This window comes from Streptomyces tauricus (assembly GCF_014650955.1).
In the GTDB taxonomy this organism is placed as follows: domain Bacteria; phylum Actinomycetota; class Actinomycetes; order Streptomycetales; family Streptomycetaceae; genus Streptomyces; species Streptomyces tauricus.
This window is the reverse complement of the sequence record NZ_BMVY01000007.1, coordinates 99,833-157,503: the sequence shown is the minus strand read 5'-3', so window position 1 is coordinate 157,503 and position 57,671 is coordinate 99,833. Positions and strand designations below refer to the sequence as shown.

Below are 57,671 nucleotides of genomic sequence, written 5' to 3'. Positions count from 1 at the left end.
CGTCGAAGCCGCCCAGGTCTCCGATGTCGGCGAACGACGGCTTGAGCTTGCCCAGCGAGTCGGCGGTGGTGCCGGGGCGCGGGTGCTCGTCGTGGTCGAGGACGACGAGTCCGTTGCGGTCCCTCACGGGGACGACGGACTTCGCGAAACGGCCGTCCTTCGCGGCCTCGGCGGCGCGCTCCTGGGACAGCGCCGCGTACTCGTCGACATCGCGGCGGGAGAAGCCCTCGATGGTGGCGATGAGGTCGGCGCCGATGCCCTGGGGTACGAAGTCGGTGGCGATGTTGGTCATGGGGTCGGCGAACCAGGCGCCGCCGTCGGAGGCCATCGGCACCCGGGACATCGACTCGACGCCGCCCGCGAGGACGAGGTCCTCCCAGCCCGAACGGACCTTCATCGCGGCGAGGTTGACGGCTTCCAGACCCGACGCACAGAAGCGGTTCTCCTGGACGCCGGCCACGGTGTCGGGCAGCCCGGCGGCGATGGCCGAGATACGGGCGATGTCGGAGCCCTGGTCGCCGACCGGTCCGACGACACCGAGCACGATGTCGTCGATGGCGGCCGGGTCGAGTCCGGGGAAGCGGGCCTGGATCTCGTGGATGAGCCCGACGACCAGGTCGACGGGCTTGGTGCCGTGCAGGGCGCCGTTCGCCTTGCCGCGGCCGCGCGGGGTGCGGATCGCGTCGTACACGTACGCTTCGGTGGTCACTCTTCAAGCCTTTCAGGAGGAGCCCGGGGGCACTGGGCGGGTCAGCCGAGCAGGGAACGGCCGATGATCTCCTTCATGATCTCGGTCGTCCCGCCGTAGATGGTCTGGATGCGGCCGTCGGTGAAGGCCCTGGCGACGCGGTACTCCGTCATGTAGCCGTAGCCGCCGTGCAGTTGGAGGCAGCGGTCCGCGACGCGTTTCTGCAGTTCGGTGGCCCACCACTTGGCCATCGAGGCGTGTACGGCGTCGAGTTCGCCCGCTGTGTGGTCGACGATGCACCGGTCGAGGAACGTCCGGGTGACGGCGCACTCGGTGGCCATCTCGGCTATCTCGAAGCGGATGTGCTGGAGCTTGGACAGCGGCCGTCCGAAGGCCTCGCGCTCCTTGACGTACTCGGTGGTGATCTCCAGCAGGTACTCGGCGGCGGCGATCCCGGCGACGGCGATCCCCATCCGCTCCTGCGCGAGGTTCGTCATCAGGTGCACGAAGGCGCCGTTCAGCTCACCGAGCAGGTTCTCCTTCGGGACGCGTACGTCGGTGAAGAACAGCTCCGCGGTGTCCTGGGCCTTCTGGCCGATCTTGTCGAGGTTGCGGCCTCGTTCGAAGCCCTCCGTGCCGCGCTCGACGACGAGCAGGGAGAGGCCCTTCGCGCCTCCCTCGGGGGTCGTCCGCGCGACGACGATCACGAGGTCGGCCAGGATGCCGTTCGAGATGAAGGTCTTGGAGCCGTTGAGCAGCCAGTGGTCGCCCCGGTCCTCGGCGTGCGTCCTGATGCCCTGGAGGTCCGATCCGGCGCCGGGCTCGGTCATCGCGATGGCCGTGATCAGGGAGCCGTCGCAGAAACCGGGCAGCCAGCGCCGCTTCTGCTCCTCGGTGCCGAGCCCCGTCAGGTAGGGCCCGATGATGTCGTTGTGCAGTCCGAGGGCGAGCCCGGCGGCTCCCGCACGGGTGAACTCCTCGGCGAGCACCGCGCTGTAGCGGAAGTCGGCGTCTCCGCCGCCCCCGTACTCCTCGGGGACGGCGAGGCCGAGCAGGCCCTGCCGGCCTGCCGCGAGCCAGGCCTCGCGCGAGACGATGCCGTCCTTCTCCCACTGCTCGTAGTGCGGGAGCACCTCCTTGGCGAGGAAGGTGCGGACGGTCTCGCGGAACGCCTCGTGCTCGGGCGTGAAGATCTGCCGCTTCATGCGGGGGTGCCCTTCGGTTCGGGAGCGCCCATGGGTTCCGGGGTGCCCTTCAGTTCGGGAATGTCTTCCAGCAGGTCCGGTACGTCCCAGTCGCGGGCCACGTCGGCGGTGCCGGTGCCCGGCAGGGCGGGCCCGCCGCGGACGGTGGTGGGGGTGGCGGAGAAACGGGGTGCGGGGGCGGGCTGGGTGATGCCGCCGTGGTCGGTGAAGGTGCCGCGGGCCGCGAGGTGCGGGTGGTGCGGCGCCTCGCGCAGCGACAGCACGGGCGCCACGCACGCGTCGGAGCCGTCGAAGACCGCCGTCCACTCGTCGCGCGTACGGGCTTTGAAGCGGGCCGCGACCGCCTCGCGCAGCTCGCCCCAGCGGGACAGGTCCTTGCGCGCGGAGGCGTACTCCCCGAGGCCCAGCAGCTCGGTGAACTCGTCGTAGAACTGCCCCTCCAGCGCGCCGACCGCCATGTAGCCGCCGTCGGCCGTCTCGTACGTGCCGTAGTACGGGCAGCCGCCGTCCAGGAGGTTGGCGCCGCGCCGGTCCTGCCAGCCGCCCGCGGCGAGCATGCCGTGGATCATCGAGGAGAGGTGGGCCGTGCCGTCCACGATCGCCGCGTCCACGACCTGTCCGGCGCCGGTCGCGCGCGCGTGGTGCAGTGCGGCGAGGACGCCCACGACGAGGTACAGGGAGCCGCCCGCGTAGTCCCCGACGAGGTTCGCGGGGACGGCCGGCGGCTCGTCCGGGGCACCGATCATGCCGAGGGTGCCGGTCACGGCGATGTACGCGATGTCGTGCCCGGCGCGCGGGGCGAGCGGTCCGTCCTGGCCCCAGCCGGTCATACGTCCGTAGACGAGTCCCGGATTGCGGGCGTGGCAGGCCTCGGGGCCGATGCCGAGGCGCTCGGCGACGCCCGGACGGAAGCCCTCGACGAGGATGTCGGCCCGCTCGGCCAGCGCGAGGACGCGCTCGGCGCCGTCGGCCGCCTTGAGGTCGACGATCACCGAGCGCTTGTTGCGGTTGGTGATGTCGCAGGCGGGGTCGATCGCGAGGGAGCCGCCGTTCGGCCGGTCCACGCGGACGACGTCCGCGCCCAGATCGGCCAGGAGCATGGCGGCGAACGGGCCGGGCCCGATGCCCGCCAGCTCGACCACGCGCACCCCGGCCAGCGGGCCGTGCCCCGCTGTTCCTGCCGTTCCCGCCGCTGCCGCCGCCGTCATCGAGCCCCCAGCACTGTGACACAACTGATGTAACATCAGTGATGTTAAGAACGCGTTCCACTTCGCACAAGCCCTTGGCGAGCAAGCGCTCAGTCAATTCTGCTACCCGACCTGGTGCCGCGGGGCGCCGAGCGCGGGTCACCGGCCGCCGGGCGTCGGCGGCGGGCGCGGGTCACAGCGCGGGCGACGAGCGCGGCCCGGCGGGCTCAGACCGGGTGGACGCGGCGGCCCAGCCCGGCCCCTGCGGCGGGGTCCTGGTTCGGCTCCTCGTACCTCACGCTAGCCTCGGCCACCGACAACGGCGCGGGCTGAACGGCTGAGAGGTGCCATGAGCAGGCAGGACAGGACCGAGCGCGCGTACGACATCGTGCTCTTCGGAGCCACGGGCTTCGTCGGAAGGCTCACCGCGGAGTACCTCGCCGCACACGCTCCCGAAGGGCTGCGCTGGGCGATCGCGGCCCGCGACACCGCGAAACTGGAACGGCTGCGGGACCGCCTGGCGGTGATCGACCCCGCTTGCGCGGAGCTGCCCGTGCTGCGGGCCGACGTCACCGATCCGGGCTCCCTGCGGGAACTCGCGGAGCACGCGCGCGTGGTGGCCACGACCGTCGGCCCCTACGTGGCGTACGGCGAGGAGCTGGTCGCCGCCTGCGCGGACGCCGGCACCGACTACCTGGATCTGTGCGGAGAGCCCGAGTTCGTGGACCTCATGTACGTGCGGCACGACGCACGCGCGCGTGAGACCGGTGCCCGGCTGGTGCACGCCGCCGGATTCGACTCGATCCCCCACGACCTGGGCGCGTACTTCACCGTGCGGCAGCTGCCCGAAGGGGTGCCGCTGACCGTGGACGGCTTCGTGCGGGTCGGGGCGATGTTCTCGGGCGGCACCTTCGCGTCCGCCCTCAACCAGTTCTCCCGCGGACGGCACATGATCGCCGCCGCGCGCGATCGCAGGCGGCACGAACCGCGTCTGGTCGGACGCCGGGCGTACGCGCCCCCGAGCGCCCCTCGCTACGCGAGGGAACTCGGCGCGTGGGCACTGCCGTTGCCCACCATCGACGCGCAGATCGTGCAACGGTCCGCGCGGGCGCTGGAACGGTACGGGCCCGACTTCCGCTACCGCCACTACGCGGCGGTCGAGACGCTGCCGTCGGCCGTGGGCGGGGCGGCCGGGGCCGGGGCCCTCTTCATGGCGGCGCAGGTGCCGCCCGTGCGGCGCTGGCTGTCGAACCGGTTCAAGCCGGGTGAGGGGCCGAGCGAGGAGAAGCGGGCCGCCAGCTGGTTCTCGGTGCGGTTCGTCGGCGAGGGCGGTGGGAAGCGGGTCTTCACCGAGGTGGCCGGCGGGGATCCCGGCTACGGGGACACCGCCAAGATGCTGGCCGAGTCCGCGTTGTGTCTCGCCTTCGACGAACTCCCTCCCACCTCGGGGCAGGTGACGACGGCCGTCGCCATGGGGGATCCGCTCATCGAGCGGCTGCGGGAGGCCGGGATCGGGTTCCGGGTCGCCGCGGTGCGGTGACGCTCCGCTGTTGGTGTGGGCGAGAGCGGGGGCGGGAGCGGGGGCGGCTGGATGGTGCGGCTCCGTCGGGGCTGGGTGCGCAGTTCCCCGCGCCCCTCAAGGCAGACCCGCCGCCCGTGCAGAACAAGTGAGACAGGAGCTGTTGTGAGTTCAGGTATCGATGTGCTCGTTCTCGGGGGTGCCGGGGTCGACACCATCGTCTACGTGCCCGCGTTGCCGTTGCCCTACGCCGACAGTCACATGGTGCCCGCGATCGAGGCGCGGGCCGGGCAGACCGGGGACTTCGTCGCGCTCGGGGCACACGCCCTCGGACTGCGCACGCACCATCTCGACCTGCTCGGCGCCGATCATCACGGTGATCTGGTGCGGGCCCTGCACCGCGACCGGGGCGTCCCGCTCACCGAGGTCCCCCAGCCGGCCGGCACCAAGCGGGCCGTGAACCTCGTAGGACCGGACGGCCGGCGGCTGTCCCTCTACGACAGCACGCGCGGGCACGAGGACGACCGGCTGCCCCCGGAGACCGTACGGGCCCTCGCCGCGGTGAGCCGCCATGTCCACGTCTCCATCACCCAGCCCTGCGCGCACGCCCTCCCGGTACTGCGGGAGACGGGGGCGACCGTCTCGACCGACCTGCACAACTGGGACGGCACGCAGTCCTACCAGGAACAGTTCGCGTACGCCGCCGACGTCGTCTTCCTGTCGACGGCCGAACTGGCGGACCCGGAAAGGACCATGCGGCGGATCGCCGAGCGGGGCCGGGCCGAGGTGGTCGTCGCCACGGCCGGGGCCGACGGCGCGTACCAGCTGCTCGGCGGCGAGCTGACGCACATCCCGCCCGTCACTCCGTCCGCGCCGGTCGTGGACTCGAACGGGGCCGGGGACGCCTTCGCGGCGGGCTACCTCTTCGGACGGCTGACGGGTGAACCGCCGGAGCGGTGCGGCCTCTTCGGCGCGATCGCCGGGGCCTACGCCTGCACGGTGCCGGCCACGCGGGCCGACGTCATCGGGCGTGAGGAGCTGCTCAGAACGGCCACTCGATAAGCGTGTAGATCATTCCGGCTGTCCAGGCGACGCCGGCCACGACCGCCAGGACGAGACCCGCCATCACGGCACGCTCGACGGGCTGGGTAGCGGTGCCTGCGGCGGTCTTGGGAGCACGGTGTGTCGTCATGCGGCCCAGCCTGCCGATCATGGCGGACTGGAACATCCGTACGCGTACTCAGAACTCGTACTCAGGACACGTACTCAGAAGCCGTACGCAGAACTCGTACGCAACAGCCGCGCCCGGAAAGCTTGTTCAGGCCGTCGTCGTCCTCAGTGCCCGGCGGCACAGCGCGTCCGCGTGGCGGGTCGTCTCCGGCTGGCGGAAGCGCGGTGCGAGGTGGAGGGTGTGGGCGCAGGCGGTCTCCAGCGTCACCCGGTGGCCGACCGAGACGAACACCGGCTTGACCCCCGCCTGGGTGCGCAGCGCCCGGCCGACCTCCTCCTCGCCCGCGAGCAGCGGGGAGGACGATCCGCGCGGGGTGCCCGGCTCCTCGTACGCGAACGTGAACGGGTTCTTGGCGACCCCGATCGTCGGGAGGCCGGTGAGGACGCCGAGATGGCTCGCCAGGCCGAAGCGGCGGGGATGGGCGAGTCCGTAGCCGTCGCAGACCACCAGGCCCGGTGCGCACGGCAGTGCTTCGAGGGCGGCCAGCACCGCCGGGATCTCCCGGAAGGCGAGCAGCCCGGGAACGTACGGGAAGGGCACCCGGCCGACGGCCGTGGATTCGGCGACCACGTCGAGGGTCGCCGAATCCAGCACCACGGCCGCGGCCACGACGACGTCGCGCTCGTCGTCGTACGCCACGTCGACACCGGTCACCCGGCCGGTTCCCGGCGGCGGTCCCGGCTCGTCGAGGACCACCCGCCCCCGCAACTCGTCCTGCACGGCCCGGGCCCGCTCTTCGGTGGCGGGCCAGCCCGCGGGGATGCGTACGGTCGTCATCGTCATGGTGCCGTCGAGCCTAGACCGGCCGCCCGGGGCGCCGGCCCGCGCGTCAGCGTTCCAGTCGTGCCACCCGGCCCTTCTCGCCCGCCGCCCAGCAGGCCAGGTCCGGGGTGCAGTCCACGGTGTCGTACGAGCCGGTGTCCAGCGTGCGCCAGGTGCGGCCGCCGTCCCTGGTGAGGTCGGTGCCGGTGGGGCCGACCGCGAGGGCGGAGGTGCGGCTGTGCGGGAGCCAGGCGACGCCCGAGCGGTAGGCCGGCGGCGGTGTGCCGGCCGTCGTCCAGGTGCGGCCGGCGTTCCCGCTGACCGCCGCCGCCTTCGGCGAGGCCTGGTCGGCGCGGTAGTCGCCGCCGACCGCGATGCCGTGCGTCCGGTCACGGAAGGCGAGGGCGAAGACCCCGCGGGCCGGGTCGCCCGCCGGGACCGGGGTGTCGGTGGCGGTCCAGGTCCGGCCGCGGTCGGAGGAGTGCAGCACGCGCGCGCGTGCCGCCCCGCCCGTGGCCAGCCACACGTCACGCGGACCCGAGCTGACCAGGCACTGCCCACTGGCCGCGAAGCCCGCCTCGCCCTCCTGGGCCGGGGGCATGCCCGTGCTCGGCAGCACCTTCCAGGAGCGGCCGCCGTCGCCGGTCGACAGGATGCGGAACTTCCCGTCCACGGGGTCGCTCATCGCCAGGCCGTGGCGCGCGTCGAAGAAGGTCACGCAGTCGTAGAAGGCCTTGGCGTCGGTGTTGCGGAAGGACTCGGTCCAGGTCGCGCCGCCGTCCTCGGTCCGCAGGATCCTGGACGCCTCGCCCTCCCCGATGGCCAGCACCACGGCACGCCTGCCGTCGAAGGCCTCGACGTCACGGAACTCCAGGTCGGCGGCCCCGGGCGGCGAGACGTTCCGCCACTTCGCGCCGCCGTCGGTGGTCCGCAGCACGGTGCCCTTGGAACCCGCCAGCCAGGCGGTGCTGCGGCTGACCGCGGCCAGCCCGCGGAAGCGCGCGTCCGTGCCGCTGTCCTTCAGCTCCCAGTGCGGCGGTTTTGCGCCACTCGACCCCTTGTCGACCGCTCCGTCCGCCTGTGCGGGCCCCGTGAGCGCGGCCACGACCGCCGCTCCGCACACCCCCACGGCCAACAGGCGCCTCGTGAATACCTTGTTACTCGTGCGTCGCGTCTTGCCCAAGCCCCTCATGGCGGGCGAAGCTAGCCCACTCCCCCGATCACGTCCAGATGCCCCGGGAGGCATCAGCGGTCACTCAGGAAATCAACGATCACTCCCGTGATTGAAGGCGGTGACGGAGGTCACTAGGACTTCATGCGTTTTCGCAGGCACGGATTGGCCGGTTCCGACGTCCTTACAAGTGCCCGGCTCATCCGTCCGCAGTTCGTCCGCACGTCACAAGGGAGCAAGGCGTTGTCCACCGTTATCGAGCAGCCCGTAGAGGCCCGCCTCGTCGCCGCCGCGCCGCGGATGCCGAGCATTCCCGCGACGCTCAGCTACGACCCGCACGATCCCTTCGCCGTCCGCATGTCCTTCCCCGCCCCGTCCACACTCGAAGGGGTGGAGGTGTGCTGGACCTTCGCCCGCGAGCTGCTCGCCTCGGGCCTGGAGGAGGAGGTCGGCCACGGCGACGTGCGTGTGCGGCCGTACGGATACGACCGCATCGTCCTGGAGTTCCACGCTCCGGAGGGCACCGCCGTGATCCACGTGCGCGCCGGCGAACTGCGGCACTTCCTGGCGAGCTCGACGGAGCTGGTGCCCGTCGGCCTTGAGCACCTGCACCAGGATCTGGACCACGATCTCGCCGAGTTGCTGCGCGACTCCTGCTGAGCGAGCAGCGCGCCCGGACGGTCTTATGGGCCGACGGGCCGACGGGCGTACTTCGGTCGGCCCGGGCGCACGCCTCGCCAGGCGCTCGCCGTAGTCGGGGCCGAGCGGTGGAGAGCGCCTGCCCGCGCCTCGTACGTCTGTGTCTCGTACGTCCTGTGGCTCGTACGGTCCCGTGTCTCGTTCGTCCCGTGTCCAGCAGCTCCCGCGCGGCACGGCCGACGAGCATGAGCCATGAGCGCGGACGAGCGTGGCCCTGCCCCCTCAGTTCCCAGGCACCCCGGGTGCCGCCATCGCCACGGACACCGCCGACCGCACCTCCTGGACCGCCTGCCGCAGAACCGGGATCGCCGTCCCGCTTCGGTCGGTCAGGGCCGCGATCCGCTCGTCGTACTGGCGCCGCTCCCTGCCCGACACGAGCGTGCGCAGTTCGGCCGCGGCGGCGAGGGCGACGAGCGCCGCGTCCCGCTCGGACACCGCGTCGACGGGCACCGGCCCCTCCAGCACCTGCCGGGCCTCCGCCCGCAGCCCCTCCACGACGGCGACGCGCCCGATCTCGTACTCCACGGACGGGAAGACGCCGAGCACCCGTGTCTTCTCGGCCCGCAGATACCCGTCCGCGGCGAGCTGCGCCTGTACGGCGTCCAGCGTGATGCGCGCCCGCAGGCTGACCCAGGTCTTCCACTTGTGCGGCCGGGACTCCTCGATGAGTTCCAGCAGCCCGTCGAGTGCCGCGTCCCCGGTCCTGCCGTCCGGATCGGTGGGCGTGGCGACGCCGTCCGCGTCCGCCAGCAGTCCGCGCTGCGCCAGCTCGGTGAGCGCACCGGCCCGGACCAGGTGCGGGAGCTGGGAAGAGCCGGTGACCTTGAGCTTCGACGTGTCCCAGGCCAGCAGGCAGAGACGGGCGGGCAGCGAGAGCGGGCCGATGGGCACGGGGTCTCCTTCGGGCGGTCGGGGGCGGAGGATTCGGGGTCGGGGTGTGGAGATCGGGGCCAGGGCTGGCCTCGGGGTCGAGGTCAGCGGCACGTTAATTCGTTGACAGCCGTCGGGTGCCCTCCTACGGTGTAAAGCGGTCCTGTTGTCGCCGAATGGAGAAGGACGTTGCTCGTCTGAGGTCTTGAGACACCGCGTCACACACGTGTCCGTGTGTGCGCAGCGTGCGACCTCGGCTCCGAGCCGTCCCGCGGAACAGGGCTTTTCCCATGCTCCGCGATCGCCCCGGAGGACTCCGTCCTTCCGGCCGTCGCCGCCTCCCGGTGTCTCGATACGTGTCGCCCTGACCGCATCCAGCACTGCGAGGCCTGTATGTCCAGTACCCCCACTTCCATCACCTGCACCTCCCTCTCCTTCGCCTGGCCCGACGGCACTCCCGTCTTCGAGGACCTCCAGGTGGCCTTCGGGCCCGGCAGGACCGGGCTCGTCGGCGTCAACGGATCGGGCAAATCAACCCTGTTGAAGCTGATCGCGGGAGAACTCGTCCCGGCCGAGGGCACCGTCCGTGTCGCGGGCGAGGTCGGCCGCCTCCCCCAGAACGTCACCCTCGACACCGGGCTGCGGGTCGACGAGGTGCTGGACATCGCGGCCAAGCGCGCCGCGCTGCACGCCATCGAGTCGGGCGACGTGTCCGAGGAGCACTTCGAGGTCGTGGGCGACGACTGGGACGTCGAGGAGCGCGCCGTCGCGACACTCGGCGAACTCGGTCTCGGCCACATCGGGCTCGACCGCACCATCGGCGAGGTCTCGGGCGGCGAGTCGGTCCTGCTGCGGCTGGCCGCGCTGCTGCTGCGCCGGCCCGACGTACTCCTCCTCGACGAGCCCACCAACAACCTCGACCTGTATGCCCGCCGCCGGCTGTACGCGGCCGTCGAGGGCTACTCCGGAGTCATGGTCGTGGTCAGCCACGACCGCGAACTCCTCGACCTGGTCGACCAGATCGCCGATCTGCGCTCCGGCGAGGTCACCTGGTACGGCGGCAACTACTCGGCGTACGAGGACGCCCTCGCCACCGAACAGGAAGCAGCCGAGCGCATGGTGCGCGTCGCCGAGTCCGATCTGAGGAAGCAGAAGCGCGAACTGGCCGACGCGCAGGTCAAGCTGGCCCGTCGCAAGCGGTACGGCCAGAAGATGTTCGAGCAGAAACGTGAGCCGAAGATCGTGATGGGGGCGCGTAAACGCGCGGCCCAGGAGTCCGCGGGCAAGCACCGCATCATGCACGAGGAGAAACTCGCCGAGGCCAAGGAGCGGCTCGACGACGCCGTGGAGGCGGTGCGGGACGACGACGAGATCCGCGTCGACCTGCCGTACACGGCCGTGCCGCCGGGCCGTAACGTCCTCACGCTCCTGGACCTGGAGCTGGCGTACGGGGCGAGCGTGGGCTCCTTCGATCTGCGCGGGCCCGAGCGGGTCGCCCTGATCGGGCGCAACGGCGCGGGCAAGACGACGCTGCTGCGGACCGTCGCCGGGGAGCTGGATCCCGTCGCCGGGGAGGCGCGGGCGCATGTGCCGCTGCGTTTCCTGCCGCAGCGTCTCGACGTGCTCGACGACGAGCTGACGGTCGCCGAGAACGTGGCCCGGTTCTCGCCGGGCGCCACCAACAACCGGGTCCGGGCGCGGCTGGCGCGCTTCCTGTTCCGGGGCGCGCGGGCCGATCAGCGGGCGGCGACGCTGTCCGGCGGCGAGCGGTTCCGGGCGGCCCTGGCCGCGCTGATGCTCGCCGAGCCCGCGCCGCAGCTGCTGATGCTCGACGAGCCGACGAACAACCTCGACATGGCGAGCGTGCGGCAGCTCACCACGGCGCTGGAGTCGTACGAGGGGGCGCTGATCGTGGCCAGCCATGATGTGCCGTTCCTGGAGTCGATCGGGATCACCCGGTGGCTCCTCCTGGAGGGGGAGCTGACGGAGACGACACCCGAGGCGGTGGCGGAGCCGCGCTCCTGAGGGGCGCGGGGAACTGCGCGGCCCGCCCCCACCGGGGCCGCACGTTCGATGGTTCCGTGCCGGTGCCCTGCCGGGGCCGTCGTCGCGTGCGGGTGCGTGCGGGCCGGCCGCGCAGTTCCCCGCTTCCCTTACAGGGCTGGGGCTGTTGTGGGGTGCTTGAGGGCTGCATGATGTGCGGGACACACCCTGCCTGAGACGGAGACCCGCACGTGCCCAGCCAGAAGGCCCTCATCCGCCGTCCCGGCCCCCGCCTGGCCGAAGGTCTCGTCACACACCTGGAGCGCACGCCGGTCGACGTCGGCCTGGCGCTCGAACAGTGGGAGGCGTACGCGTCGGCACTGCGTACGCACGGCTGGGAGACCGTCGAGGCGGAGCCCGCCGACGACTGCCCGGACGCCGTGTTCGTGGAGGACGCGGTCGTCGTCTTCCGCAACGTGGCGCTGATCGGCCGCCCCGGCGCGGAGTCCCGGCGCGGCGAGACCGCCGGTGTCGAGGAGGCGGTGGCCCGGCTCGGCTGCTCGGTGAACTGGGTCTGGGAGCCGGGCACGCTCGACGGCGGCGACGTCCTGAAGGTCGGCAACACGATCTACGTGGGCCAGGGCGGACGCACCAACGGCGCAGGCATCCAGCAGCTGCGGGCCACGTTCGAGCCGCTCGGCGCCCGGGTCGTCGCCGTACCGGTCAGCAAGGTGCTGCACCTGAAGTCGGCCGTCACGGCGCTGCCCGACGGCACGATCGTCGGGTACGAGCCGCTGGTGGACACGCCATCGCTGTTCCCGCGCTTCTTGGCGGTGCCGGAGGAGGCCGGCTCGCACGTCGTCCTGCTCGGCGGCGGAAAGCTGCTGATGGCGGCGAGCGCCCCGAAGACCGCCGACCTGTTCGCGGAACTCGGTCACGAGCCCGTGCTGGTCGACATCAGCGAGTTCGAGAAGCTCGAAGGCTGTGTGACATGCCTCTCGGTCCGGCTGCGGGAGCTGTACGTCTGAGAGCCGGAGGGCCCCGCGAGCGGCCCCGGGACCTGCGCATCCGCCGGACGGGCGGCCTCCGTATGCTGCCCGGATCGATCTTCACGTAGATCGTCGCTGATCAGGGCTCTTTACGGCACGCTTAACCTACGGCATCGTAACCTACGGATACGTAGCCTACGATGCCGTAGGTTAGGTGAACGCTCAGCATTTACGTCCCCCCTGGAGCCCCTGTGACGATCACTTCTCCCCATCTCGGCAGCCCGTCCTCCGACTGGACCGACGCCCGGCTGCTGTTCGCACTGGAAGAAGTGGTGGAGACCGAACTCAACCGGCACCTGAAGGTCGCGAAGGACTGGATGCCGCACGAGTACGTGCCCTGGTCCGACGCCCGCAACTTCCCCGGAATCTTCGAGGACGGCGAGGCCTGGGGCAAGGAGCAGTCCAAGGTCACCGAGCTCGGCCGTATCGCGCTCGTCGTGAACCTCCTGACCGAGGACAACCTGCCCAGCTACCACCACGAAATCGCCTCCCTCTTCGGCCGCGACGGCGCCTGGGGCACCTGGGTGCACCGCTGGACCGCCGAGGAGGGCCGCCACGGCATCGTGATGCGCGACTACCTGCTCGCGTCGCGCGCCGTGGACCCCGACCAGCTCGAGGCGTTCCGTATGCAGCACATGAGTGAGGGCTTCGAGTCGGACAACCGGCACTCGATGCTGCACTCCGTCGCGTACGTCGCCTTCCAGGAGCTGGCGACCCGCGTCTCGCACCGCAACACCGGACACCAGTCGGGCGACCCCGTCTGCGACCGCATGCTGGCACGCATCGCGACCGACGAGAACCTGCACATGGTCTTCTACCGCAACCTCCTGAAGGCCGCGTTCGAGCTGGCCCCCGACCTGACCATGCAGGCCGTGCGGGACGTCATCGTCCAGTTCCGGATGCCCGGCCACGGCATGCCCGGCTTCGAGCGCGCCGCCGCGCAGATGGCGATCGGCGAGGTCTACAACATGCGCATCCACCACGACGACGTCCTGATGCCGGTCCTGCGCCACCTCAAGGTCCTGCAGATCGACGGCCTGGGCCCCGAGGGCCTCAAGGCACAGGAGGAGCTCGGCCTGTACATGGGCGGCCTGGACGCCGAGGCCGCCAAGTTCGACGAGAAGCTCGCGGCCCGCAAGGCCCGCATGGCGGCCCGCGCCGCCGCGGTGTGAGCCACCGCGCGGCTGTGTGATCCGCCGCGCGGTTGTGTGATCCTTTGCCCCGGTCCTGGCGTGTCCGCCGGGGCCGGGGCATCTGTCACTCGTACGCCGTCGTCCGGGCCAGTGCCGCGTCGCGGACGTCGGCCACCGGGTGGCGGCGCAGTGCTCTCAGCCGGTCTCGCCACGGTTGCCGCCAGTCCGTGCGGGTGCCGAGTGCGACCGTGACCGCCGTGGCGAGCAGTCCCTCGCCGTGACCGCCGTGCGCGGTGAGCCGCCGGGCGATGCCGAGCAGGGTCTCGGCATCGCCTTCGTGCGTTGCGCGGTCCAGCCGTTCGGCGAGTTCGGTGGCGGTACCGGCCGCCAGCGCCGGCCGTCCGTCCGTCAGCGCGGCCAGCTCGGACAGGGCCGCGTCCAGGTGCTCCGGCTCGGCGTCCAGGTCGAGATGGGCCACCGTGATCGCGGCGGCCTGCGGCACGAATCCGTCGTACCTGGCCAGCAGCGCGGCGGCGCCGAGGGCCGCCGCGCGGACGGCCCCGGCGGCGACTTCGGCCTGCTGCGCCAGGCACGCGACGAGATGGTCGACGCGCTGCCGGGCGGGCCGGTCCCTCAGGGGCTCGGCGTCGGCGTCGGCGTCGGTCTCGGCCTCCGCCAGCGCGTGCAGGGCCGCTCGTACGCCCGCGGCTCCCCTGTCCGAACCCGTCGCCGCGATCACCAGGCCGTGGGCGGCGGCTCGCCAGCTCGTGCGGTCCGTCAGGTCCGCCGTGGCGGCGGCCAGGACGGTGGGCGCGTCGGGGCACCAGGGCGCCCAGCGGGCCAGGGCGCCGTAGGCGAGGACGGCGGTCGGCGGGTCGTCGGTCGTGGAGACGTCGCGGACGAGCCGGGCGTACCGCTCGCGGTGCCGTTCCGGCAGGTCGAGGGGCGCGACGCGCAGCACGGCGGCGCGCAGGACGGGTTCGGCGCCGGCGGCGTCGTGCAGCAGCGTCCACACGGGCTCCTGGGCGAGCAGCGAGCCCGCGAAGGCGACGCACGCGGCACGGACGTCGAGGTGGGTGCCCGGCCGCCGGTACGCCTCGGTGAGGAGGCGGGCGGCCACCGGGGCCGGGAGCCGGGCGGCGGCGAGGCGCGCGGCCTCCTTGCGGCTGGTCACCTTGGTGTCCGGTGCGGACAGCACGTCACGCAGCCGGTCCGCGAGCAGGGAGGGCGCCACGTGCCGGGACGCGCGGGTGGCCGCGTACACGGCGACACGGGCCCGGTCGTCGCCTGCGCGCGCGAGCAGTTCGGGGAGCGCGTCCCCGGGCCGGTCGGTGTGGGCGAGCGCGCCGAGCGCGGCCTCCGCGAGCACGACGTCGCGCGAACCGGTCCAGCGGCGGACGAGTTCGGCGCCCCGCCCCGGTACGCGTGCCGCCTGTTCGACGGCGGCGGCCCTGGCATGCGCCGGCAGCCCCGCGTCCGCTGCCGACTCGGCCAACTTCCGCACCAAGGCGTCCTGTTGACGGGGCAGCCAGCGTCGTACGTCAGGGCCCACGGGTACGGTCCAGGCGCTGCCCCTGATGAGGAAGCGCCCGTACGGCGGGGTGTCCGCCAGGAGTACGTCGAGGAGGTCGGTACGGCGGCGGGTGAGCACGGCGAGGACGGGCCACAGCACGCCTGCCGAGGGGTCGAGTGCGAGGACGCGGGCGGCTCTGTCGTCCCGGGTGGCGGGCGGTTCGAGCCACAGCTCGACGGCGGTACGGACGGTCGTGTCGTTCCCGAACCGGATGGCCTGCCAAAGGAGTTCCTGCAGATCGGTCATGCCGGCGGCGCGCCGCCCCACGGCCCGGGCCAGCGCGAAGGCGAGGCCGTAGTCGGCCTTCTCCGCCCCGGCCTCGATCCACGGCCGCAGCGCCTCGTACACCTGGTGCTCCTGCCCCCGGCGCAGTGTCGCGTCGAGTCGGCCCAGGTCGGCGCCGCCGGTGTTGCCGGAGATCCGCACGAGGGTGCGCAGGGCCCAGTTGACCAACTCCCGTGATCCGCCCGCCGCATGCTCCCGGAGCACGGAGACGGCGAGCCGGCTGAGGTTGCGCCGACTTCCCGGCGAGGAGTCCCGGGCGTCGACGGCGTCGGCGACGATCCTGTCGAGGTGGGGCGCGGCCTCCTCGGTCAGCAGGGCAGGCGGGACACGGGACAACGCCCACAGAGCAGGCTGCCGCACCGGATCCTGCTCGTTGCGGAGCCGGGCGGACTCCTCCAGTACGCCGACGACGGCCGCCGGGTCGCCGGAGCGGGCCGCATTGCCGATGAGCAACGGCCAGGCCTGGGCGCGGTCTTCGGCGGCGGGCCGGCGTGTCGCCTCGACGAGCCGCTCGCGCACCTGGGCGACCGGCAGGTAGGACTCGGCGAGCAGGACGGCGTTCCAGGTCGCGCCGCTCTCGCGGGCCGCGGCGGCCACCCGTCGCGCTTCCTCCGCGACACGACTGCGCGGCAGGGCATCGAGGATGACGGCATCGACGACAGCACCGCGGCCCCCGGGGCCCCGGCCCGCCATCACCTCTTTGTAGAAGGCGTACCGGCGAGCGGGTGGGAGTGCCTCCAGAAGGACGGCGAGATCGCCGTGATCGGCCAACAGCGAGCCGAGCGCGAGGAGTTCATCACCCGGTGTCTCCTCGGACCGCGCCAGCCTGCGCAACAGCGGACGGCTTCGCACGGCACCGGCCGAGGGGTGGTCGCCCGCGAGGAGCAGCCGGAGCACCCGCCGCGGCGCGACGGCCGCGAACGCGGGCAACCGGTCGTGGAGTTGATACGGGATCCCGTCGGGCGCGAAGCGTTCGACCAGTTCCAGCGCACGCAGCGGCCGGAAGGGCACGGTGGCCGTCACGGCGCGCGCGTACCGTCGCCACCAGGCATCGCGCAGCGACGCGGGCAGTGCGGTCAACTCGCCCTCCACCGCGTCCAGCAGGACCTCCGGGTGCCGTCTGCCGAGGGTGGTCCAGCCCCGTACGGCGTGGAAGAGCGAGGGCAGCAGCCGGGCGACCGCGCCTGGTGAGCAGCCGGGCAGCAGACGGGCCGCCTCCGCGTCGCCCCACTCGTCGCGCAGCGGGCCGACGAGCCGGTCCGCCAGCGCGGTACGCCGGCCCGAGACCACGGCACGCAGCAGGTCACGGCGTATCGCCTCGGGCGCGTCGGCCAGCGCCGACTCGTAGGCGGAGTCGGGTACGCGGAGGCTGTCGGCCACCAGCAGCGCGTGTCCGCGCACGAAGGAGTCAGGGTCGGCGATCCGTGCGCCGACCCACTCGGCGTCCCGGCTGACGGCCGCCGCGACGACGGCGAGCCCGCGCCCGTAGGACCCGCATGCCTCCAGCTCGTCCAACAACGGACGAGCGTCCGCCAACTCCCGCACCCTCGCGACGAGTTCGCGCATACGCAGGGGATACGGCAGCGGATCGAGGGCGTTCAGCAGACTCTCGGCCTGCTGCCGCGGGGTGTGGACCATGCGGTGGATTGTGCCCACCGTGGGCCGTGACGCGCTCGGAATTCCCGATGCGCCCCTGGTGCCGGCCCGGTACGGGGCTCGTCCTCCGCCACTACCGGGCTAGTGCTGGGCGCGTCGGAGGCTGAGGCGTTCCTTCTCGGAGAGGCCGCCCCAGACGCCGAAGCGTTCGTCGTGGTTGAGGGCGTATTCGAGGCACGCGGAGCGCATCTCGCACATTCCGCAGATCTGCTTGGCCTCACGCACCGAGCTGCCCGGCTCGGGAAAGAAGAAGTCGGAGCCGGTCTGGGCGCACAGTGCCTGTTCCTGCCAGGAGAGGTCGGGCGCGGCGGCGGTGGTGTCGTTGTGCATGCGGGGATCGTGTCGCGCATCGAAAAACATCCGATCAACACAAACTCAACGACCACCGACCGGACGCCGGTGCGGGTCCACCCCCGGACGGAACGCGAGCCCCTGGGCGTCCGGAGCCTGGGGCGTACGAGCCCGGGGCATCCGGGACCCGGGGCGGTCGTAGTCCGAGGCGCGCGGCCCGGCCCCGCAGCAGAACCCGATGATGCTCCTGGCAGGAAGCAAGCGCACACCGGCGCGCGGCAGCACCGAAACGAATGCACGCCGCCCGGCCGGCAGCTCACCGCAGCCGCCGCCCAGGGGGGGCTGGGCCGAGGGCGGGCACCCGCCGCCAAGCGCCACCGGGGGCTGGTGACGACGGTGGGCGCCCCACCCCCCGCCCGGGAAGGGCTGGGCCCGGCAGGCTTCGCGCCGCCCGGCGCCGCGCGGTCGTCGCGCAGGGCGCGGGGAGGCCAAGTCGTCGCGTCCGCGGGCTCGGCCGTCACGCGCGGCGGGCAGGCGAGGTCGGCCGTCACGCGACGGGCCGCCCCACGGGCCATCACTCGCGCCCGCCGCCGAGCACGAGCGGGGGGGTGGGTGCTGGTGGACGACGGTGGGCGCCTCGCCGCCCAGAAGGCTTTGCGCCGCCCGGCACCACGCGGTCGCCGCGCAAGGCACGGCGGAGACCGAGTCATCGCGTCCGCGGCTCGGCCGTCACGCGCGACGAACAGGCGAGGCCGGGCGTCACGCGGTGGGCTCGCCCCACGTCTCGTCACGAGGCGGGCTCGCCCCACGCGTCGCCCCACGCCTCGTCACTCGTGCCCGCACGAGCGGGGGCCGGTGCACGACTGGGGGCGCCCCTCGCTCGCGTCGAGACGCCGTGGGCGGTCACCGAGTGTGACCGTCCGCTCCGCGGCAGCGCCCCGCTCCGGCAGCGGTTGTCAGTGGGCGGTGCAAGACTCGGCAGTGCAGGCAACGAGACCCCGCAGAGGAGGGCAACATGCTCACCACCCGTTTCGTCACCGGCGCCCCGAACTGGCTCGACCTCGGCACCCCCGACATCGACGGCGCCACCTCCTTCTACAGAGGTCTCTTCGGCTGGGAGTTCCAGTCGGCGGGACCCGACTCCGGCGGTTACGGCTTCTTCCGGACGGCCGGGAAGACCGCGGCGGGCGGTATGCAGACCACCCCCGAGCAGGGCCCGCCGTCATGGACCGTCTATTTCCAGAGCCCGGACGCCGACGCCACGGCCAAGGCGGTCGAGCAAACCGGGGGCGGCGTGCTGGTGCCGCCCGACGACGTCATGGACAAGGGCCGCATGGCCATCCTCGCCGACCGGGCGGGCGTCTCCTTCGGCATCTGGCAGCCCGCCGCACTCCCCGGCCTCGACGTGGCGGGTGAGCCCGGCTCCCTGTGCTGGGTCGAGCTGTACACACCGGACATCGCCGCCGCTGCCGCGTTCTACCACTCGGTACTTGGCATGGAGACCTCGGCCATGCCGTTCCCCAGCGGCGTCTACACGTGCATCAATCCCGCGGAGGGCGGCGAGGACGGCATGTTCGGCGGTGTCGTCCCCTTGGCCGACGACCCGACGGAGCAGGAGGCGGGGGCGTACTGGCTGCCCTACTTCGAGGTCGAGGACACGGACACCGTGGTCGCGAAGGCCCAGAGAACGGGTGGCACGGTCCGTATGCCGGCCACGTCCGTGGAGGGCGTCGGCCGGATCGCCAAGCTCGCCGACCCGTACGGTGCACGATTCGCGGTGCTCAGGAGCGAGCCGACCATGGGCTGACGGTAGCCGGTGGGCCGACGGCCGCACGGCAGGCAGGAGGCGGTCGCCCCCTCCGGCCGACCCCGGCCGCGCCCCTGCCCGACCTGCCGTCAACTTCTGAAGGCGCGAACTTTTCGAGAGCGCTCTCAGTCATAACCCTTGACGCTTCAACTCCCCCCTGGGAACAGTGGTGCCCCGCAGGAGACCGATGCCCCATACATCGGCCGCTCCTGCCTCCCCCCACGTCCCAGGAGACACCTTTGATCTCACGCAGGAAGTTTCTGACCGGAACCGCGGCCGTCACCGCCGCCGCCGGCTACCCCGTCTGGGGGAGCGCTCTCAGCCCGACGGCCGAGGCCGCCCCCGCGACCTGTGAACTCGCCCTCAAGAACAACTCCCTGCCCGGCACGGTCCGCGCGTACGTCACCGGGCACGAGCAGTCGACGGGCAACTGGGTCCTGCTGCGCGCGGACGGCAGTGTCTACCGGCCCACCTCCCCGTCGGCGCCCCAGACACCGCTGCCCGTCGACTGCGCCATCCCCCTCGGCGCCGCAGGCTCGGCGGCCAGGATACTGACGCTGCCTCAGATGTACGGCGCGCGCGTCTACTTCGTACGGGACAGCACGCTCGACTTCTACCTCAACCCGGGCCCCTCCCTGGTCGAGCCCGCGTTCGCCACGCCCGCCGACCCGAACTACGGCAGGACGTGGTCGTTCTGCGAGTTCACGTTCAACACCGATCAGCTGTACGCCAACATCAGCTACGTCGACCTGGTCACCGCGCTGCCGATCGGTCTGACCCTGGAGGGCGACGCCACGCACACGGTGGCCCCGCTGCCCAATGGCGCCGTCGACCGGATCGCCGCGGACCTCACGGCGCAGGCCGCCAAGGACGGCCAGCCCTGGGACAAGCTGGTGACCCGGGGCAGCGACGGTTCCGTACTGCGGGTGGTCTCGCCGCAGAACCTGATGGCCCCGTACTTCGACCGGCCGGCCGAGATGCCGTTCCGCGACCTCTGGACCAGCTATATCGACCAGGTCTGGGAGAAGTACCGCTCGACCGACCTGGGGATCGACCTTCAGGGCGGCAGGGGCGTACTCACCGGCCGGGTCAGCGGTGACACGCTGACCTTCGCCGGTGGTCACACCTTCAGCAAGCCCACGTCGAAGGACATCTTCACCTGCAACCACGGCCCGTTCGCCAACAACCCGGGCGACTCGGACGACAAGAAGGCGATCCTCGCGCGGCTCGCCGCCGGCTTCAACCGCTCGATCATGCTCACCCACCCGACCCAGCCCAACGGGACGACCACGTCCGACTACTACACGGACGCGGTCACCAACCACTGGGCGCGCGTCGTCCACGCCAACTCCCCCATCGGCTACGCCTTCCCGTACGACGACGTACGCCCCGATGGCCAGCCCGACGTATCGGGCGCGGCCCACGACGGCAACCCACGCCGCTTCACGGTGTCGGTAGGCGCATAACCCACGCTCCTGGCGGGCCCCCGATCAACCCCGCCTGCCAGGAGCCCCGTAAGGGGCGCGGGGAACGGCGCACCCAGCCACGACGTGCCCGCACCCGACGACGTTCCTGCGCCTTTGAGGGGCGCGGGGAACTGCGCAGTCTTTTGCCTTTCAGGGGCGCGGGGAACTGCGCGACCGGCCACGGCGGACCCGTACCCGAAACTCACCCCCCGCGGAGCGGCTACGCCGAGACCCGCCGCACCAACGTCGTGGGCAGCACCACACTGGCCGGCACCCCCGCGGCAGCCCCCCGCTCCAACCCCCGCAACAACAGCCGCGCCATCAACCGCCCCATCTCCTCGATGTCCTGCCGGACAGTCGTGAGCGGCGGATCGGCCTGCTCGGTGAACGGCAGCATGTCGTCGAACCCGATCACGGCCACGTCCTCCGGCACCCGCCGCCCCTGCTCCCGCAGCACCCGCATCGCCCCGACCGCCGTGAGGTCGTTCGCGGCGAACACCGCGTCCACGTCCGGGCAGCGGTCGAGCAGTTCCCGCATGGCGTCCTCACCACCCCCCGGGGTGAAGTCACTCTCCACGATCAGCCTCGGATCGACGTCCACCATGACGTCACGGAACCCGTCGAGCCGGTCGACCGCCGAGGTCTGGTCGAGGGGGCCGGTGATGTGGGCAACGCGGGTGCGTCCGAGCCCGACGAGATGCCGTACGGCCTCGCGGGCGCCGCCGCGGTTGTCGCAGTCGACGTAGACCACACCGCGTGATCCGTCGCTCCAGCCGGGGCGCCCCCCGTACACGGTCGGCACCCCGTGGATCAGGCGGGGCAGCGGGTCGTCGAGGTGCAGCGAGAAGACGAGCGCGCCGTCGACGTGGCCGCCGGCGAGATAGCGCGCGACGCGGGCGTGGTCGTCGCGGCCCTCCGTGAGCAGCAGGACGAGCTGCGAGTCGTGGGCCGTCAGCTCCTTGCTGATGCCTCGGAGCTGGAGCGCGAAGAAGGGGTCCGCGAAGACCCGGGTCTCCGGTTCGGCGATGACCACGGCCACGGCGTCGTGGCGTCGGGTGACGAGGCTGCGGGCGGCCTGGTTGGGGACGTAACCGAGTTCGTCGACGGCGCGCCTCACTCGCTCGACGAGGGGTTCCCGGACGCCTTCGCCGCCGTTGACCACGCGGGACACCGTGGCTCGGGAGACTCCCGCCCGGGCGGCCACGGCCTCCAGTGTGGGGCGTGGCTGTGTCGACGGCTCGGTCACCTCGGGGCTCCTCAGGGCGGCGGTTGCCGATCAGGATAGCCGTGGTTCGCCCCATTGCTGAGAGCGCTCCCTTCTTGCTTGGCCGGCCGTAGGGGTGGCCGATTGCGCAGTTCCCCGCGCCCCTGAAGAAGACCGGACCGCCGCCGAGTGCGGGTCCGCCGTGCCTGATCGCGCCGTTCCCCGCGCCCCTGGAACGGAACAGGCCGGTCGCCGGGTGCGGGCACGCCGTGGTTCGGCGCGCAGTTCCCCGCGCCCCCAAGGAAGGCAAGCCGGTCATCCCGTGCAGGCACCCCGTCGCCGAGCGCGCCGTTCCCCGCGCCCTCAAGCCAAGACACCCCAAGCCGGACATCAAGTGCAGGCACCCCGTCGCCGAGCGCGCCGTTCCCCGCGCCCCCAAGCCAAGACACCCCAAGCCGGACATCAAGCGCAGGCACCCCGTCGCCGAGCGCGCCGTTCCCCGCGCCCCCAAGCCAAGACACCCCAAGCCGGACATCAAGTGCGGGCACCCCGTCGCCGAGCGCGCCGTTCCCCGCGCCCCCAGACGCGCGGAGCCCCCTCAGTGTTCGTGGGGCTCGTAGCCCGGGATCGTGCCGTCCGTTTTCTTCACCAGGAACAGGCCCGCCATTCCCATGTCGGAGTGGCTCTGGACGTGGCAGTGGTACATCCACGCGCCCGCGCCGACGCCCTCGCCCGCGATGACCTGGAAGCCGAACGAGTCCGCGGGGCCCACGATCAGGTTGTCGACCACCCGGCTGGGGTCGTCGGGGCCCGTCAGCAGACCCGTGCGGTTGTCCGCCCAGCGGTGACCGTGCACATGGAACGTGTGGTAGTACTCCCCGTGCGTGATCGAGACGAACTCGACCCGATCCCCCACCGTGGCCTCGAAGTTGGGGCTGTCGTGCCCCGGCCTGTTGTTGATCGTCATGTCGTTGAAGACGATGGTGTGGGTCTTGTCCGGGAGGATGTCGCCCTGTCGGCGGACGATCACCGGCCCGTACAGGCCCTTGCGGATACCGGTCGTGCCGTGTTCGGTGCCGACGACGTGGTCGTGGTAGTGCCAGTAGCCCGCGCTGCCCGCCCGCCAGGTGCCGTCCTTGCGCCGGCCGGGGGCATGCGTGCGCCAGGTGTACGTACGCGTGTCACCCGGCTCGACATGCGACTTGCTCAGCTTCGTGCCGTCGCTGGAGACCTCGTAGTCCAGGCCGTGGACATGCAGGCTCGCCGCCACGCCCAGCGTGTTCTCGACCTCGATGTACGCCGTGTCGCCCTCGTTGAGTTCGATCAGGGGGCCGGGGATCGTGGCCGCGCCCTTCTCCAGCCCGTAGCCCAGCTGCCCGTCGGCGAGCTTCTCGATGTACAGCTTGATGCGTCTGACCTCGCCGCCCGCGGGGGCGGTACGCAGTGCGGTGCTCGCGTCCGCCGCGCTGTCGGCGGACGTCGCGTCCTTCGCGGCGACGAGTGACAACGATGTCGCCACCGTGGCGACCGCGGCCCCGCCCAGCATCATCCGACGGCTGAAGCCACGCCGGTCCATCGCGTCCGCGGTGCCCGCACCCGTCGCGTCCGCACCCTTCGCGTCCGCAACCGTCGCGCCCGCGCCCGTGGCGCCCGTGTCGTCCGTGGTGCCCATGCCGAACTCTCCCAACCTGCAACGCGATCAACCGAGTTGACGACCCCGGCAGATCCGGCGGATCCGACGGAACCGAGTGACAGAGACGAACTGGTGAGACGGTAGTGGCATCGCCTTCGTTTATCCACACTCAGGACAAAGTTTGTGCGATCCCGGTCATACCTATTGGCGAGTTCCGCGAAAAGGTCTAGCTTCCATGGCGCTGTTGCTGTGACCGAGGAGGATGGGGTGACCACATGCGGCCCACACCGCATCAAACGCCACTGACCGTACGGAAGTTGGGCAGAGCAAGACGCAGAGGCTGGGCAGCCGCGCTGGCCGCCGGAGTCGTCGCCGCCGGTGTCCTCTCGGGGCCGGCCGCGAGCGCGCGCCCCGCGCCCGAGCCGCCCCTGACAACGATGTCGATCAAGTCGCCGCCCGGCAGCGCGGATGTGCGGGTGCTGATCTACCACGGGTCCGCGGCCGGTGGCGATGAGTCACCCGTCGTCAACGCCGGTATCGAGGCGATCGAGGACCTCGGACAGTCGGGCCCCACGGCCGGGCGCTTCAAGGTGACCGCCACGGACGACGCCTCGGTCTTCACCGACGAGACGGAACTCGGTCTCTACAACGCCGTCGTCTTCCTGACCGGTGGCGGAGACGTCCTCGATCCGGAGCAGGAGGCCGGTCTGGAGTCGTACATGGAGGCCGGCGGCGGCTTCCTCGGCATCCATGACGCGGCCCGCGCCGAGCCGTACTCGGACTGGTTCACCGGGCTCGTCGGTGCCCGTCCGGCCGCGAGCAGCCCGACCGCCGTACAGCGGGCGACCGTTGAGGTCGGCGACCGGCAGCATCCCGCCACCAAGGACCTCCCGCTCCAGTGGAAGCGCCCCGACAAGTGGCTGAACTGGACCAAGAACCCGTCCGGCGACGTGCACACGGTGGCCCGCGTCCGCGAGTCGACGTACACGCCGGGTACCGGTGCGAACGGCGCCGACCACCCCGTGTCCTGGTGCCGTGACTACGACGGCGGCCGGTCCTTCTACACCGGTATGGGCGGGACCGAATCGTCGTACGACGAGACGGAGTTCCGGTCCCATCTGCGTGGGGCGCTCGCCTGGACGAGCCGGATCTCGCAGGCCGACTGCAAGGCCACGATCAACGCCAACTACAAGGCGGAGCGGCTGACCCAGCCCAACCAGCCGGGCCAGAACGACCAGATCGGCGAGCCGCACGGTCTGGTGACCGCGCCCGACGGCCGCGTGTTCTACATCGGCCGCGGCGGCGCCGACTCCTCGCAGCCGGTCATCACGGACTGGAACAACCCGGACGTCGGCAAGGGCAAGGGCGAGATCCACGTCTACGACCCGAAGACCAAGAAGGTCACACTGGCCGGCACGCTCAACGTCTTCGGCAACAAGGGCGGCGGCGACGAGCTGATCAAGGTCGAAGAGGGCCTGCTCGGCATCGAGTTGGACCCCCGGTTCGAGGACAACGGCTGGGTGTACCTGCACTACACGCCGCACTCCCGGATCGACCGTGACAAGCGGATGGCCGAGCGCTACGTCTCCCGCTTCACCTACAACTCGGCGACCGGCAGGTTGGATCTGAACAGCGAGAAGGTCCTGCTGAAGTGGCCGGTGCAGATCCACAGCTGCTGCCACGCGGGCGGCGGTCTGGCCTGGGACTCCAAGGGCAACCTGTACATCGCCACGGGTGACAACAACTCCAGTGGCTTCAGCGACGGTTACTCGGGCAACAACCCGCAGCCGAACTACAAGGGCGTCTCCTTCGCCGACGCGCGCCGCACGGCGGGCAACACCAACAACCTGAACGGCAAGATCCTGCGCATCCACCCGGAGCAGGACGGCACGTACACCCTGCCCGAGGGGAATCTCTTCACGGGCAAGGAGACCGCCGAGGGCGGCGGCAAGACGCGCGGCGAGATCTATGTGATGGGTGTCCGCAACCCGGCGCGCATCTCCATCGACAAGAAGACCGACACGCTGTACGCGGGCTGGGTCGGTCCGGACGCCGGGTCGCCGTCGACGACCTGGGGTCCGGCGAAGTACGACACGTTCGCCGCGATCACCAAGCCGGGCAACCACGGCTGGCCGTACTGCATGGGCAACAAGCAGCCCTACCGGGACCGCAACCTGCCCGATCCGTCGAAGCCGCTCGGCTGGTACGACTGCAACGCGCCGAAGAACGAGTCGCCGAACAACGACGGCCTCGTGAACCTGCCGCCGGTCACGTCGAACACCATCTGGTACTCGCCCCAGGGCGGCGGCCCGGACTTCCCGCGTGACGCCAACGGCATCCCGTCGTACAAGACCGCGGAGCAGAAGTTCCTGCTGCCGTGGCTCAAGGGCGGCGGCCAGGCGGCCATGGACGGGCCCGTCTACCGGTACGACGCGAACTCGGCGAGCGCGGCCAAGTGGCCGGCGTACTGGGACGGCAAGTGGTTCGTCGGCGACTTCTACGACGCCGACCAGCCGCGCCACGCCGTACTCCTCGACCCGAAGACAGCCGGACAGGGCGGCATCCCGGTGCACGCCGAGTCCCTGAAGAAGATCATCCCCATCGGCAACGACGGCATCAAGAACCTCATGGACTGGAAGTTCGGCCCGGACGGCACGCTGTACGTCCTCGACTACGGCCGTGGCTTCTTCACCTCGGACTCCAAGTCCGCGCTGTGGCAGGTGACGTACAAGGGCGGCGGCCCCACTCCCGCCGCCGACCAGCTGGTCAGGGAGGCGCAGTGACGAGCGTGACGGACATCGGCAGGCGAAGAACTGGACGGCTGTGGACGGCGCTGCTCGCGGCGCTGCTGATGGTGGTGGGGCTCGCCTCCACCTCGGCCTCCGGCCAGACCGACAACACCCCGTCCGGGGCGGGCGCCGCGGCGCAGACGCTCACCTGGACCGCAGGTGACGACATCACCAAGTACACGACCGCGCCCACCACGGCGGTCGCGGGCCCGACGACGATCGTCTTCGAGAACAGCGAGGCGACCGGCAACACCATGGGCATGCCGCACACGTTGACGTTCGACGTGTCGGACCCGGAGTACCAGAACGACGTCCCGCTGAACATCCTGGCCAACCCGAACGACGACCAGGGCGGCCGGCACACGGCCGAGGTGACCCTCACGCCCGGCCGGTACCGCTACTTCTGCACGATCCCCGGCCACGGCCAGATGCAGGGCATCCTGGTGGTCACGGAGGGCACCGGCGAGGACACCACCGCGCCGGAGACCGCCGCGGAGGTCACCGGCACGAAGAACGCGGACGGCGCGTACGTCGGTTCGGCGACCGTGGCGCTCAGCGCGAGGGACACCGGCGGTTCGGGCGTCGAGCGCATCGAGTACGCGATCGGTGACGCGGGTGCCTGGCAGCCGTACACCACGCCCGTGGTGGTCGACCAGGTCGGCGCCCAGAAGGTCCGCTACCGGGCGATCGACAAGGCCGGGAACACCTCCGCGGAGAAGGCGGAGCAGTTCACGGTGGTGGCCCCGCCGACGGACGACACGACCGCGCCGGACACCTCGGCGACGGTGACCGGCGAGAAGAACGCGCAGGGCGAGTACGTCTCCATGGCGACCGTCACGGTGACGGCCTCCGACACCGGTTCCGGCGTCAACACCATCGAGTACGCGCTCGGTGACGCCGGTGCCTGGCAGCCGTACACGGCTCCGGTGATGGTCCACGAGGTCGGCGCCCACAAGGTGCGCTTCCGGGCGACGGACAAGGCGGGCAACGCGGCCGCCGAGAAGTCCGTGTCGTTCACCGTCGTGGCGCCGCCCGTCGAGGACACCACTCCCCCGGTGACCGGGGTGAGCGTCGAGGGCACGAAGAACTCGGCCGGCGCGTACATCAACACCGCCAAGGTGACGGTGACCGCGACCGACGCGCACGGCGGCTCGGGGGTGGACAAGATCGAGTACTCGCTCGACGGCGGCCCCTACCTCGCGTACACCGCTCCCGTGGTGGTCGACCGCGTGGGCGCGCACTCGGTGGCCTACCGGGCGAGCGACAAGGCCGGCAACACCTCGGACGCCCGGACGGTGAGCTTCACGGTCGCCCCGGGTGGCGGCGTTCCCGCGCCCAACTGCGCGGAGTACGACGAGCGGTTGACGGTCATCGTCGGCACGGTCGACTCGGGCGTGCCGAACCGGATCACCAACAGCCGGTGCCGTATCAACGAGTTGATCGAGGACGAGAAGGAGTGGACGTCCCACGCGCTGTTCCTCAAGCACGTGACGGCGGTCCTCAAGACCCTCCTCAAGGACGGCGTGATCGTCCAGCGTGAGTACGACCTGATCGGCGAGGCGGCCGACGAGTCGGGCATCGGCGATCCCGGGCAGACCGAGGGCTACCGCACGATCATGGACGGTACGCCGGACACCTTCGACAAGTGGCAGCACGTGGGCGGCGGTTCGTTCGGCCTGAACGGCGACGGCTCCATCACGTCGGGCACGTCGAGGGACGGGCTCGGCATGCTGTGGTTCCCCGAGCGCAAGTACGGGGACTTCTCGCTGAAGCTCCAGTGGCGTGACGACGCGCCGGGCACGGGCAACGCCAACTCCGGTGTGTTCGTGCGGTTCCCGCAGGTCCACAACCACCCGGAGGAGTCCCGGCCGGAGTGGGTCGCCATCAAGTACGGGCACGAGATCCAGGAGTTCGACAGCCCCACCGGCGACATGTACAAGACCGGTTCGGTCTACGGCTTCGACCGGGTGGGCCTGGCCGGTGCCGGTGTCACCCAGAAGGGCACCTGGAACGACTACGAGATCCGCGTGGTGGACCAGCACTACTCGATCTACCGCAACGGCGTGCTGATCAACGAGTTCGACAACATCGGCGGTCAGGACTTCACCCCGCCGCGCTCGGACGACCCGGGCACGGACGGGCGGCGGTTCTCCTCCGGCTACATCGGGCTCCAGGTGCACGGCACGACGGACGTGGTGTCGTACCGGGACGTGAGGATCAAGGAGCTGTGACGCTCAGTTAGTCGCACAGGTGCGGCTCAGCTCTCCTTCTTGGCCCTGCTCGGCTGTACCCGCTTGGGCTCACCCGGCATCTTCGGGTACTCGGGCGGGTACGGCAGATCGCCCAGTCCGTGATCGTGTTCGTCACGGGTGGCGAGTTCGAGCAGGGCTTCGAGAGAGAAAGCGTGGTCGTCCATGTCCGCGTGCACATCGCCGAGTTCGGCGAAGCGCGCGGGCATGGTCACGAGGTCGAAGTCCTGGGGTACGGCCTCGGGGACCTCGTCCCAGGTGAGGGGCGCCGACACCGGCGCGTGCGGCCGGGGGCGTACGGAATAGGCGGAGGCGATCGTGCGGTCGCGGGCCGTCTGGTTGTAGTCGACGAAGATCTTCTCGCCGCGCTCCTCCTTCCACCAGGCCGTGGTCACCTGGTCCGGCATCCGGCGCTCCAGCTCCCGTCCGACGGCGATCGCCGCCCGGCGGACCTGGGTGAACGTCCAGCGCGGCTCGATCGGCACGAAGACGTGCAGGCCACGGCCGCCGGACGTCTTGGGGAAGCCGCGCAGATCCCCGTACTCGTGCAGCACCTCGCGCAGTTCATGGGCGGCGCGTACCGCGTCGGCGTAGTCGGTGCCCGGCTGCGGGTCCAGGTCGATGCGCAGCTCGTCGGGCCGGTCGACGTCGTCCCGGCGTACGGGCCAGGGGTGGAAGGTCAGCGTGCCGAACTGGGCGGCCCACAGGACGGCGGCGACCTCGGTGGGGCACATCTCGTCGGCGCTGCGGCCGCTGGGGAAGGCGATGTGCGCGGTGGGGATCCAGTCGGGCATGTTCTTCGGCGCCCGCTTCTGGAAGAAGGACTCGCCGCCGACCCCCTCGGGGTAGCGCTCCAGGGTCGTGGGCCGGTTCCGCAGCGCGCGCAGGATGCCGGGGCCGACCGCCAGGTAGTACTGGGCGAGGTCCAGCTTCGTGTAGCCGCGCTCCGGGAAGAAGACCCTGTCCGGGCTGGACAGCCGTACCGTCCTGCCCGCCGCCTCCAGCTCCACCGCATCCGCCATGCGAGCCACGGTAGGCGCAGCGCGCAGACCACGCATATCAGGACTCACGGTGCACATCGGGCGAATACTCGCCGATCACCGCAGAATCGGAGCATGGATCTGCCGGTGATGCCGCCCGTGAAGCCCATGCTCGCCAAGTCCGCGGCGCGCATTCCGCCGGGCATGCACTACGAGGCGAAGTGGGACGGGTTCCGGGCGATCGTCTTCCGTGACGGGGACGAGGTCGAGATCGGCAGCCGTAACACGAAGTCGCTGGTCAGGTACTTCCCCGAGCTGGTGGAGGCGCTGCGGGAGCGGCTTCCGGAGCGCTGTGTGGTCGACGGTGAGATCGTGATCGCGCGCGGTGGACGCCTCGACTTCGACGCCCTCTCCGAGCGCATCCATCCGGCGGCCTCCCGGGTGAAGACCCTCTCGGAGCGCACTCCCGCCTCGTTCGTGGCGTTCGACCTGCTCGCGCTGGCCGACGAGTCGCTGCTGGACGTCCCCCTGTCCGACCGGCGGTCCCTGCTGGAGATGGCGCTGGCCGACAGCACGGCTCCCGTGCACCTGGCGCCGGCGACGACGGACATCGAGGTGGCGCGGCGGTGGTTCGAGCAGTACGAGGGCGCCGGGCTCGACGGTGTGGTCGCCAAACCGCTCGCCCTGCGCTACGGGCAGGACGAACGCCTGATGTTCAAGATCAAGCACGAGCGCACGGCGGACGTGGTGGTCGCGGGCTACCGGCTCCACAAGAGCGGGCCCGTCGTCGGCTCGCTGCTGCTCGGCCTGTACGACGCCCAGGGCACGTTGCAGCACGTGGGGGTGTGCGCGGCCTTCACGATGAAGCGACGCGCGGAGCTGATCGAGGAGCTGGCCCCGCTGCTCATGGAGTCGCCCGCCGGGCATCCGTGGGCGGCCTGGGCCGAGGAGTCGGCGCACGAGTCGGCGCGACTGCCGGGCGCGCCCAGCCGCTGGACGGGCAAGAAGGACCTCTCCTGGATCCCGCTGCGGCCCGAGCTGGTGTGCGAGGTGGCGTACGAGCACATGGAGAACGGCGAGCGCTTCCGGCACATGGCGCGCTTCCGCCGCTGGCGCCCGGACCGTACGCCGGAGAGCTGTACGTACGCCCAGCTGGAGGAACCGGTCGGCTACGACCTCGCGGACATCCTGGGACCGCGGGACTGAACGGACCCGGACGCCTCTTCACCGACCAACGCCCTTGCGCGTCCGCCCTGTTGGGTACGTCTCCCGCGTACGAACCCTGTCTCGCGGCACGGCTCCGTCGGGCGGACCGCCGTGCCCTTCCGCCCGCGCCCGTGACCCGCTCGGAGCAGCGCACGCCTTCGATCTTGGCTCATTGGGTACGTACTCGTTGAACCTATAAGCTGAAAAACGACGAAACGGGGCACGGTGGCCACGGTACGCATGAGACGGACGGGGCGTTCGAGGCGCTCGGCCATGACGACACCGCTGCTGGCCACGCTCCTGGTGGGCGCTGTGGCGACGGCCTGCACGAGCGGTGACCCGCTCGACGACAAGCAGCGCGGAAACCTGCCGCCCCGCGCCGACACCACCGAGGGCACCAGCGCCCCGGCGAGTCCGGCGCCCCGGGCCGCATCCCCGCTCGTCGTGAAGATCGACAACGTGCCCGGCGCCCGGCCGCAGACGGGCCTGGACGCCGCCGACGTCGTGTACGCCGAGCAGGTCGAGGGCGGTCTCAGCCGGCTGATGGCGGTGTACGCGACCCGCCTCCCGAAGGCCATCGGCCCCGTGCGCAGCGCGCGCGAGTCGGACCTGGAGCTGCTGCGCCAGTTCCACGAGCCGACGCTGGCCTTCTCCGGGGCCCAGAAGAGGCTGCTGCCGCTGATCGACAGTGCTCCGCTGCGGACCGCCCTGCCGGAGGACAGGGCGAACGCCTACTACCGGGGCACGGACAAGCCCGAGCCGCACAACCTCTATCTGCGGCCCCATCGGCTGCTGACGGCCACGCCGGGGGCCGACGCGCTGACGACGGGCTTCCGGTACGGGGCCGCGCCCGCGGGAGGCACGGACGAGAGCACGCGCACGGTCCGCTTCCCTCAGGCCCGCTTCACCTTCGACTGGTCCCGGGACCAGCGGCGCTGGCTGGTGTCGATGGACGGCACGCCGACGGTGACGACCGCTGGGAAGCGGGTGGGCGCGTCGACTGTCGTCGTGCAGTACGTGAACATCCGTAAGTCCAGGTACCACGACTACCTCGGCAACGTCACGCCCTACACGGAGACGGTCGGCTCGGGCACGGCGAAGGTCCTGCGTGACGGCAAGGCCTTCGACGTGGCGTGGAAGCGGCCTCTCGCCACGGGTGGCACGGAGTTCACGACGCCGGAGGGCGCGCCGGTGAACTTCGCCGAGGGGCAGGTGTGGGTGGTCTTCACCCGGGCGTGACCCGCTGCTCCGCAGGTGCCTGGCGTATTGCCTTCAGGTGCGGGTCCGCCGTAGCTGACCGCGCAGTTCTCCGCGCCCCTGAAGGGGCGCCGCCCTTCAGCGGCGCGGACGGGCGCGCCTTCCCCGGAGGGGGCGCGGACGGGCGCGTCTTTCAGCGGCGCAGGCGGGAGCGCCTTTTAGGGGCGCGGGGGACTGCGCAGCCGACCCTCGCCGGGGCTGCGGGCACACCACGAGCTCGCGGGCCGCTCACCGGTGGCCGGCGATCGGCTCTCCCGGGGTGACGGGGTTGCGCAGGCCCTCCGCCGCGTCCGAGACGCGTTGGATCAGGTCGAAGAAGAGGGTCTGCTCCTCGCCGGAGAGCGGGGCCAGGAAGACCTGGTTCATCCGCGCCGTCCGCACCGTCAGCTTGCGGTGGACGCGCAGACCCTCGTCCGTGAGGCGCAGCAGCGAGCGGCGGCCGTCCTGAGGGTCACGCACCTTGTCCAGGAGGCCGCGCCGGCCGAGCCGGCTGATGACCTCGGCGATGGTGGACCGGTCGAGACCCACCCGCTCCCCCACGGTCCGCTGATCGAGCCCCGGCTCGGCGACGAGCGCGTTCAGGACCGCGAACTGGGGCGAGGTGATCTCCTCGGAGACCATCGTGTTCCACAGCAGGTAGTGCGCCTGCTGCAGTCGCCGGGCCAGATGCCCGGGGTGGGTGGAGAGATCCACCGCGGCCATGAGCGCTCCTTGTGCCACGAGAGTGGGCATTCGTTGGTGCACTGAACAATAGCGGGCCCGCCGGTTCCCTGTCTCTTCCCTGCGAGCAGACTCTCAGCTCGCGTTTGATGGGAGGTCTTGACGGTTGACGGCCACGATGGCAGCGTGTTCGAAACCTCGTAGAAATACTCAGTGCCCTGACTAATCAGGGGTGCGGGATGCTCGGGAGAGATGGAGCTTCGCAGATGGACAAGGTGGTCTCCACAGCCGCCGAGGCTGTGGCCGACATACCGGACGGCGCGACACTCGCCGTCGGCGGTTTCGGTCTCAGCGGTGTGCCGAACGTGACGATCCAGGCGCTGTACGAGCGCGGGGTCACCGGCCTGGGCGTGGTGTCCAACAACTGCGGGGCGATGGAGTCCGGCCTTGCGGTCCTCCTCGCGGCGGGCCGCATCGCCCGTGTCACCGGCTCGTACATCGGGGCGAACAAGGAGTTCGCGCGGCAGTACCTGGGCGGGGAGCTGGAGGTCGAGATGATCCCGCAGGGCACCCTGGCCGAGCGGCTGCGGGCCGGCGGCGCCGGGATTCCCGCGTTCTACACACCGGCCGGTGTGGGCACGCAGGTCGCCGACGGCGGACTGCCCTGGCGCTACGACGGCAACGGCGGGATCGCGCTGGCCTCCCCGCCCAAGGAGGTACGGGACTTCGACGGCACCCCGTACGTACTGGAGCGCGGCATCCGCACCGACTTCGCGCTGGTGCGGGCCGCCAAGGGCGACCGGCACGGGAACCTCGTCTTCAACAAGTCCTCCCGCAACTTCAACCCCCTCGCGGCGATGGCCGGACGGGTGACGATCGCCGAGGTGGAGGAGCTTGTGGAGCCCGGCGGGATCGACCCGGAGGCGGTGCACCTGCCGGGCATCTTCGTGCAGCGGGTCGTCGCGCTCACCCCGGCGCAGGCGGCGGACAAGAAGATCGAACAGCGGACGGTCTCCGCGTCTTCGGCACGAGGGACGGTGAGCGGCTGATGGCCTGGACGCGTGAACAGATGGCCGCGCGGGCCGCGCGCGAACTGCGGGACGGCCAGTACGTGAATCTCGGCATCGGACTGCCGACGCTGATCCCCAACTACCTCCCCCGGGACGTGGAGGTGATCCTGGAGTCGGAGAACGGCATCCTGGGCACCGGCCCGTACCCGACCGAGGAGCAGGTCGACCCGGACCTGATCAACGCGGGCAAGGAGACCGTCACGGTCCTGCCGGGCGCCTCCTACTTCGACTCGTCGCTGTCGTTCGGGATGATCCGCGGCGGGCACATCGATGTCGCGGTCCTCGGCGCGATGCAGGTCTCCGCGGGCGGCGACCTGGCGAACTGGGCCGTACCGGGCAAGATGATCACCGGCATCGGCGGGGCCATGGACCTGGTGCACGGCGCCCGTACCGTGATCGTCGTGATGACCCACACCGCCAAGGACGGGTCTCCGAAGGTCCTCGACGCGTGCACGCTGCCACTGACAGGCAAAGCCTGTGTCAACAGGATCATCACCGACCTCGGTGTCCTGGACGTCACGGACGAGGCCCTGGTACTCGTCGAGACGGCGCCCGGTGTCACGGCCGACGAGGTCGTGGCGAAGACTGCCGCCAAGGTTCGTATCGCCGAAGAGCTCGTCGAGGAGCTCACCGAGGAGAAGCAGCCGTGAAGGACGTCTACATCGTCGACGCCGTCCGTACCCCGTTCGGCAAGTACAACGGAAGTCTCGCCGCCGTCCGCCCGGACGACCTGGCCGCCCATGCCCTGCGTGAACTCCTCGCCCGTACACCGGATTTGGACCCCGCCCGGATCGACGACGTGTACTTCGGCAACGCGAACGGCGCCGGCGAGGAGAACCGCAACGTCGCCCGGATGGCCGGTCTGCTCGCCGGTCTGCCCACCTCCGTGCCGGGCGTGAGCGTCAACCGGCTGTGCGCGTCCGGTCTCGAAGCCGTCATCCAGGCCGCCCGTGCCATCGCGCTCGGCGACGCCTCGATCGCCCTCGCCGGCGGTGTCGAGTCGATGACCCGCGCCCCCTACGTCCTGCCGAAGAGCGACCGGCCCTTCCCCGCCGGGCACACCGAGCTGTACTCGACCACTCTCGGCTGGCGCATGGTCAACCCCAGGATGGACCCGCAGTGGACCATCCCGCTCGGTGAGTCCGCCGAACTCATCGCCGAAAAGCACAAGATCAGCCGTGAGCAGCAGGACGAGTTCGCCCTCGCCAGCCACGACAAGGCCGCCGCCGCCCAGGCCGCGGGCCTCTTCGACGGTGAGATCGCGCCGGTCTCGATTCCCCAGCGCAAGGGCGACCCGCTGTCCTTCGCCGCCGACGAATGCGTACGCGCCGACGCCTCCCTCGCCGCGATGGCCCGGCTCAAGCCGTCGTTCCGCACCGAGGAGGGCACGGTCACCGCCGGGAACGCCTCGCCGCTCAACGACGGCGCCGCGGCGCTGCTCCTCGTCGACGAGGAGGGCCTGGCGGCCACCGGCCGCGAGCCGCTCGCCCGGGTGTCCGCGTCCGGTGTCTCCGCGCTCGACCCCGACTACTTCGGCCTCGCCCCGGTGGAGGCCGTCAACCGCGCGCTCGCCAGGGCGGGCAAGACATTTGACGACCTGTCAACTCTTGAACTCAACGAGGCCTTCGCCGCGCAGGTCCTGGGCTGTGTCGCCGAGTGGCCCGAGTTCGACCCGGCCGTCCTCAACCCGCAGGGCGGGGCCATCGCCCTGGGCCACCCCCTCGGCGCCTCCGGCGCCCGGCTCGCCGGGACCGTCGCCCACCAACTGGCCCGCAAGGGCTCGGGAGTCGGCGTCGCCACCCTCTGCATCGGCGTCGGCCAGGGCCTCGCCCTCGTACTGGAGCGTTAGGAACCCACCTCTCATGGCTCTCACCCAGTCGGACATCGACTCAGAGATAAAGGACCAGCAGGACGCGTACGACAAGGCGGTCGCCGGTGGCGCCCCGGTCCTGCACCACCCGCGGCGCGACTACGCCCCGTACCGCAGCTCCCTGTTGCGCCACCCGAAACAGCCGCTGGTCGCCGTGAGCGGCGGCGACCCGGAGACCGTCGAGCTGTCGGGTCCGGTGTTCGGCGTCACCGACATCACCGAGCACGACAGTGATCTGACCATCCATCACCGCGGTGAGCCGATCGGCGAGCGGATGACCGTCTCGGGACGGCTGCTCGACCGCGACGGCCGCCCCGTACGCGGCCAGCTCGTCGAGATCTGGCAGGCCAACGCCGCCGGCCGGTACGCCCATCTGCGCGAGCAGCACCCGGCACCGCTCGACCCCAACTTCACCGGTGTGGGACGGACCCTGACGGACGATCAGGGCCGGTACTCGTTCACCACGATCAAGCCCGGCCCCTACCCGTGGGGCAACCACACCAACGCGTGGCGGCCCGCGCACATCCACTTCTCCGTCTTCGGGACGGCGTTCGCCCAGCGGCTCGTGACCCAGATGTACTTCCCGAGCGACCCGCTGTTCCGGTACGACCCGATCCTCCAGTCGGTGACGGACGAGGCGGCCCGCGAGCGGCTGGTCGCCACCTACGACCACGACCTGTCGAAGCCCGAGTTCTCGATGGGGTACGCCTGGGACATCGTCCTCGACGGTCCCTCCGCCACCTGGATCGAGGAAGGCCGGTGACCATGGCCGAGCGACTGCTCCCCACCCCGTCCCACACCGTCGGCCCGTTCTACGGGCACGCGCTCCCCTTCCCCGACGGCAGCCGTATGGCCCCGCAGGGCCACCCGGACGCGATCAGCCTGCACGGGTACGTGTTCGACGGCGCGGGCACGCCGATACCCGACGCCCTGCTCGACTTCTGGCAGGCCGCGCCCGACGGCTCGCTGACGGGCGCCCCGGGCTCCATGCGCCGCGATCCGTCGACCGGCGGGTTCCTCGGCCGCAACGGCGTCGACTTCACCGGGTACGGGCGGGTGCCCACGGACGCCGACGGACACTACGCGCTCCACACGCTGCGGCCGGGCAACGCCGGGCTGCCGTACATCAGCGTGTGCGTGTTCGCGCGCGGACTGACGCATCACCTCTTCACGCGCGCCTACCTCGCCGACGGCCCGGACCCGCTGCTCGACTCGCTGCCGGCCGAGCGGCGCGCCACGCTGGTCGCGACCGAGGGGGCGAACGGGAGCAACCGGACGTACCGTTTCGACATCCGTCTTCAGGGCGAAGGCGAAACGGTCTTCCTGGAGTTTCAGTGACAGCGTTCGAACCGGCCGGTTCTGCCGGTCCCGGCGGACCCGGCGGGCCTGATGCGTCCGATGCGCCTGATGGGTCCGTCGGGTCCGATGTCGGGCTTCTCGCGCCGGGGCGGGTGGGGTCGGGCGCCGAGGCCGCGACCGGTGACTCCGCCTTCCTGCGGGCGCTGCTCGACGCGGAGGGGGCGCTCACACGTGCGCAGGCCTCGCTGGGGCTCGCCCCGGACGAGGCCGCCGACGCGGTGACCACGGCCGCCGACGCGGCGCGTTTCGACGTCCGGGCGCTCGCGCTGCGCGCGCGGGCCGGCGGCAATCCGGTGATCCCCCTGGTCGCCGACCTGACCGCGGCGGTCGGCGAAGAGCACTCCCCCTACGTCCACCGGGGCGCGACCAGCCAGGACATCATGGACACGGCCATGACGCTGGTCGCGGTACGGACACTGGACCTGGTCCTCGCTGACCTCACCCGTACGGAGCGCGCGCTGGCCCGCCTCGCGCGCGACCACCGCGACACGGTCATGCCGGGGCGCACGCTCACCCAGCACGCCGTCCCCACCACCTTCGGTCTGAAGGCGGCGGGCTGGCGGTCGCTGGTCCTGGACGCGAGGGACCGCGTACGGGCCGTGCGGGACGGCCTGCCGGTGCAACTCGGCGGCGCGGCGGGCACCTTGGCGGGCCTCGCCGCGTACGGAGCCCCGGACACGGGGGCGCTCGTCGACGCGTACGCCCGTGAACTGGGCCTCGTCGCACCGGTGTTGCCCTGGCACACCCTGCGGACACCGGTCGCCGATCTCGCGGGTGCCCTCGCCTTCACCGCGGGCGCCCTCGGCAAGACGGCCGCGGACGTGCTCACCCTCTCCCGTACGGAGATCCGTGAGCTGAGCGAGGGCACGGGGGGCGGGTCCTCCGCCATGCCGCACAAGGCGAACCCCGTGCGGGCCACGCTGATCGCCGCGGCGGCCCGCCGGGCGCCGCAGCTCGCGGCGACGCTGTACGGGTCCGTGGCGGCCGAGGACGAACGGCCCGCCGGTGCCTGGCACGCCGAGTGGGAGCCCCTGCGGGACCTGCTCCGCCTGGTGGGCGGAGCGGCGCGGGACGCGGCGGAGCTGGCCGGGGGTCTGCAGGTGCACGCGGACACGATGCGCGTCCATCTGGACCTCACCCACGGTCTGATCGTCTCCGAGCGGCTGTCGGCGGAACTCGCGCCGGTGCTCGGGCGCGCCCGCGCCAAGGAAGTGCTCACCCGGGTCGCGCGGCGGGCCACCGCGGAGGGTCGGCCGCTCGTGGAACTCCTCTTGGAGGAACCCGAGTTGAAGGACGTCGACCTGGTGGACCTGGTGGACCTGGTGGACCTCACCGATCCCACCCAGTACACGGGTTCCGCGGGAGCCCTCACCGATCGTGCTCTGGAGCGACGTTGACCAGTCGGACCGACCAACCCGCTTCCACCGAGGGCACGTTGCTGCACCATCGTGCCGAGGGGGCCCTCTCCGCTCCCCCGCTTCTGCTCGGCCCTTCCCTCGGCACCTCGCTGGCCCTGTGGGACAAGGTCGCGCCCGAACTCTCCGTCACCCATCGGGTGGTGCGCTGGGACCTGCCGGGGCACGGCGGCTCCCCCGCCGCGCTGATCGGCCCGGGGGCGACCGTCGGCGACCTCGCCGCGCTGGTGCTGGCGCTCGCCGACTCGCTGGGCATCGACCGGTTCTCGTACGCCGGTGTCTCGCTCGGCGGTGCGGTGGGGCTGCATCTCGCGGTCCACCACCCGGAGCGGGTGGAGAAGCTCGCCGTGATCTGCTCCTCGGCGCACTTCAACGGCGCGAAGCCGTGGGAGGAACGGGCGGCGCTCGTACGGGCCGAGGGGCTGGCCGGGCTGGCCGAGGGCGCCGACTCCCGTTGGTTCACGCCCGGGTTCACGGTGCCCGAGCTGGTCGAGGACCACCGGACGGCCGACCCGGACGGGTACGCCGCGTGCTGTGACGCGCTGGCGGCGTTCGACATCCGTGAGCGGTTGCCTCGCATCGGCGCGGCCACGCTGCTCGTCGCCGGGCGCGAGGATCCGGCGACGCCGCCCGCGCATCTGCGGGAGATCGCGGACGCGGTGCCGGGGTCGGCGCTCGTGGAGATCCCGGGCGCGTCGCATCTGGCGCCCGCGCAGCGGCCGGAGGCCGTGCTCACCGCGTTGCGGGCGCACTTCGGCGGGGATGCCGGGCGGGGGATGGAGGTGCGGCGGCAGGTGCTCGGCGACGAGCACGTGGACCGGGCGCAGGCGCGGCAGTCGGCGTTCACGGCGCGGTTCCAGGACTTCATCTCGCGGTACGCGTGGGGGGAGATCTGGACGGACGAGACGCTGGCGCGGCGTGAGCGCAGCATGATCACTATGACCGCGCTCGTGGCGCACGGGCACTACGACGAGCTGGCGATGCACGTGCGTGCGGCCCGTCGCAACGGGCTCACGCCGGAGGAGATCGGGGCGGTGCTGCTGCAGACGGCGGTGTACTGCGGCGTCCCGGCGGCGAACTCGGCGTTCGCCGTGGCCCAACGGGTCCTCTCCGAGGAGGGTGACCCCCAGGCGCCGTAAGGAACGCGGGGAACTGCGCGGCCCACCCCCACACGCCCGCGGCCGACAACGGGCGGAGCCGCCCCGAACCGGCAGTACGCCCACTGCGGATACGTGCGGGCCGGGTGCGCCGTTCCCCGCGCCCCTTACGGGGTCTGTCGGGCCGCAGGTATGACGGGTGCGGTACGTGAAGGCTGAGCGCGCAGTTCCCCGCGCCCCTTGCGGGGTCTGTCGGGCCGTGTGTATGTGAAGGAGCGCGCTCCTTACGAGGCTTCGCCCAGGGCTGTTCGGGCTTGGGTGGCCAGGGTGTCTGCTCCGCAGGATTCCGCCAGGGTCAGGCCTCGGCGGATTTCTGTGGCGGAGCGGGAAGCGATGCCGTATTCGACGCGGGCCGCTGCGTGTTCGTAGGCGCAGGGGGAGGATTCGAGGTACGCGACCGCCTGGGCGTACAGGGCGACCGAGCGCTGGCCCGTCTCCAGGGCGGCGGCGCAGCGCAGGGCCTCACCGATGGCCGTGTCGGTGCCGAAGCGCTCGGCCTGGACGCGGGCGTCGGCGGCCACCTCCGCGGCCCGCCGCGGGTCCTCGGCGGCGAGGGTCCGCGCGAGGTCACCCGCCCGGGGAGCCATCACCGTGTTGTGACCCCCGCGGTCCTCGGACATCTTCTCCGCGGTCTCCAGCTCGTTCACGCCCTCCTCGACCCGACCCGTGGCGATGAGAAGACGGCCTCTTATCGAGTGGGTGTCCGGCAGCACGATCGTGGACGGATGCGGCGGCTCGAAGGAGTACCGCTCGGCGATCTCCTCGGCCTCACCCACATGCCCGCGGGCGAGCAGCGTGTCGATGAGCATGCACGCCGCCGACCAGTGCATGGGCAGTCCGTGGCCCACCCGGTCCGCGAGCCGCAACGCCTCACGCAGTGACTCGTCCGCTTCCTTGAGGCGGCCCCGTCTGCGGAGTACGTATCCGCCGAAGGCGTGCGCGAGGGCCAGATGGCCACCGCTCCAGCCGGCGGACTCGTACGACCGCCTGGCCTCCGTGAAGAGGCTCTCGGCACGGTCGAGCCGGTCCGCGTACGTATAGGAGATGCCGAGCATCATCAGGAGCTCGAAGCTCCACTCGGTGTCGGTCCAGCCGAGGCCGGGCGCGAGGCGGCCGTTGACCAGCGAGCGGTCGCAGAGTTCGGCGACCTCCTCGGCGTTCTCCCCGCGGGTCATCGCGTCGAAGGCGCGCAGGATGAGCAGGGCGCGCTCGGAGTTGTCGCGGCCGGTGAGCGGTTTGACCAGCTGGGCCAGCCGGCGGGAGCGCCCGGGCGCGTCCTCCTCGCCCGCGTGGATGCCCTCCCACATGTAGTGCACGGCCTGCAGCCGCATCCGCTCGGGACCGGGTTCGAGCCGGTCGGCCTCCGCGTCGACCACCGCGACGGCCTCCTCCAGCTGGTCGTTGTGGACCAGCGCCGAGGACAGCCGGCAGACCGCGTCGACCCGCAGGTCCGCCTCCAGGCCGTGCACCGTGAGCGCCTGGCGCAGATAGCCGATGGTGGTCGCGGGCGAGGTCAGGAGTGTGGCGCAGCCCAGTTCGTAGAGCACGCGCGCGTGGACCTCCGGGAGCGGCGGTTCCAGCAGGGCGCGCTCCAGGCACCGGCGGGCCGCGTCCGGGGCGCCGACGGCGAGATGTTCACCCGCGGCCTCGCGCATCTGCTCGACGAGTTCGGGGTCGTCGTCCGGATGCACCTCCAGGAGGTGGCGGGAGGCCGCGGCGGCGCCGAGACCCGACGCGGTGACGACCGCGGCGGCCACACCGTGCATCGCGGTGCGCAGCGCGTCCGGGATCGACCGGTACACGGCGGTGGCGATCAGCGGATGGACGAACTCCAGCTCGCCGTCCTCCACTTGACCGGATGTCCGGTCGGCCTCGGTGAGGATGCGGGCCACGCTCAGCCGCACCGCGCAGCGTTCGGCCTCGTCCCGCTGCATGCCGGCCAGTTCCGCCGCGAGGTCGACGGAGATCTGGGTGCCGAGGATGGCGGCCGCCCAGGCGAACTTCGTGGCGTCGACGCCGAGCCCCTCCAGCCGGTCGACCAGTCCGCGGCCGCGTGCCGCGCGGTTCAGCGCGCGCAGTTCGGCGGCCGACTCCTCCACCGGTTCCAGTTCACTGTCCTGGACCTTGGCCAGGAGCTCCACGCTCTCGTACGGGTTGCCGCCGGTGACCGCCCAGACCTCCCGGCAGAACGGGGCGTCGGCGTGCTCGCCGAGCGTGGCGCGGGTGAGTCCGGCCGTGGCCTCAGGGGTCAGTGCGCGCAGGCTGGGCATCGGGCGGGACAGCGCGCCGAGCGTGTCGAGGTGGCGGGCGCTCTCGCCGCCGGCTTCCCCGGGGCGGCGGGCCACCACGACGAGGACGGGCAGATCGTCCAGGCGCTCCGCGAAGGCCGCCAGCCAGTGCAGGGTCTCCTGGTCGGCCCAGTGGGCGTCGTCGATGAGCAGCACCAGCGGCCACTCGCGCCGGGCGAGTCTGCGTACGGCGGCGACCAGTCCGTCGCACACGCCCTGCGGGTCCGCCTGGCGTGCGCCCGGTTCGGCTATGCCCAGTGCGGGGCCGGCGATGTCGTACCAGTCGCCGAAGTACTCGCGCGCCTCGTCGGGCATGAGTGCCACGAGCGCGGGCTGGAGCAACTGCCGGACGACGTTGAACGGAACGGACGTGATGGTCTCGCCGCCACGGGCCGACCACACCGTGCAGCGGCTCTCCGCGAGGGCGCGGACCTGGGCGAGCAACGCGGTCTTGCCGATGCCCGCCTCGCCGGTGAACACCAGCAGACTGCCGGCGGCGGAGCCGGCGCACAGGGCGTCGACGGCCTCCGTGACCGCGGCGAGTTCCGCGTCGCGCTCCCAGAGCGGTGCCGAGGCGGCCGCACCCGGCCGTACCTCCGTCATCCCGCTACCTCCCCAGGTCGGCCCAACGACGTACAGACTTCGAGCCTAGTCCTCCGGAAGGCGCGATGGAGCCTGGTCGGGACACCTGTTGCCGTCATGGGTGACTGCCGTTGCCGTCATGGGTGACTGCCGAGGACAGGAGTCGCCCCACCTGTTCGTCGACCTGCCCGCGGACCGGCGAGGGTGAAATTTATTGACTGTCAGCAACCGCAAACTGAAACTTACTTTCAGCGGGATCAGGACGCCCAGTGCGGGAGGAACGGTATGGATGCCCCGGCGCACGGCCCCGGCTCGCGGACCGACCGGCCGGAGCGGTCCCGTAAGGCGCTGGTCGCGGGCTCGGTCGGCAATTTCATCGAGTGGTACGAGTTCGGTGTCTACGGCTACTTCGCGACGGTCATCGCGGCCCGGTTCTTCACCCCGGAGGGCGGCTCCGAGGCCGAGGCACTGGTCAGGACGTACGCGTCGTTCGCGCTCGCGTTCTTCTTCCGGCCCGTCGGCGCCGCGCTGTTCGGCCGGCTCGGCGACCGCGTCGGCCGCCGGCCCGTACTGATCCTGGTCATCGTCCTCATGACGGCCGCCACGACCCTGATCGGCGTGCTGCCCACGTACGCCACGGTGGGCGCGCTCGCCCCCTGGCTGCTCACCCTCCTGCGGGTGGTCCAAGGACTGTCCGCGGGCGGGGAGTTCGGCGGGGCGGTGTCGGTGATGACGGAGTTCGCGCCACCGGGCAGGCGGGGGCTGTACGGGTCGTGGCAGTCGTTCACGGTGGCGCTGGGGCTGCTGGGCGGGGCGGGGGCAGCGGCCCTCCTCGCGACCCTGCTCACCGGGGCACAACTGAACTCCTGGGGCTGGCGGCTGCCGTTCCTGCTGACGTTGCCGATGGGGCTCGGGGCGCTGTGGCTACGGCTGCGCCTCGACGAGACACCATCCTTCCAGGCGCTCCAGGCCACTCAGGCCGCCCAGACACTTCAGTCACGCCGGTCTCTCGCGGCCGGCGAGTCCAACGAGGTCGACGAGACCTCCGAGACCGCCGAAGCCACCGACACCGTCGAGACCGTCGAGGTCAGCCGTGCGGGACAGCCGCCCGAGCGGCCCCCTGCCCGTGAGGTGGCGAAGGCGATCGCACTGGGCGCGGGGCGTGTCATGGGGTGGGCCGCCGCCGGGTACACCTTCCTCGTCGTGCTCCCCTCCTATCTGCAGAGCTCACTGAACGCCACCTTCCAGCAGGCGCTGGTGGCCACGGTCCTCGCCAACCTGGGCTTCGCGGCCACGATCATCCCGGCGGGCCTGCTGAGCGACCGGATCGGCCGGCGGCCGGTGATGCTCACGGGTGCGCTCCTGGTCACCGTGCTGGCGGTGCCTCTGCTCAACCTCCTTCAGGACGACGGCACTTCGACCGCGCTCAAGGGCGCCGCCGTGTTCCTCGCAGGGGCGATCGTGGGCCTGATGGCGGGCCCCGGCCCCGCGATGCTCTCGGAGATGTTCCCGACGAGCGTGCGGTACACGGGCCTGGGACTCGCCTACGCCCTGTCCAATGCCGTGTTCTCCGGGTGCGCGGGGCTCATCATCACGGAGACGATCGAGCGGACGGGCAGCGTGGACATCCCGGCGTACTACGCGGCGGCCACCTGCGCGGTGAGCGTACTGGCCCTCCTGACCCTCCGCGAGCAACCGACGGCCTCGGAGGACGGGCGCATGCGGAACGAGAACGGGCCCGGCAACCGGCTCCACCTGACCAAGGAGCCCCACGACCGCAACGGCACAACCGAGAAGCGGAGTTGAACCCGTGCGCGTGATCGGTCTGATGTCCGGCACGTCGTACGACGCCATCGACGCGGCGGCGGCCGACCTGCGCCTCGACGGGTCGGACCTGCTGCTGAGGCCGCTCGGAACGGTGTCCGAGCCGTACGAGTCAGGTCTGCGCGAGGCACTGGCGGCGGCGCTGCCCCCGGCGGCCACCACCCTCGCCGAGGTGTGCCGGCTGGACACCCACATCGGGCAGGCCTTCGCCGGCGCGGCGGTCCGCGCCCAGCGCGAACTGTGCGACGGGGCGGCCGAGTTGATCGCCTCGCACGGCCAGACCGTCTTCCACTGGACCGACGAGGGACACGTGCGCGGCACCCTCCAGATCGGGCAGCCGGCCTGGATCGCGGAGGCGACCGGACTGCCCGTGGTCGCCGACTTCCGGCCGCGCGACATCGCCGCGGGCGGCCAGGGCGCGCCCCTGGTCAGCCTGGTCGACCTCCTGTGGCTGCGCGGCAGGCCGGGCACACCGGTCGCGCTGAACCTCGGCGGTATCGCCAACCTCACCGCGCCCGACGGCACCGCGTTCGACACGGGACCCGCGGGTGCGCTGATCGACGCGGCGGTACGCCGTTCCACCGGCCGGGACTTCGACGCGGACGGGGCGATGGCGGCCCGCGGCACCGTGCACGAGCCGCTGTTGCGGCGCCTGCTCGACGAGCCGTACTACGCGCGGCCCGCGCCGAAGACGACCGGCAAGGAGCTGTTCCACGAGGGCTATCTGCGCGCGGCGCTCGCGGATTTCGCCTCGTCGGCCGGGGAGGACGTGCCTCTGCGGGACGAGGACGTGGTCGCGACCCTCACCCGGCTCACCGCCCGCACGGTGGCGGACGCCGTCCGCTCCCTGAACACCGGCGGACCCCCGGGCGCCACCGGGTCCCCGCACACCACCGGGCCCCTGAGCGCCTCCGACACCCGACGCGTCACCGACGACCCACGCACCTCCGAAGCCCGACGCACCCCAGACGACCCGTGCACCCCCGATACGCGACGCGCCCATGACGACCCACGCACCACCGATGCCCGACGCACATCCAAAGCCGGACGCGTCACCGCCGACCGACGCACCCCCGAAGCCCGACACACCCCCGACAGCCGACGCGCCTCCGACGCCCGACGCGCCCTCGACGCCCAACCCACCCCCGCCCCCCGACCCGTCACCGAAGTGATCGCCTCAGGTGGCGGGACATGCAACCCCGTCCTCATGGCGATGCTGCGCGCGGAGCTGCGAGGAGTGCCGGTCCGTCTCTCCGACGGTCTCGGGTTGCCCGCGGCGGCCAAGGAGGCGTACGCCTTCGCCGTCCTCGGGTTCCTGACGGTGCACGGACTCACGGGCACCGATCCGCGGAGCACCGGCGCCCGGCACGCCCGTGTGCTCGGCTCGCTCACGCCGGGGCGGGGCGGATTCCCGCCGGTGCCCGCAGGCGCGAAACAGCCGGTGCGCCTGGTACTGGTGTGACCTGAATCGGGGTCCTCTCATACGGCTTTCACCCACACCTCATACGGTGGGGCCATGACGCAGGCGACTCCCCCCGGCTGGTATCCCGACCCCGGGCAGACAAGTGACGGTCCCGCCACGCAACGCTGGTGGGACGGCAGTACATGGACGGACCAGACCCGCCCCGCGGAGTCGGCAGCCGCATGGGGTCCTCCGGCGTATCCGCCGGGCACCCCGTACGGGGGCGCGAATCCGGGCGGGCCCCGGCGCGGAGTGCGTACGGCGATAGCCGTGGCCGCCGCCATAGCCGTGCTCGCCGGCATCGGCGGCGGTGTGTACGCGCTGACCGCCGACGACGGTTCCGACAGCCCCGAGCAGAGCAGCGCCCAGCCGACGCCGTCGCTGCCGGGCGGCCCGCAGGGCCAGGACGGCGGCGGTCAGGGCGGCCCCGGCGGGCAGGACGGCGGCGAGAGCGCGGTGCCGCAGCCGCAGCAGACCGAGGAAGGTTTCGCCGCCGACCCCGTCAACGGCATCAGCCTCCCCGTGCCCGACGACTGGAGCGGCTCGACCATCCAGGTGGGCGCCCAGGTGACGTCCAAGGACTCCTACAAGTGCCCGGGCGACGCCACGGCGACCTGTACGCGCGGCGGCGCCTACTCCGCCCCCGCGCTCGCCCTGGAGCTCAAGGCCACCACCGCCGAGGCCGCGGCCAAGGAGGACATCTCCAAGAACGCCGAGGAGTCCTACGGCGGCAAGAGCTACGGCAAGATCACCTCGCACGAGGAGCTCTCCTCGAAGGCGGTCACCGTGGCGGGGCAGAAGGGCTACGCGGTCCGCTGGAAGGTCGTCACCAGCAAGGGCGCCGACGGCTATGTCGAGTCGCTGGTCTTCCCGGCGCCGGCCAACGCCAAGCAGCTCGTCGTCGTGCGCTTCGGCATCGACGTCGGCTCCGACGCGCCCAAGCAGTCCGTGATCGACGACATCACCAAGGGCATCAAGGAGTCCGCGGGCGGCGGCAACGGCCAGGACGTGTAGGACACACCCCGGGGACAGCAGTCGGCCGGGTGGGGCGCCTCTCCGCTCAAGAGGAACCCCACCCGGCCGGGGGGTGCGCGCCGCCCCCGTCCCCACGGTGCGGCGCGATCAGGTCACCGTCCAGTCATCCCTTGGACGGCGGCCTGAGTTCTAAGGGGGGTCCGACAGCCCGAGTGCGGGCAGCAGGGCCACTTCCACATAGCGCAGCAGATACTCCGCGTCCGCGTGCCGTCCTTCGAGGATGGGCCGGACCCGGAGCACCCCGAGCAACTGCGCCGGCACGAATTCCAGTACCGGGTGGTCGGCGGTGATCTCGCCGCGCTCGACCGCGCGCCCGATCATCGCCCGCAGCGCGTCGAGTTCGGGTTCGACGAGGGCGTCGCGCAGCGCGCGCTTCAGTTCCTCGTCCTGCATCACGGACTGTCCGAGCGCCTGCATGAGCCGGGTGTCCTCGTCGGACCGCTCCCCCGCCGTACGGGCGACGGCACGCAGGTCGCCTGCGAGGGAGCCGGTGTCGATCCCGATGAACTTGGGGCAGTGGTTGGCGCGCAGCGCGGCCGCCACGAACTGCGGCTTCGTCTTCCACTGCCGGTAGAGCGTGGACTTGCTGCACCGGGTGCTGGCGGCCACCCCCTCCATGGTCAGCGCGTCGTAGCCGCACTCGCGGACCTGGTCGAGCACGGCGTCGAAGAACTCCTGCTCACGCTCGGGCGTGATCTTGGAGCGGCGCGAGGCGGCGACCGTCTCCGGTCCCTCCGCTGCCTGCGACGTCATGGCTCTTCCTCTCCCTCGCCCCCGGGCTCGCCCCGGACCCTCATCGATACGCCAGTGTACCGGAACGGCCTCGTATCGGTACACTGGCGTATCGATGAGCCTTGGACAGGACCCACCCCTGTGTCGAGTGGATCCCCTCCTGGGCTCACCACGCATCAGCATCGTTGAGACCGTCAAGCAAAGGGGCCGGGGGATGGAACTCCCAACCGAGCCTGCACAGAAGGGATCCGCCGCGATACCGCGGCCACCCCTTGTCCGCGAGATCCTGCTCGTCGCGGGACTCTTCCTCGTCTACAAACTCGGCCGGCAGCTGGCCACCGGCCACACCGCCGAGGCCTTCGGCAACGCCCACCACGTATGGGACCTGGAGCGGTTCCTGCACCTGCCCGGCGAGGGCTCCGTGCAGTCCGCCGTGCTGCACGGCGACACCCTCGTCCACCTCGTCAACACCTATTACGCGACAGTCCACTTCCCCGCCACGCTGGCCTTCCTGGTGTGGCTGTATCTGCGCCGTCCGGGGCACTACAGGTGGGCCCGCCGGGTGCTCGCCGCGGTCACCGCCGCCGCGCTGGTGGTGCATCTCACATTCCCGCTCGCACCCCCGCGGATGCTCGCCGCGACGGGTCTCGTGGACACCGGCCAGGTGTACGGGCCCACGGTGTACGGCGCCTCCCCCGAGTCCGACGCCCTCTCGAACCAGTTCGCCGCGATGCCGTCGCTGCACTTCGGCTGGGCCCTGATGGTCGCGGTCGGCCTGATCGCCGCGACCAGGTCCCGGTGGCGGTGGCTGTGGCTGCTGCACCCGCTGCTGACCCTGCTGGTGATCGTCGGGACGGCGAACCACTACTGGCTCGACGCGATCGTGGCGGCCGCACTCCTCGGCATCGTCCTCGCCGTCGTCCGCCCGCCCCGCCGGACACCGGCTGCCGCCGGGCCCGGCGAGAAGGCCGAGGACGCCGAGGACGCCGAAGACACGGCGGACGCCGGCAGCCCCGTACCGCACGCGTCGGGTGGGCGGGACGCCCCCGACGGCGTACCGGAAGCGCCCGCGCTCGTGGGAGCGCGGCGATGAGCGCGACCCTCGTCGCCGTCGTCCTGTCGCTGTTCTCCGCGGTCGCCTACGCGGGCGCCGCGGTGGCACAGGAGCGGCTGGCCTCCCGGACCACGGAATCCGGCGTACTGCGGCTGCTGGGCCGCGGCGCCTGGTGGTGGTCGGTCGGCCTGAACGCCGGGGCCGCGCTGCTGCACGTGGCCGCCCTGAAGTACGGGACCCTCACCCTCGTCCAGCCGCTCGGCGCGCTCACACTCGTCGCCGCGGTGCCGCTGGGCGCGCGCCTGGCGGGCCGGCGGGTCGCCCCGGTCGAGTGGCGCGGTACGGCGCTGACGCTGATCGGGCTCTCGGCCGTGCTCGTGACGGCGTCCGGGCCCGCGCCCGACGACGTGCTGAGCGTCCCGCAGGCGCTGGCCGTGACGGGCGCCACCGCGACCCTCATCGGCGTCCTGGCCCGGCCGGGCGCCCGTCCCGGGCTCCGGCACGCGTCCGCGTCCGGTTTCGCCTCGGGGGTCGCCTCGGCGCTCACCCAGACCGTGACGGTCGCCGCGACCGACCGCACGGGTCCGCTGCTCAGCGGGCAGGTGATCGTGGTGGCGCTGCTGGTCGCGGCCTTCGCCGCGGGCGGCCTGCTGCTGTCGCAGACCGCCTACAAGGGCGGGCTCGGCGCGCCGCTGGCCGTGGTGACGCTGGCCAATCCGATCGCCGCCGTGGTCATCGGCCTGACGCTGCTCGGCGAGCAGCTGCAGGGCGGGGTGGCGGGGCTGCTCCTCGCGGTGGCCGGGGCCGCGGTGGCCGCCTGGGGCGTGGTGACGCTCTCGCGCTCGGCGCCGGAGCCGCTGCCCGCGCCTGAGCTGGTGCCCACTCCCGCGACCGTGCCCACCTCAGTGCCCGCGAGCGCGTCCGCGCCTTCCGCCATGGAGCAGCATCCGGTGGCCGCGGTCCTCGCGCTGGAGGCCGAGTCGGCCGCGTACGAACGCTCGCTGCTGCCGCGGCAGCCCAAGCCGGGGCATCTCACCTCGCTGTAGCGCCGCCGGTCCGGATACGGGAGGGGGCGGCCGCGGACTTCCGCGGCCGCCCCCTCCCGTATCCGGACCGGCGGTCAGCCCAACCCGCGCGAGTCCTGCTTGAGCGCCGTGTCGACGGTCAGCGCCGTCGCCACCACCAGGCTCAGCAGGGGCTCGGGCAGCTGGAAGTGGATCTGCAGGACGTAGTTGTCCGCAGTGGTGAACATCGTCTTCGCGAGGCCTTCCCAGGTCTTGGTGATCCGGGCGACCTCGGTGTCGGAGTGGTCGACGATCGCGAAGTTCCACGCGCGCCAGTTCTCCGCCTTGACCGCGCCGATCTGCTGCCCGTCGACCTTGATCGCGAAGTTGATCTTCCCGAACATGTTCTGCTGGGCGATCTCACCGACCGGCGAACCGTCCGGGCGCGCCACCAGCACCCGGGACTTCAGGAACTTCCGGGGCCGGGTCAGCAGCAGCTGCGGCTGACCATACGCGTCACGGATCTCCAGCTTGTGCGTCATGAACTGGTCGATGCTGGCGACGAAGCGCAATATCTTCTTCAGCGCGCTCTGCCCGACCTGGACGACCGAGCCGAGCTGGTTGCCCTGCTGGTCCATGACCTTGTACTCGTTGGTCAGCTCGATCAGCTTGGCCTTCTGGTTCACCACCAGGACCGGCTCGGTGAACAGGGTGCCGCCGCCGGCCGAGTTCGGCGCGACACCGGCCCGCTGCTGTACCTGCTGCTGCACGCGCGGATCGGCGGCGCCCGCCGCCGCCTGCGGCGGCACCTGCTGAACAGGCTGTCCCTGCTGCTGGTCCTGGTTGGTGTGCTGGGTCCACTGGGTGCCGTCCCAGTACCGCAGGGTCTGGGGCGCGCCCTGCGGATCCGGATACCAGCCTGCAACTGTGTTCGAATGGGTGGTCACCGGGGCACACTACCCCGGCCCCGCAGGTACATGACCAGTCACCTAGGCCGTCGCGATCGCCGGGTCGCTGACGCCCACCCGGCCGTTCTCGACGTGCCCGGCGAACCGGCGCAGGAACGAGGCGTCCGCGTCGGAGACGACGGTGAGGTCGTACCAGCGCTTGCTCGCCCGCAGGTCCACGGTGTGCCTCACCGTCGTGCCGGGCCGCACCTTGAACGACCTGGGCCGGCCGCCGTAGCCGTCGGTGAGCTTCAGGGTCACCGTGCGGGCGCCCTTGTTGGTGAGGGTCAGCTCGATGTCGTCCCCGTCGTGGCGGGCGGTGACCTCGGGGCCCGCGGCCTTGCCGGGTCCCTTGAAGACGCGTACGAAGCCGTTGGGCCCGTGCACGGTCAGGTCGTACGAGCCGTTCGAGTACGCGGAGTTCCAGGTGTCCGAGACGCTCTTGCCCGCCTCGGTGGTGTACGTCCAGGGGCCGTCGGTGCGGTTCCCGGAGGTCACGTGGAAGGAGGCACCGGCCTTCTTGCCCGAGGCGAAGGTCAGCGTGAACTTCCCGGCCTTCGCGTCCGCCGAGCCGTCGATCCAGGGCGCGTACCGCAGCGGGCGGGCGAGCCGCAGACCGCGCTCCTGGCGGGGCAGCTTCGGGTCGGCGGGCGGGGTCGGCTTGTAGTCCGGGTGCCGGTCCTTGTCCTGCGGCTCGTACGCGTCGGTGTCCGGCAGGTCGGCCGGGCGGCTGTCCTTGCGGGAGAAGTCGAACGCGGAGGTCAGGTCGCCGCAGATGGCCCGGCGCCACGGCGAGATGTTGGGCTCCTCGACACCGAAGCGGCGCTCCAGGAACCGGACGATCGAGGTGTGGTCCAGGGTCTCGGAGCAGACGTAACCGCCCTTGCTCCAGGGCGAGACGACGAGCATCGGCACCCGCGGGCCGAGACCGTAGGGGCCCGCGACGTACTTCGAGCTGCCCGGGAAGAGGTCCGGGCCGACGTCGACGGTGGACTTGCCCTGGTCGGCGGAGCGCGGCGGCAGCGGCGGGACGAGGTGGTCGAAGAAGCCGTCGTTCTCGTCGTACGTGATGAACAGGGCCGTCTTCGCCCACACCTTCGGGTCGGCGGTGAGCGCCTCCAGGACCTGGGAGATGTACCAGGCGCCGTAGTTCGAGGGCCAGTTGGAGTGCTCGGAGAACGCCTCGGGGGCCGCTATCCAGGAGACCTGCGGCAGCTTGCCGCCCACGACGTCGGCGCGCAGCCGGTCGAAGTAGCCCTCGCCCTTGCGGGCGTCGGTGCCGGTGCGGGCCTTGTCGTACAGCGGGTCGCCGGCCTTGGCGTTGCGGTACTTGTTGAAGTAGAGCAGCGAGTTGTCGCCGTAGTTGCCGCGGTAGGCGTCCGAGATCCAGCCCCAGGAGCCGGCCGCGTCCAGGCCGTTGCCGATGTCCTGGTAGACCTTCCAGGAGATCCCGGCCTCCTCCAGGCGCTCGGGGTAGGTCGTCCAGTCGTAGCCCAGCTCGTCGTTGCCGAGGACCGGGCCGCCGCCCTTGCCGTCGTTGCCCGTGAAGCCCGTCCACATGTAGTAGCGGTTCGGGTCGGTGGAGCCGATGAACGAGCAGTGGTACGCGTCGCAGACCGTGAAGGTGTCGGCGAGCGCGTAGTGGAACGGGATGTCCTCGCGGGTCAGGTACGCCATGGTCGTGGCGCCCTTCGCGGGGACCCACTTGTCGTACTTGCCCCCGTTGTAGGCGGCGTGCCCGTCGGGCCAGCTGTGCGGCAGGCCCTCCAGGAACTGCATCCCCAGGTCGTCGGCCTCCGGGTGGAAGGGCAGGAGGTCCTTCGTGCCGTCCGACTGGTGCCACACGGACTTGCCGTTGTCGAGCGCGACCGGGTGCGGGTCGCCGAAACCGCGGACACCTCTGAGCGCACCGAAGTAGTGGTCGAAGGAACGGTTCTCCTGCATCAGGACGACGACGTGCTCGACATCCTCGATGGTGCCGCGGTGGTAGCCCGCGGGGATCGAGGCGGCCTTGGCGATGCTCTCCGACAGCGCGGTGAACGCCGCGGTACCGCCCGCGAGCTGCAGGAAACGGCGCCGATTCACTTCGGTCATGACTGGGTGACCTCTCGTCCTGACGGGTACGGGGGCGACTGACGGACGGACCTGCGCAGGCCGGAACCCGCGCTCTCGGAGTGTTCCAAGAGCAACAAACGTCAGGGAAGGGCCGCGTGGCGTCTGTGTGAAAGACGGCGGTACGTGAGGTGCCGGCCGGGGCGTCTCGACTCCGCCGGTACCGGCCTTTTTCGACCGGGAGCCACCGGGCCCCCCGCTCCGGCACCCGGCTAGTCCTCCGGCTCGGCGCGGTGGAGGAGGAGCCGCGGGTCCGGCGCGGGGTGCGAGGACCGGGCCGAGGCGGGGAAGCCGCCCCTCCGAGAGGGGAAGGCGCTGACATCGGGGCGCATCAGCCGGACGGTGTCCTCCATGGGGTCTTCCATCAGGTCCTCCATGGGGTCCTTCACGGGGTCCTTCACGGAGGAAGGCGGTGCGGGGGCCGGGAGGGGGTTGGGCGGCGGCAGCTGTTGGCGCAGTCCCGCGAACGGATTGCGCCAGAAGTGGGAGCGAGGTGTGCGCCAGCTGTACCGCAGGGCGAGGACCCGCAGCCCGAACGCGAACAGCGCGGCTCCGACGGCGGTGGCGACGTTCAGCAGGCCGATGTGGTGCAGCAGCGCGGCCGAGGTCGCGCCGACGAGGGCGGGCAGTGCGTACAGATCGCGGTTCCAGCGCAGCAGCGCCGGCTGTTCGAGGGCGAGCAGGCTGGCGAGGACACCGCCGCCGACCGCGCCGGCACTGCCGAGGGTGACGGCGGACGGAATGTTGAACCCGTGGGTGAGCGCCTTGATCGTGCCCGTGACGCTGAAGAGCCCGAGCGCCGCAGGTGGGCCGTCAGCAGACGCATCTCGGGCGAGTCCCCCGGCCCGGTGACGGTCCGGTTCCCGAGCAGGGGCCTGAGCATCGCGGACCGCAGGAGCAGGCCCAGCTCCCTGGTGCGCGCGGACCTCTTGAAGGGCGGCTGCCGGTCGAAGTGGCGCAGGAGGAACTGCCCGCGCGACACGGTGAGTTCGCCGCGGTCGGGCAGACCGCCCACCGTCCACGCACCGCGCCGCACGGCGTGCAACTCGACCAGGTCCAGGTCCCCTCCCGCGGGGTCGTCGGTCCGGACGGCCGACTCCGCGTAGAGGTCGCCGATCACCGCGTCCCGCAGCCTGGTGATACGTAACCTGACCCGGAAGTCGGCGATCGTGTCCGCACTGTAGGCCGGCAGTGCGGGGCGGTCACCGAACCGCGCCTCCCATCCGCGCCGGAAGGAGTCGAATCCCTGCCGTGCGGGGGTGAGGGTGGTGTCCAGCAGGAACGTGCCGCGCGACCCGTCCGCCCCTGCTCCCGTGCTGTTCATCGCGGGCCGACCGACTTCCGTTCGATGCCCCGGGACGGAACGGCCGGCGGACCTGGGGCGACGACGACCGGCCGTGACCGCGAGAGTACGACCGCCCGGGAGGCCGGTACGAGAGCGCTGGCTGCCGTGTCAGGGGTACAGCCAGCTGTCCCCCTTCTCCCGTGTCGGCGTTTCGCCGCCGCCCGCGCGTCAGGTCACGGTGATGCGGTCGATGTCGGGTGCCCAGCCCGAACTGTTGGCGACGGTGATGGTGTTGCCCGTCCCGGCGTTCAGGTCCAGGCTCAGCGTGGTGGTCCCGGTGGTGGCCCAGTCCGCCGTCGGCGGGAAGGAGACGGATCTCGACGTGCCCCCGTTGGCCCGGACGGTGGCCGAACGGGTTTCGGCGCTCGCGTACTGGAGGGTGACCGTCCTGGTGCCGCCGCTGCCTCCGTCGACGCCGGTGAAGGTGAGGGTGGCGCCGTTGCCGACGTACCCGACCTTCGAGCCGCCGGAGCAGCCGGCGCAGTCGGCTCTCAGGGCCGTGCCCGTGAGGGTGTTGCCGGGTGCCTCCGCCTCGTACTGGTGGGAGGTGCCGGTGCCGGAGCCCACCGTCATGGCGCCCAGGGCGAGCCAGCCGTCCGCGTGTTGGCCGGTGTTGGCGAAGCGCAGCTTCTTGGCGCTCGCACTCACGTCTTCCAGCGGGTTCTTCGCCTTCATCACGAGCTGGTAGGTGCCCGCGGAGACACCGGAGAGGTCGACGGACGTGTCGAAGTACTGGGGGTACCCGTAGTCGAGATAGGTGGGGTCGGCGCCAAGGCCCCAGTCGGGGAAGGCGCGGATCTTCACGGGCATGGCCTTGCGCAGGTCCCAGGGTGTGGCCCAGCTCTTCACGACGTTGCCGGACGGGTCCTTGAGGCCGAGGCTGACCGTCCAGGGGTAGTAGAACGGCGCCACACCGTTGTTGGTGAGCCGCACACCGACCTTGGTGCTGCCCTGTGCGGTGTCCTGGAAGTAGGCGTGGTCGACGGTGAGGTCGTAGCCCATCTGCCGGACCGCGGCGCCCACCTTGGCGTTGTTCGGGTCGTAGTTGGCGCTTCCCTCGTTCATCTTCCAGGTGGTGTGCTCCAGTTCGAGGCACGCCTTCATGTTGTCGACGGCGCCGGAGCCACCGGGCCAGTTGTCGAAGGCGGTGGACTGGATCTCGGGGCGTACCTCACCGCCCATGGAGGCCGTGGTCCACCGGTTCTCCACGCCCTGTTCGAGGGCCTTCTGCAACTGGGAGTAGGACGCGCCGCCCATCGAGGCGGGCAGGGTGACACCGGCGAGCGGGGAGCCCTCGCGGAAGCAGAAGGAGTCGTCGTGGTAGCCGATGGCGGGGAGGCTGTTGGCCGCGGCGCCCCCGGACTCCGGGTAGCGGACTTCGAGCTTGGTGTGCGGGAAGGCGTTGTCGTACGCCTTGATGATCTCCGCGCCGTGCGCGTCCGTGGGCATGAGGTTCGGGTACGAGTCGCCCGAGGTGTCGGTGTCGTACGGCCAGGTGTGCCACTCGCCCCAGAGGCCGACCAGCCCCAGGTGGATGAACCCGATCCGCGGGTCGTTGTCGTAGCGGGCGCCGAACGCGGCGATGAAGTCCTTGAGCGCGTCCAGCAGATAGGCGCTGTCGTAGTCGGGGCTGGTGGTGTTCCAGTACGAGTTGGTGCGGTTGGCGACATGCCCGGCGAAGCAGGGCGGGACGGCGTTCGCGGGATGGGTGCCGGAACCGCCCGGGTACTCGATGTAGAAGCGCAGGGCGGTCTGGTTGCCGTAGGAGGCGGATTCGTCGAGCGCGTCGTCCAGGACGTCCCAGTCGTAGTGCGCGCAGTCCGAGGAGTCGTTCATGACCTCGGAGAGTCCGAAGTAGCTCCAGGTCAGTGAGTGCGGATAGCCGGCGTTCTGGTTGCCGCCGGGCTGGTAGAAGCGGGCGAAGCCCTTGAGCGGGTTGTCCAGCGGGGCGTCCGCGCGGGTGAGGGCGTGGGCCGGGAGCGAGGGGTCGGGCGCCGGCGCCGGGGACGGGCGGGACGGAGCCCCTTGCGCGGTGGCCGCCGAGGTCTCGGTGGCCGCCGTAGCCGCCGAGGGGGCCGCGGGGACAGTCGCCGACGGGTCGGCCTGAGCCGCGTAGGAACCGCTCGGAAGCGCCGCAAGGGCGAGGGCCAGAGCGGTGGAACAGAGTGCGGCCACGACATTTCTGCCGCGTCGCTGCGCGAAGGTGCGCACGGTGAACCTCCGTGATCGGGTGGGGACATGCCGTCCGGCGGAAGGCCGGACCGGCCGACAGCCGCGCCAACTCCCCTCTGCGGCCCACGTCGGCTTCTTTATGAGTCAGCATTGACAAACTTTCGCTGTTGCTCATCAATATGTGACCACGGTGCCGAACTGACAAGAGGTGCGGCGCAGATCTCTTCGAAGGGGAACCATGGGCGCTGACACCGCAGTTGCGCCGCCGCAGAAGAGCGCCGGTGCCGATCCGGGCGACCCAGGTACGGCCCGTGCGCCGGGCCGGGCACGCCGGAGCCGCGACGACCGCAAGGCCGCCTGGCTGTTCCTGGCCCCCGCGCTGATCGGGTTCGCGCTGTTCTACGCGTATCCGACCCTGCGCGGCATCCACTACTCGCTCACCGACTACAACCTGCTCACCGATCCGGCCTTCACCGGAGTGGACAACTACCGCGGGCTCATCGGCGACGAGCAGTTCTTCAACGCGCTCAAGGTCACCGGCTACTACGTCGTCCTCAACATCGGCGCCCAGACCGTGCTGGGGCTGCTCCTCGCGACGCTCATGCACCGGCTGACCCGGTCGGTGGCGCTGCGGGCGATCCTGCTGGTGCCCTGGCTGGTGCCCAACGTGACCGTCGGTCTGCTGTGGATGTGGATGCTCGACGCCAACCTCGGCTTCGTCAACCACATGCTCGACGCCCTCGGCCTCGGCACCACCGGCTTCTTCACCTCGCCCACCTGGGCGATGCCGACCATTGCCGGGGTCAACACCTGGGCGTACAGCGGTTATACGGCCCTGCTGCTCTACGCGGGGATGCTGCAGATCCCCCCTCACCTGTACGAGAGCGCCTCGCTGGACGGCGCCGGTGAGTGGCGGATGTTCACCCGGATCACGCTGCCGCTGCTGCGGCCCGTCCTCGCCCTGGTGCTCGTGGTGTCACTGATCGGCTCGTTCCAGATCTTCGACACGGTCGCGGTGACCACCAAGGGCGGCCCGGTCAGCGCCACCCGGGTCATCTACTTCTACATCTACGAGCAGGCGTTCACGAACTTCCGCATGGGTTACGCCTCCGCCGTGGCCGTGGTGCTCGCGGTGATCCTCGGCGTGCTGACCGCGGTGCAGATGCGGCTGCTGCGTGCCTCCCGCTCCGACCTGGCCTGAGGAGGCACACCATGACCCCGACCCTGATTCCGACACCGAGGACGCCGAAGACCCCGAGGACCCCGACCCCGGGCAGGGGCAAAGGCGCGCGGCGGAGGATCTCGCCCGGCCGGATCGCCGCCTGGACGCTGCTGTGCCTCGCGCTGTTCGTGACCGTCTTCCCGTTCTACTGGATGATCCGCACCGCCCTGACACCGGCGGCCGACCTCTACTCCGACTCCACCGGACTGGTCCCCGACCACCCCACGATGATCAACTTCCTGCGGGTGCTCGGGCTGACCAGCCAGGCCGAGGCGCAGGCGGCCGGCGGGTCGGGCGCGCACATGGACTTCCTGCGCTACCTGCTCAACTCCGTCGTCTACAGCGGGCTGGCGTCCAGTCGGTGATCCTCGGCAGGGAAGAGCCCGCCGCCGCACTCACCGCGGTCAACGACAAGGTCAACGACCTCTTCAAGTAGTGGTCCCGCCCCGCAAGCCGCTCCCTCTCTCC

The 57,671-nt window shown here is 71.5% G+C and carries 45 protein-coding genes (1 of these 45 cut by a window edge); 26 read left to right on the top strand and 19 right to left on the bottom strand.

Features of this window, described 5'->3' with window-relative positions:
- The 3 genes in view from IE278_RS14265 to IE278_RS14255 are tightly spaced (at most 41 nt apart) and all read right to left on the bottom strand, a layout consistent with a single transcriptional unit that may run on beyond the window.
- Positions 1 to 709: the 5' portion of an acetyl-CoA C-acetyltransferase gene (locus tag IE278_RS14265; protein WP_189772267.1), read on the bottom strand. Its footprint begins 506 nt before the window's first position; the window shows 709 of its 1,215 coding nt (coding positions 1-709); its start codon is at positions 707 to 709; the stop codon falls past the left edge of the window.
- Positions 710 to 750: 41 nt separating this feature from the next.
- Entirely contained in the window at positions 751 to 1,893 is a 1,143-nt protein-coding gene (locus IE278_RS14260) for an acyl-CoA dehydrogenase family protein (RefSeq protein ID WP_189772265.1), read from the bottom strand.
- Positions 1,890 to 3,101, bottom strand: coding sequence for a CaiB/BaiF CoA transferase family protein (locus IE278_RS14255; protein WP_246570313.1), 1,212 nt, complete (start codon positions 3,099 to 3,101; stop codon positions 1,890 to 1,892). Before IE278_RS14255 ends, IE278_RS14260 begins: the two co-directional genes overlap by 4 nt.
- Positions 3,102 to 3,429: 328 nt before the next feature.
- Between IE278_RS14255 and IE278_RS14250 the strand changes: the two genes are divergently transcribed.
- Together IE278_RS14250 and IE278_RS14245 are read left to right on the top strand one after the other, a co-directional pair.
- On the top strand, positions 3,430 to 4,620 hold the full coding sequence (locus IE278_RS14250; protein WP_189772263.1) for a saccharopine dehydrogenase family protein: 1,191 nt from the start codon (positions 3,430 to 3,432) through the stop codon (positions 4,618 to 4,620).
- Positions 4,621 to 4,764: 144 nt separating this feature from the next.
- Positions 4,765 to 5,661, top strand: coding sequence for an adenosine kinase (locus IE278_RS14245; protein ID WP_246570312.1), 897 nt, complete (start codon positions 4,765 to 4,767; stop codon positions 5,659 to 5,661).
- Here IE278_RS14245 and mmpA read toward each other — a convergent pair.
- The 3 genes from mmpA to IE278_RS14230 form a co-directional block, all read right to left on the bottom strand.
- Complete coding sequence (gene mmpA, locus IE278_RS14240) at positions 5,642 to 5,791, bottom strand: morphogenic membrane protein MmpA (RefSeq protein WP_189772468.1); 150 nt, start codon at positions 5,789 to 5,791, stop codon at positions 5,642 to 5,644. The two genes, IE278_RS14245 and mmpA, sit on opposite strands and share 20 nt — an antisense overlap.
- A 126-nt stretch (positions 5,792 to 5,917) precedes the next feature.
- Positions 5,918 to 6,607 (bottom strand): endonuclease V, encoded by a 690-nt coding sequence (locus IE278_RS14235; RefSeq protein ID WP_189772435.1) that lies wholly within the window; start codon positions 6,605 to 6,607, stop codon positions 5,918 to 5,920.
- 52 nt (positions 6,608 to 6,659) lie between these two features.
- A complete protein-coding gene (locus IE278_RS14230; RefSeq protein ID WP_189772262.1) occupies positions 6,660 to 7,784 on the bottom strand; it encodes a WD40/YVTN/BNR-like repeat-containing protein in 1,125 nt (374 codons plus the stop codon).
- Positions 7,785 to 8,006: 222 nt separating this feature from the next.
- Between IE278_RS14230 and ssgD the strand changes: the two genes are divergently transcribed.
- On the top strand, positions 8,007 to 8,423 hold the full coding sequence (ssgD, locus tag IE278_RS14225) for a spore wall synthesis regulator SsgD (RefSeq protein WP_189772261.1): 417 nt from the start codon (positions 8,007 to 8,009) through the stop codon (positions 8,421 to 8,423).
- 261 nt (positions 8,424 to 8,684) lie between these two features.
- On the opposite strand, the gene IE278_RS14220 is transcribed toward ssgD, so the two are convergent.
- Positions 8,685 to 9,353 carry a GOLPH3/VPS74 family protein gene (locus IE278_RS14220; protein ID WP_189772260.1) on the bottom strand — a complete coding sequence of 223 codons (669 nt, stop codon included), beginning with the start codon at positions 9,351 to 9,353 and terminating at the stop codon, positions 8,685 to 8,687.
- 372 nt (positions 9,354 to 9,725) lie between these two features.
- On the opposite strand from IE278_RS14220, the gene IE278_RS14215 reads away from it, so the two are divergent.
- The 3 genes from IE278_RS14215 (at position 9,726) to IE278_RS14205 (ending at position 13,536) form a co-directional block, all read left to right on the top strand.
- Positions 9,726 to 11,357, top strand: coding sequence for an ABC-F family ATP-binding cassette domain-containing protein (locus tag IE278_RS14215; RefSeq protein WP_189772259.1), 1,632 nt, complete (start codon positions 9,726 to 9,728; stop codon positions 11,355 to 11,357).
- A 209-nt stretch (positions 11,358 to 11,566) separates the two neighbouring features.
- Positions 11,567 to 12,343: a dimethylargininase gene (gene ddaH, locus IE278_RS14210; protein ID WP_189772258.1), complete on the top strand. Its 777-nt coding sequence runs from the start codon at positions 11,567 to 11,569 to the stop codon at positions 12,341 to 12,343.
- A gap of 212 nt (positions 12,344 to 12,555) precedes the next feature.
- Complete coding sequence (locus tag IE278_RS14205; protein ID WP_189772256.1) at positions 12,556 to 13,536, top strand: acyl-ACP desaturase; 981 nt, start codon at positions 12,556 to 12,558, stop codon at positions 13,534 to 13,536.
- Between the two features lie 85 nt (positions 13,537 to 13,621).
- On the opposite strand, the gene IE278_RS14200 is transcribed toward IE278_RS14205, so the two are convergent.
- Together IE278_RS14200 and IE278_RS14195 are read right to left on the bottom strand one after the other, a co-directional pair.
- Entirely contained in the window at positions 13,622 to 16,993 is a 3,372-nt protein-coding gene (locus IE278_RS14200) for a hypothetical protein (protein ID WP_189772254.1), read from the bottom strand.
- 99 nt (positions 16,994 to 17,092) lie between these two features.
- Entirely contained in the window at positions 17,093 to 17,341 is a 249-nt protein-coding gene (locus IE278_RS14195) for a WhiB family transcriptional regulator (RefSeq protein ID WP_189772252.1), read from the bottom strand.
- Positions 17,342 to 18,317: 976 nt separating this feature from the next.
- On the opposite strand from IE278_RS14195, the gene IE278_RS14190 reads away from it, so the two are divergent.
- Positions 18,318 to 19,109, top strand: a complete 792-nt coding sequence (locus IE278_RS14190; protein ID WP_189772250.1) for a VOC family protein — start codon at positions 18,318 to 18,320, stop codon at positions 19,107 to 19,109.
- 239 nt (positions 19,110 to 19,348) lie between these two features.
- Complete coding sequence (locus IE278_RS14185) at positions 19,349 to 20,575, top strand: glycoside hydrolase family 64 protein (RefSeq protein WP_189772248.1); 1,227 nt, start codon at positions 19,349 to 19,351, stop codon at positions 20,573 to 20,575.
- Positions 20,576 to 20,795: 220 nt separating this feature from the next.
- On the opposite strand, the gene IE278_RS14180 is transcribed toward IE278_RS14185, so the two are convergent.
- Positions 20,796 to 21,821, bottom strand: coding sequence for a LacI family DNA-binding transcriptional regulator (locus IE278_RS14180; RefSeq protein ID WP_189772246.1), 1,026 nt, complete (start codon positions 21,819 to 21,821; stop codon positions 20,796 to 20,798).
- 556 nt (positions 21,822 to 22,377) lie between these two features.
- A complete protein-coding gene (locus tag IE278_RS14175) occupies positions 22,378 to 23,355 on the bottom strand; it encodes a multicopper oxidase domain-containing protein (protein ID WP_189772433.1) in 978 nt (325 codons plus the stop codon).
- Positions 23,356 to 23,687: 332 nt separating this feature from the next.
- Between IE278_RS14175 and IE278_RS14170 the strand changes: the two genes are divergently transcribed.
- Positions 23,688 to 26,195, top strand: coding sequence for a ThuA domain-containing protein (locus tag IE278_RS14170; RefSeq protein WP_189772245.1), 2,508 nt, complete (start codon positions 23,688 to 23,690; stop codon positions 26,193 to 26,195).
- 38 nt (positions 26,196 to 26,233) lie between these two features.
- Positions 26,234 to 28,432, top strand: coding sequence for an OmpL47-type beta-barrel domain-containing protein (locus tag IE278_RS14165; protein WP_189772431.1), 2,199 nt, complete (start codon positions 26,234 to 26,236; stop codon positions 28,430 to 28,432).
- A 26-nt stretch (positions 28,433 to 28,458) separates the two neighbouring features.
- Here the strand turns inward: IE278_RS14165 and ligD are convergent, their stop codons facing one another.
- A complete protein-coding gene (ligD, locus tag IE278_RS14160) occupies positions 28,459 to 29,472 on the bottom strand; it encodes a non-homologous end-joining DNA ligase (RefSeq protein WP_189772244.1) in 1,014 nt (337 codons plus the stop codon).
- Between the two features lie 93 nt (positions 29,473 to 29,565).
- Here ligD and IE278_RS14155 point away from each other — a divergent pair, with 93 nt between their 5' ends.
- Complete coding sequence (locus IE278_RS14155) at positions 29,566 to 30,636, top strand: ATP-dependent DNA ligase (protein WP_189772243.1); 1,071 nt, start codon at positions 29,566 to 29,568, stop codon at positions 30,634 to 30,636.
- A 273-nt stretch (positions 30,637 to 30,909) separates the two neighbouring features.
- On the top strand, positions 30,910 to 31,875 hold the full coding sequence (locus tag IE278_RS14150; protein ID WP_246570311.1) for a DUF3048 domain-containing protein: 966 nt from the start codon (positions 30,910 to 30,912) through the stop codon (positions 31,873 to 31,875).
- 246 nt (positions 31,876 to 32,121) lie between these two features.
- Here the strand turns inward: IE278_RS14150 and IE278_RS14145 are convergent, their stop codons facing one another.
- Positions 32,122 to 32,595 carry a MarR family winged helix-turn-helix transcriptional regulator gene (locus IE278_RS14145; protein ID WP_189772241.1) on the bottom strand — a complete coding sequence of 158 codons (474 nt, stop codon included), beginning with the start codon at positions 32,593 to 32,595 and terminating at the stop codon, positions 32,122 to 32,124.
- A 224-nt stretch (positions 32,596 to 32,819) separates the two neighbouring features.
- Here IE278_RS14145 and IE278_RS14140 point away from each other — a divergent pair, with 224 nt between their 5' ends.
- From IE278_RS14140 to pcaDC, 7 genes are all read left to right on the top strand, one after another.
- On the top strand, positions 32,820 to 33,602 hold the full coding sequence (locus IE278_RS14140; protein ID WP_189772239.1) for a CoA transferase subunit A: 783 nt from the start codon (positions 32,820 to 32,822) through the stop codon (positions 33,600 to 33,602).
- Positions 33,602 to 34,273, top strand: coding sequence for a CoA transferase subunit B (locus tag IE278_RS14135; protein ID WP_189772237.1), 672 nt, complete (start codon positions 33,602 to 33,604; stop codon positions 34,271 to 34,273). Before IE278_RS14140 ends, IE278_RS14135 begins: the two co-directional genes overlap by 1 nt.
- Complete coding sequence (locus tag IE278_RS14130; protein ID WP_189772235.1) at positions 34,270 to 35,472, top strand: thiolase family protein; 1,203 nt, start codon at positions 34,270 to 34,272, stop codon at positions 35,470 to 35,472. The genes IE278_RS14135 and IE278_RS14130 overlap by 4 nt, the downstream gene beginning before the upstream one ends.
- A gap of 13 nt (positions 35,473 to 35,485) precedes the next feature.
- Positions 35,486 to 36,256 carry a protocatechuate 3,4-dioxygenase subunit beta gene (pcaH, locus tag IE278_RS14125; protein WP_189772234.1) on the top strand — a complete coding sequence of 257 codons (771 nt, stop codon included), beginning with the start codon at positions 35,486 to 35,488 and terminating at the stop codon, positions 36,254 to 36,256.
- A 2-nt stretch (positions 36,257 to 36,258) separates the two neighbouring features.
- Positions 36,259 to 36,831: a protocatechuate 3,4-dioxygenase subunit alpha gene (gene pcaG, locus IE278_RS14120; RefSeq protein WP_189772233.1), complete on the top strand. Its 573-nt coding sequence runs from the start codon at positions 36,259 to 36,261 to the stop codon at positions 36,829 to 36,831.
- 113 nt (positions 36,832 to 36,944) lie between these two features.
- Entirely contained in the window at positions 36,945 to 38,249 is a 1,305-nt protein-coding gene (pcaB, locus tag IE278_RS14115; RefSeq protein WP_246570320.1) for a 3-carboxy-cis,cis-muconate cycloisomerase, read from the top strand.
- A complete protein-coding gene (gene pcaDC / locus IE278_RS14110) occupies positions 38,246 to 39,406 on the top strand; it encodes a bifunctional 3-oxoadipate enol-lactonase/4-carboxymuconolactone decarboxylase PcaDC (RefSeq protein WP_246570310.1) in 1,161 nt (386 codons plus the stop codon). The genes pcaB and pcaDC overlap by 4 nt, the downstream gene beginning before the upstream one ends.
- Positions 39,407 to 39,648: 242 nt before the next feature.
- Here pcaDC and IE278_RS14105 read toward each other — a convergent pair whose 3' ends face one another.
- Positions 39,649 to 42,315: an ATP-binding protein gene (locus IE278_RS14105; RefSeq protein WP_189772231.1), complete on the bottom strand. Its 2,667-nt coding sequence runs from the start codon at positions 42,313 to 42,315 to the stop codon at positions 39,649 to 39,651.
- Positions 42,316 to 42,579: 264 nt separating this feature from the next.
- Here IE278_RS14105 and IE278_RS42245 point away from each other — a divergent pair, with 264 nt between their 5' ends.
- The 3 genes from IE278_RS42245 to IE278_RS14080 are packed head-to-tail and all read left to right on the top strand — an operon-like array spanning position 42,580 to position 46,594.
- Complete coding sequence (locus IE278_RS42245) at positions 42,580 to 44,100, top strand: MFS transporter (protein ID WP_246570309.1); 1,521 nt, start codon at positions 42,580 to 42,582, stop codon at positions 44,098 to 44,100.
- 4 nt (positions 44,101 to 44,104) lie between these two features.
- Positions 44,105 to 45,580, top strand: a complete 1,476-nt coding sequence (locus IE278_RS42240; RefSeq protein ID WP_246570308.1) for an anhydro-N-acetylmuramic acid kinase — start codon at positions 44,105 to 44,107, stop codon at positions 45,578 to 45,580.
- A 54-nt stretch (positions 45,581 to 45,634) separates the two neighbouring features.
- Complete coding sequence (locus IE278_RS14080; protein ID WP_189772230.1) at positions 45,635 to 46,594, top strand: DUF2510 domain-containing protein; 960 nt, start codon at positions 45,635 to 45,637, stop codon at positions 46,592 to 46,594.
- Positions 46,595 to 46,744: 150 nt separating this feature from the next.
- Here IE278_RS14080 and IE278_RS14075 read toward each other — a convergent pair whose 3' ends face one another.
- Entirely contained in the window at positions 46,745 to 47,368 is a 624-nt protein-coding gene (locus IE278_RS14075) for a TetR/AcrR family transcriptional regulator (RefSeq protein WP_189772229.1), read from the bottom strand.
- 193 nt (positions 47,369 to 47,561) lie between these two features.
- On the opposite strand from IE278_RS14075, the gene IE278_RS14070 reads away from it, so the two are divergent.
- Both IE278_RS14070 and IE278_RS14065 read left to right on the top strand, forming a co-directional pair.
- Positions 47,562 to 48,440, top strand: a complete 879-nt coding sequence (locus IE278_RS14070; RefSeq protein WP_189772227.1) for a phosphatase PAP2 family protein — start codon at positions 47,562 to 47,564, stop codon at positions 48,438 to 48,440.
- Positions 48,437 to 49,447, top strand: a complete 1,011-nt coding sequence (locus IE278_RS14065; protein ID WP_189772225.1) for a DMT family transporter — start codon at positions 48,437 to 48,439, stop codon at positions 49,445 to 49,447. The genes IE278_RS14070 and IE278_RS14065 overlap by 4 nt, the downstream gene beginning before the upstream one ends.
- A gap of 74 nt (positions 49,448 to 49,521) precedes the next feature.
- Here IE278_RS14065 and IE278_RS14060 read toward each other — a convergent pair whose 3' ends face one another.
- From IE278_RS14060 to IE278_RS14045, 4 genes are all read right to left on the bottom strand, one after another.
- On the bottom strand, positions 49,522 to 50,352 hold the full coding sequence (locus IE278_RS14060; RefSeq protein ID WP_189772223.1) for an LURP-one-related family protein: 831 nt from the start codon (positions 50,350 to 50,352) through the stop codon (positions 49,522 to 49,524).
- A 42-nt stretch (positions 50,353 to 50,394) separates the two neighbouring features.
- A complete protein-coding gene (locus tag IE278_RS14055; RefSeq protein WP_189772221.1) occupies positions 50,395 to 52,446 on the bottom strand; it encodes a phosphocholine-specific phospholipase C in 2,052 nt (683 codons plus the stop codon).
- A 230-nt stretch (positions 52,447 to 52,676) separates the two neighbouring features.
- Positions 52,677 to 53,486 carry a TRIC cation channel family protein gene (locus IE278_RS14050; protein WP_189772219.1) on the bottom strand — a complete coding sequence of 270 codons (810 nt, stop codon included), beginning with the start codon at positions 53,484 to 53,486 and terminating at the stop codon, positions 52,677 to 52,679.
- A gap of 491 nt (positions 53,487 to 53,977) precedes the next feature.
- Positions 53,978 to 56,020, bottom strand: coding sequence for a DUF4832 domain-containing protein (locus IE278_RS14045; protein WP_189772217.1), 2,043 nt, complete (start codon positions 56,018 to 56,020; stop codon positions 53,978 to 53,980).
- 199 nt (positions 56,021 to 56,219) lie between these two features.
- On the opposite strand from IE278_RS14045, the gene IE278_RS14040 reads away from it, so the two are divergent.
- Positions 56,220 to 57,182 (top strand): carbohydrate ABC transporter permease, encoded by a 963-nt coding sequence (locus IE278_RS14040; protein ID WP_189772215.1) that lies wholly within the window; start codon positions 56,220 to 56,222, stop codon positions 57,180 to 57,182.
- Positions 57,183 to 57,193: 11 nt separating this feature from the next.
- Entirely contained in the window at positions 57,194 to 57,568 is a 375-nt protein-coding gene (locus IE278_RS14035) for an ABC transporter permease family protein (protein ID WP_246570307.1), read from the top strand.
- Positions 57,569 to 57,671: the final 103 nt, after the last annotated feature.

What these genes read in the sequence shown, in the direction of transcription:
- IE278_RS14195 (WP_189772252.1), bottom strand. Translation starts at nt 17,341, where the DNA reads ATGCACAACGACACCACCGCCGCCGCGCCCGACCTCTCCTGGCAGGAA.
- IE278_RS14175 (WP_189772433.1), bottom strand. Translation starts at nt 23,355, where the DNA reads ATGGACCGGCGTGGCTTCAGCCGTCGGATGATGCTGGGCGGGGCCGCG.
- IE278_RS14150 (WP_246570311.1), top strand. Translation starts at nt 30,910, where the DNA reads ATGACGACACCGCTGCTGGCCACGCTCCTGGTGGGCGCTGTGGCGACG.
- IE278_RS42245 (WP_246570309.1), top strand. Translation starts at nt 42,580, where the DNA reads ATGGATGCCCCGGCGCACGGCCCCGGCTCGCGGACCGACCGGCCGGAG.
- IE278_RS14155 (WP_189772243.1), top strand. Translation starts at nt 29,566, where the DNA reads ATGGATCTGCCGGTGATGCCGCCCGTGAAGCCCATGCTCGCCAAGTCC.
- IE278_RS14105 (WP_189772231.1), bottom strand. Translation starts at nt 42,315, where the DNA reads ATGACGGAGGTACGGCCGGGTGCGGCCGCCTCGGCACCGCTCTGGGAG.
- IE278_RS14140 (WP_189772239.1), top strand. Translation starts at nt 32,820, where the DNA reads ATGGACAAGGTGGTCTCCACAGCCGCCGAGGCTGTGGCCGACATACCG.
- ligD (WP_189772244.1), bottom strand. Translation starts at nt 29,472, where the DNA reads ATGGCGGATGCGGTGGAGCTGGAGGCGGCGGGCAGGACGGTACGGCTG.
- IE278_RS14055 (WP_189772221.1), bottom strand. Translation starts at nt 52,446, where the DNA reads ATGACCGAAGTGAATCGGCGCCGTTTCCTGCAGCTCGCGGGCGGTACC.
- IE278_RS14080 (WP_189772230.1), top strand. Translation starts at nt 45,635, where the DNA reads ATGACGCAGGCGACTCCCCCCGGCTGGTATCCCGACCCCGGGCAGACA.
- IE278_RS14250 (WP_189772263.1), top strand. Translation starts at nt 3,430, where the DNA reads ATGAGCAGGCAGGACAGGACCGAGCGCGCGTACGACATCGTGCTCTTC.
- IE278_RS14230 (WP_189772262.1), bottom strand. Translation starts at nt 7,784, where the DNA reads ATGAGGGGCTTGGGCAAGACGCGACGCACGAGTAACAAGGTATTCACG.
- IE278_RS14040 (WP_189772215.1), top strand. Translation starts at nt 56,220, where the DNA reads ATGGGCGCTGACACCGCAGTTGCGCCGCCGCAGAAGAGCGCCGGTGCC.
- pcaH (WP_189772234.1), top strand. Translation starts at nt 35,486, where the DNA reads ATGGCTCTCACCCAGTCGGACATCGACTCAGAGATAAAGGACCAGCAG.
- IE278_RS14260 (WP_189772265.1), bottom strand. Translation starts at nt 1,893, where the DNA reads ATGAAGCGGCAGATCTTCACGCCCGAGCACGAGGCGTTCCGCGAGACC.
- IE278_RS14075 (WP_189772229.1), bottom strand. Translation starts at nt 47,368, where the DNA reads ATGACGTCGCAGGCAGCGGAGGGACCGGAGACGGTCGCCGCCTCGCGC.
- IE278_RS14170 (WP_189772245.1), top strand. Translation starts at nt 23,688, where the DNA reads ATGCGGCCCACACCGCATCAAACGCCACTGACCGTACGGAAGTTGGGC.
- IE278_RS14035 (WP_246570307.1), top strand. Translation starts at nt 57,194, where the DNA reads ATGACCCCGACCCTGATTCCGACACCGAGGACGCCGAAGACCCCGAGG.
- IE278_RS14200 (WP_189772254.1), bottom strand. Translation starts at nt 16,993, where the DNA reads ATGGTCCACACCCCGCGGCAGCAGGCCGAGAGTCTGCTGAACGCCCTC.
- IE278_RS14255 (WP_246570313.1), bottom strand. Translation starts at nt 3,101, where the DNA reads ATGACGGCGGCGGCAGCGGCGGGAACGGCAGGAACAGCGGGGCACGGC.
- IE278_RS14135 (WP_189772237.1), top strand. Translation starts at nt 33,602, where the DNA reads ATGGCCTGGACGCGTGAACAGATGGCCGCGCGGGCCGCGCGCGAACTG.
- pcaG (WP_189772233.1), top strand. Translation starts at nt 36,259, where the DNA reads ATGGCCGAGCGACTGCTCCCCACCCCGTCCCACACCGTCGGCCCGTTC.
- mmpA (WP_189772468.1), bottom strand. Translation starts at nt 5,791, where the DNA reads ATGACGACACACCGTGCTCCCAAGACCGCCGCAGGCACCGCTACCCAG.
- IE278_RS14235 (WP_189772435.1), bottom strand. Translation starts at nt 6,607, where the DNA reads ATGACGACCGTACGCATCCCCGCGGGCTGGCCCGCCACCGAAGAGCGG.
- IE278_RS14190 (WP_189772250.1), top strand. Translation starts at nt 18,318, where the DNA reads ATGCTCACCACCCGTTTCGTCACCGGCGCCCCGAACTGGCTCGACCTC.
- IE278_RS14070 (WP_189772227.1), top strand. Translation starts at nt 47,562, where the DNA reads ATGGAACTCCCAACCGAGCCTGCACAGAAGGGATCCGCCGCGATACCG.
- IE278_RS14215 (WP_189772259.1), top strand. Translation starts at nt 9,726, where the DNA reads ATGTCCAGTACCCCCACTTCCATCACCTGCACCTCCCTCTCCTTCGCC.
- IE278_RS14145 (WP_189772241.1), bottom strand. Translation starts at nt 32,595, where the DNA reads ATGGCCGCGGTGGATCTCTCCACCCACCCCGGGCATCTGGCCCGGCGA.
- IE278_RS14065 (WP_189772225.1), top strand. Translation starts at nt 48,437, where the DNA reads ATGAGCGCGACCCTCGTCGCCGTCGTCCTGTCGCTGTTCTCCGCGGTC.